36 protein-coding genes and 1 tRNA gene are annotated in these 45,912 nt (G+C 60.4%); 28 read left to right on the forward strand and 9 right to left on the reverse strand.

Annotation, left to right across the window (positions count from 1 at the left end):
- Positions 1 to 216: 216 nt before the first annotated feature.
- The 10 genes from ABHR63_RS06250 (at position 217) to ABHR63_RS06295 (ending at position 13,183) form a co-directional block, all read left to right on the forward strand.
- Entirely contained in the window at positions 217 to 849 is a 633-nt protein-coding gene (locus tag ABHR63_RS06250; RefSeq protein WP_006235151.1) for a hypothetical protein, read from the forward strand.
- 431 nt (positions 850 to 1,280) lie between these two features.
- Positions 1,281 to 1,715: a hypothetical protein gene (locus tag ABHR63_RS06255; protein WP_138113881.1), complete on the forward strand. Its 435-nt coding sequence runs from the start codon at positions 1,281 to 1,283 to the stop codon at positions 1,713 to 1,715.
- Between the two features lie 233 nt (positions 1,716 to 1,948).
- Positions 1,949 to 2,512: a hypothetical protein gene (locus ABHR63_RS06260; RefSeq protein WP_022095169.1), complete on the forward strand. Its 564-nt coding sequence runs from the start codon at positions 1,949 to 1,951 to the stop codon at positions 2,510 to 2,512.
- A gap of 51 nt (positions 2,513 to 2,563) precedes the next feature.
- Positions 2,564 to 3,919 (forward strand): DNA recombination protein RmuC, encoded by a 1,356-nt coding sequence (locus tag ABHR63_RS06265; RefSeq protein WP_022095168.1) that lies wholly within the window; start codon positions 2,564 to 2,566, stop codon positions 3,917 to 3,919.
- A 127-nt stretch (positions 3,920 to 4,046) separates the two neighbouring features.
- Positions 4,047 to 5,849: an ABC transporter ATP-binding protein gene (locus ABHR63_RS06270; RefSeq protein WP_138113883.1), complete on the forward strand. Its 1,803-nt coding sequence runs from the start codon at positions 4,047 to 4,049 to the stop codon at positions 5,847 to 5,849.
- Positions 5,850 to 5,912: 63 nt separating this feature from the next.
- The gene (nth, locus tag ABHR63_RS06275) at positions 5,913 to 6,578 is read left to right on the forward strand and encodes an endonuclease III (protein ID WP_138113885.1); all 666 of its coding nucleotides are present in this window, start codon (positions 5,913 to 5,915) and stop codon (positions 6,576 to 6,578) included.
- A gap of 157 nt (positions 6,579 to 6,735) precedes the next feature.
- A complete protein-coding gene (gene mfd / locus ABHR63_RS06280; RefSeq protein WP_138113887.1) occupies positions 6,736 to 10,368 on the forward strand; it encodes a transcription-repair coupling factor in 3,633 nt (1,210 codons plus the stop codon).
- 211 nt (positions 10,369 to 10,579) lie between these two features.
- Positions 10,580 to 11,443: a phosphatase PAP2 family protein gene (locus tag ABHR63_RS06285; RefSeq protein WP_195534664.1), complete on the forward strand. Its 864-nt coding sequence runs from the start codon at positions 10,580 to 10,582 to the stop codon at positions 11,441 to 11,443.
- 45 nt (positions 11,444 to 11,488) lie between these two features.
- Positions 11,489 to 12,514 carry a threonine aldolase family protein gene (locus ABHR63_RS06290; RefSeq protein ID WP_346964785.1) on the forward strand — a complete coding sequence of 342 codons (1,026 nt, stop codon included), beginning with the start codon at positions 11,489 to 11,491 and terminating at the stop codon, positions 12,512 to 12,514.
- 78 nt (positions 12,515 to 12,592) lie between these two features.
- Positions 12,593 to 13,183, forward strand: coding sequence for a GNAT family N-acetyltransferase (locus ABHR63_RS06295; RefSeq protein WP_346964786.1), 591 nt, complete (start codon positions 12,593 to 12,595; stop codon positions 13,181 to 13,183).
- 21 nt (positions 13,184 to 13,204) lie between these two features.
- On the opposite strand, the gene ABHR63_RS06300 is transcribed toward ABHR63_RS06295, so the two are convergent.
- Complete coding sequence (locus ABHR63_RS06300) at positions 13,205 to 13,927, reverse strand: GntR family transcriptional regulator (RefSeq protein WP_195247000.1); 723 nt, start codon at positions 13,925 to 13,927, stop codon at positions 13,205 to 13,207.
- A gap of 205 nt (positions 13,928 to 14,132) precedes the next feature.
- Between ABHR63_RS06300 and ABHR63_RS06305 the strand changes: the two genes are divergently transcribed.
- The 12 genes from ABHR63_RS06305 (at position 14,133) to ABHR63_RS06360 (ending at position 27,963) form a co-directional block, all read left to right on the forward strand.
- Positions 14,133 to 15,125, forward strand: coding sequence for an SIS domain-containing protein (locus ABHR63_RS06305; RefSeq protein WP_006235139.1), 993 nt, complete (start codon positions 14,133 to 14,135; stop codon positions 15,123 to 15,125).
- Between the two features lie 334 nt (positions 15,126 to 15,459).
- On the forward strand, positions 15,460 to 16,542 hold the full coding sequence (locus ABHR63_RS06310; protein WP_022095163.1) for a DMT family transporter: 1,083 nt from the start codon (positions 15,460 to 15,462) through the stop codon (positions 16,540 to 16,542).
- Between the two features lie 182 nt (positions 16,543 to 16,724).
- On the forward strand, positions 16,725 to 17,648 hold the full coding sequence (locus tag ABHR63_RS06315; protein WP_271747338.1) for a PTS sugar transporter subunit IIAB: 924 nt from the start codon (positions 16,725 to 16,727) through the stop codon (positions 17,646 to 17,648).
- A 36-nt stretch (positions 17,649 to 17,684) separates the two neighbouring features.
- Positions 17,685 to 18,479, forward strand: a complete 795-nt coding sequence (locus ABHR63_RS06320) for a PTS mannose/fructose/sorbose/N-acetylgalactosamine transporter subunit IIC (RefSeq protein WP_022095161.1) — start codon at positions 17,685 to 17,687, stop codon at positions 18,477 to 18,479.
- Positions 18,480 to 18,492: 13 nt separating this feature from the next.
- The gene (locus ABHR63_RS06325; RefSeq protein WP_138374389.1) at positions 18,493 to 19,326 is read left to right on the forward strand and encodes a PTS system mannose/fructose/sorbose family transporter subunit IID; all 834 of its coding nucleotides are present in this window, start codon (positions 18,493 to 18,495) and stop codon (positions 19,324 to 19,326) included.
- 199 nt (positions 19,327 to 19,525) lie between these two features.
- A complete protein-coding gene (locus tag ABHR63_RS06330) occupies positions 19,526 to 20,509 on the forward strand; it encodes an SIS domain-containing protein (RefSeq protein ID WP_229026344.1) in 984 nt (327 codons plus the stop codon).
- Between the two features lie 86 nt (positions 20,510 to 20,595).
- On the forward strand, positions 20,596 to 21,225 hold the full coding sequence (locus tag ABHR63_RS06335) for an HAD family hydrolase (RefSeq protein WP_035136782.1): 630 nt from the start codon (positions 20,596 to 20,598) through the stop codon (positions 21,223 to 21,225).
- A 354-nt stretch (positions 21,226 to 21,579) separates the two neighbouring features.
- Positions 21,580 to 22,587 carry a YitT family protein gene (locus ABHR63_RS06340; RefSeq protein WP_035136783.1) on the forward strand — a complete coding sequence of 336 codons (1,008 nt, stop codon included), beginning with the start codon at positions 21,580 to 21,582 and terminating at the stop codon, positions 22,585 to 22,587.
- 218 nt (positions 22,588 to 22,805) lie between these two features.
- Positions 22,806 to 23,525: a GntR family transcriptional regulator gene (locus ABHR63_RS06345; protein ID WP_006235129.1), complete on the forward strand. Its 720-nt coding sequence runs from the start codon at positions 22,806 to 22,808 to the stop codon at positions 23,523 to 23,525.
- A 590-nt stretch (positions 23,526 to 24,115) separates the two neighbouring features.
- The gene (locus ABHR63_RS06350; RefSeq protein ID WP_084591734.1) at positions 24,116 to 26,092 is read left to right on the forward strand and encodes a RecQ family ATP-dependent DNA helicase; all 1,977 of its coding nucleotides are present in this window, start codon (positions 24,116 to 24,118) and stop codon (positions 26,090 to 26,092) included.
- A 2-nt stretch (positions 26,093 to 26,094) separates the two neighbouring features.
- Positions 26,095 to 26,850, forward strand: a complete 756-nt coding sequence (locus tag ABHR63_RS06355; RefSeq protein WP_346964787.1) for a GntR family transcriptional regulator — start codon at positions 26,095 to 26,097, stop codon at positions 26,848 to 26,850.
- Positions 26,851 to 26,994: 144 nt separating this feature from the next.
- Positions 26,995 to 27,963 (forward strand): SIS domain-containing protein, encoded by a 969-nt coding sequence (locus ABHR63_RS06360; protein WP_195624905.1) that lies wholly within the window; start codon positions 26,995 to 26,997, stop codon positions 27,961 to 27,963.
- Between the two features lie 132 nt (positions 27,964 to 28,095).
- On the opposite strand, the gene ABHR63_RS06365 is transcribed toward ABHR63_RS06360, so the two are convergent.
- The gene (locus ABHR63_RS06365; RefSeq protein ID WP_346964788.1) at positions 28,096 to 29,073 is read right to left on the reverse strand and encodes an L-lactate dehydrogenase; all 978 of its coding nucleotides are present in this window, start codon (positions 29,071 to 29,073) and stop codon (positions 28,096 to 28,098) included.
- A gap of 211 nt (positions 29,074 to 29,284) precedes the next feature.
- Between ABHR63_RS06365 and metA the strand changes: the two genes are divergently transcribed.
- Both metA and ABHR63_RS06375 read left to right on the forward strand, forming a co-directional pair.
- Positions 29,285 to 30,211: a homoserine O-acetyltransferase MetA gene (gene metA / locus ABHR63_RS06370; protein WP_117773265.1), complete on the forward strand. Its 927-nt coding sequence runs from the start codon at positions 29,285 to 29,287 to the stop codon at positions 30,209 to 30,211.
- Positions 30,212 to 30,654: 443 nt separating this feature from the next.
- The gene (locus ABHR63_RS06375) at positions 30,655 to 31,617 is read left to right on the forward strand and encodes a hypothetical protein (protein WP_346964789.1); all 963 of its coding nucleotides are present in this window, start codon (positions 30,655 to 30,657) and stop codon (positions 31,615 to 31,617) included.
- Between the two features lie 167 nt (positions 31,618 to 31,784).
- On the opposite strand, the gene ABHR63_RS06380 is transcribed toward ABHR63_RS06375, so the two are convergent.
- From ABHR63_RS06380 to ABHR63_RS06390, 4 genes are all read right to left on the reverse strand, one after another.
- Positions 31,785 to 32,381 (reverse strand): 5-formyltetrahydrofolate cyclo-ligase, encoded by a 597-nt coding sequence (locus ABHR63_RS06380; RefSeq protein ID WP_346964790.1) that lies wholly within the window; start codon positions 32,379 to 32,381, stop codon positions 31,785 to 31,787.
- Positions 32,382 to 32,527: 146 nt separating this feature from the next.
- Complete coding sequence (locus ABHR63_RS06385; protein ID WP_346964791.1) at positions 32,528 to 32,857, reverse strand: type II toxin-antitoxin system HicB family antitoxin; 330 nt, start codon at positions 32,855 to 32,857, stop codon at positions 32,528 to 32,530.
- Entirely contained in the window at positions 32,850 to 33,113 is a 264-nt protein-coding gene (locus ABHR63_RS10025; protein WP_430392748.1) for a type II toxin-antitoxin system HicA family toxin, read from the reverse strand. Before ABHR63_RS10025 ends, ABHR63_RS06385 begins: the two co-directional genes overlap by 8 nt.
- Before the next feature lie 381 nt (positions 33,114 to 33,494).
- Positions 33,495 to 36,539 carry an insulinase family protein gene (locus ABHR63_RS06390; protein WP_346964792.1) on the reverse strand — a complete coding sequence of 1,015 codons (3,045 nt, stop codon included), beginning with the start codon at positions 36,537 to 36,539 and terminating at the stop codon, positions 33,495 to 33,497.
- Between the two features lie 527 nt (positions 36,540 to 37,066).
- Here ABHR63_RS06390 and ABHR63_RS06395 point away from each other — a divergent pair.
- Complete coding sequence (locus ABHR63_RS06395) at positions 37,067 to 38,533, forward strand: ATP-binding protein (RefSeq protein ID WP_346964793.1); 1,467 nt, start codon at positions 37,067 to 37,069, stop codon at positions 38,531 to 38,533.
- 100 nt (positions 38,534 to 38,633) lie between these two features.
- Here the strand turns inward: ABHR63_RS06395 and ABHR63_RS06400 are convergent, their stop codons facing one another.
- Positions 38,634 to 39,125, reverse strand: a complete 492-nt coding sequence (locus tag ABHR63_RS06400; protein ID WP_346964794.1) for a hypothetical protein — start codon at positions 39,123 to 39,125, stop codon at positions 38,634 to 38,636.
- 215 nt (positions 39,126 to 39,340) lie between these two features.
- On the opposite strand from ABHR63_RS06400, the gene ABHR63_RS06405 reads away from it, so the two are divergent.
- A complete protein-coding gene (locus ABHR63_RS06405; RefSeq protein ID WP_006235116.1) occupies positions 39,341 to 40,423 on the forward strand; it encodes an HNH endonuclease in 1,083 nt (360 codons plus the stop codon).
- A gap of 444 nt (positions 40,424 to 40,867) precedes the next feature.
- On the opposite strand, the gene ABHR63_RS06410 is transcribed toward ABHR63_RS06405, so the two are convergent.
- Positions 40,868 to 41,554: a DUF5710 domain-containing protein gene (locus tag ABHR63_RS06410; RefSeq protein ID WP_052043999.1), complete on the reverse strand. Its 687-nt coding sequence runs from the start codon at positions 41,552 to 41,554 to the stop codon at positions 40,868 to 40,870.
- A 226-nt stretch (positions 41,555 to 41,780) separates the two neighbouring features.
- Positions 41,781 to 41,855, reverse strand: a tRNA-Val gene (locus ABHR63_RS06415).
- Between the two features lie 289 nt (positions 41,856 to 42,144).
- On the opposite strand from ABHR63_RS06415, the gene ABHR63_RS06420 reads away from it, so the two are divergent.
- Both ABHR63_RS06420 and ABHR63_RS06425 read left to right on the forward strand, forming a co-directional pair.
- Positions 42,145 to 43,167, forward strand: coding sequence for a DMT family transporter (locus ABHR63_RS06420; protein ID WP_346964795.1), 1,023 nt, complete (start codon positions 42,145 to 42,147; stop codon positions 43,165 to 43,167).
- Positions 43,168 to 43,316: 149 nt separating this feature from the next.
- Positions 43,317 to 45,653, forward strand: coding sequence for a DUF4012 domain-containing protein (locus tag ABHR63_RS06425; protein WP_346965911.1), 2,337 nt, complete (start codon positions 43,317 to 43,319; stop codon positions 45,651 to 45,653).
- Positions 45,654 to 45,912 lie beyond the last annotated feature (259 nt).

Here is a 45,912-nt window from a genome sequence, read left to right on the forward strand (position 1 = left end):
CATTGTGGCATCCCGAGCCCGCGGAAAGAAGCTGCGCCGCGGGGGAGGCGACCCAAATGGCTTTCTCATATCGTCTTGGGCGGCACGTTTTGTATAGGGATTGGGTTGCGGCCATTTGGTTGACGGGGCTTGCTCCGGGTTGGGGCGGCGCCGTTGTTTAGGGGGTACACTGGGTAGCGACTTTTAGTTTATCTACTACCTGATGGGGTGTTTTTTATGGGCAAGAAGTCTCGAGCTCGGGTTGCTGCGGCGGGAACTCGCAAGGATCCTGGTCATCGGGTTGCCGAGGGTAAAAAGGCCGATCGTGCCGAGAAGGACAAGAAAGTCGGCGCGCATGCTCATCCTGAGTGGGCGCCTCATTTGAATTCGGCTAGTGAGGATTTGACTGCCAAGTTGTTTACTCTGGTCGAGGTAATTTTGGGCGTGGTGCCCCTTGTGGTTATCGGTTTATTCTTGGCTTCGAAGGACGCCACGAGTGTCGATAAACTCACCGAGGTCTTTTCGCAGGACCCCTCGATGGTGGTCTCGTTTATTTCTGCGTGCTTGCAGCCGTTTGTGGCGTACATGCTGTATATGGTCTACCGCAAATACTGCGAGGGTGATGCGGGCTTTGCCGCCGGTAACCTGATCGGTCTTTTGTGCTCCGAGATCCTACTGCTCAATATCCCGGGCGTCATCGGTATGGGCATCTTGCTGTGGCGTGTTTGGCGCAACGTCGCCCCGCACTTTGAGAGCTGGTTGTTTGAACGCCGTGCAATGGGCGTGCTGGCAGACATCGCGGGCTCGCTCGTGATTCTAGCCTTGGCGTTTATGTGCGCCACCGCCGCCCGAGGTCTCGCAGGCATGTAGTCTGTCCTCACCGACCACGGAGCGCAGGGCGGGGAAACCTTTCCCTCTCGCTCACGGCTTCGCAGGGTCGCGCGAGGCAAAGGTTTCCCGCCCTGCGCTCCGGCGTTGAGTCGTCGCGTGCTCGTTACAGAAAAGCTGATAATAAGTTTGTGTGCCGCCCTTTGGGGCGGCACTTTTTGTGTGGGGTCCCGGTCTCCACAATTTTCGTCAAGCTTTTGGTTAGATTTTGGTCAGTTGGCGTAAGGGTGGAAGGCCAAAAGATTGCTGGCGAAAAAAGCTCAGAGAAAGTGCTGGTAGGGGAGTTGTTGAGCTTTTCGACAGCTTTTGAGCAAAAGAAACTTTGTGGCTATTGCCGGCGATTGCGTTGTCGCGGTCATGGCGGTGCGGGATGCTGGTCGTAAGCGTCGAACGCTCCGATTTTGGAGGCCAACATGGACCTGTTTCTTGAGACCCCACAGCAACAAGCCGAGCGTATGCTGCGGCAGCAGCGGCGGCTTATAGAGATGCAAATGCAAGGGGTTGCCAACCAGGCGCCCGTGCAAAACGTCGTGCCCGCTGCTGTACCTGCAGCCGTGCCCGGGTGCGAATCGGCACCAGAGGCCTATTCCGTACAGCAAGATTCATATGCGCAGGAGCTCGCGTTCGACAAGCGTCGTGCGCGTCGTCGCCGCGTGGGCCAGCGCCTGCGCACATTGGCGATGATCGTGCTCATTCCGCTAGGACTTGCGGCAATCTTCTTGGCCTCATATGCCCTCACGTGCATTCTCAACGGTGCCTCGCCCAATGAGGTGCTCCAGCATCTAGCGGCCCTGGGCCAGCGCCTAGGCGATGTCGTAGCAACCATTCGCGCCGGCTGGGAGAGTTAGCGTTTGTCACGTTAGGACTTCTGGGGTGTAGGGATTATCGCCATGAGTAGAATCCTCGCATCCTGGGAATCCTGTCATGCGACTGAATAGTATTATTGATGATGAATAATAATAGAAAATGCCATGTTAAGGTACTTAACGACATCCTTGGAGGATCTGGCGTCGTCGCCTTCGGAGCGGAGTTATCAAGAGATGGTCTGTGCATACAGGCAATACAAAAAGGAGGTGCTCGGTTGAATCTGACCTTTGAGGGATTCTTAAAAGGCTATTGCCGAGAGCTATCCGGACAGCAGTCGCTCAGTTTTAGAAAACTGGTTAAGCAAGCGACGACGGTTGCGCCGCGCGTGGCGGAGCCCCTGTTTTTGCTCGCTTTGGCACAGGGTAAAGCCGAATACGTTCTGGGCTTATCCGAGGGTTCGTGGATGGAAGAGGGTTACCGAGGCGTTTTGTCCTTGTACGCCCAAACGGGTAGCCTGGCATCTCTATGCGCCGAGGACAAACTTCCTAATCGTTATGCCAACGTTTGGCGTGCGTATAGAGCGGTGAAGGAAAAGCCAGTGGCGGACAGAAGAATCAACGCCCTGATGCGAAAAAGAACGTTGGGAGCGCTAGAGGAATCGGGTGTAACGCGCTACGGTCTCTGCCGCGATTTGAATCTGAATAAGGGAAACGTGTACGCATATTTAGCCGGTGATGACTCAAAGGTGAGCAGGGAGACGGCGCGCCGCATTATGGAATATGCGGAGGAGAGGGGCGCCCAAGAAGGGGCCGGGCGCCCGGTGCGTATGGCGGGGTAAGATTGATCGCGGTTTTGATTGGTGCTCGATTGGGTTTGTTGGGCGGAGTTTATGTCTGCTATTGATATTGTGCTTGTTGTGATCGCCTTGGTGGCGGTGGGGGTTGCTGTGGCTTGCGCCCTCCAGCTCAAGAGCCTGCGTGCCGAGTTGCGGGAGCGTGGCGACAGTAGCGCGGAAACGCTGGCAGCACTCGAGCAGGCCAACAACGCGCTCGATGCCCTGAACGTCGCGCTGGCCGAAACTCGCCGCACGGCCAATGCCATCGCGCAGCAGCAGACGACAGATGCGGCCGTGGAGCAGCAACGTTACCTGACCATCGCACGTGAGTTTTCGCAAGCTGGTGACCGGATGGATGACCTGCGCCGCGAGACGGCCCAACAGCTCGGTGCCAACCGCGAGGGTATCGAGCATCGCCTGGACAAGGTGCGCGAAACGGTCGATGCTCAGCTGGGCGCCATTCGCAAAGACAACAACGTGCAGCTCGATCAAATGCGTGCGACGGTGGACGAGAAGCTCTCCCGCACGCTCAACGACCGACTGTCGGCATCGTTTAAGCAGGTGAGCGACCAGCTCGAGGCCGTGTACAAGGGCCTGGGCGACATGCAGTCCATCGCCACCGGCGTGGGCGACCTTAAGCGCGTGCTGGGCAACGTGAAGGCGCGTGGCATTTTGGGCGAGGTGCAGCTGGGTGCAATTCTGGCGGACATCCTTACGCCCGACCAGTATCTGGAAAACGTCGCCACCAAGCCCGGCGCCTCGGAGCGCGTTGAGTTTGCCGTCAAGCTGCCGGTGGACGAGGGCGATCCCGTGCTGCTGCCGATCGACTCCAAATTCCCGGGCGACGCGTACGAGCACTTGCTCGACGCGCAGGAGTCGGGCGATGCGGAGACCGTGGCGGCTGCGCGCAAGACGCTCGACACCATGGTCAAGCGCGAGGCAAAGGATATTTGCGAAAAGTACCTGAGTGTGCCGGCAACGACCAACTTTGGCATCATGTTCGTGCCGTTTGAAGGGCTGTACGCCGAGGTCGTCAGCCGCTCCGGGCTTATCGAGACCCTGGGCCGCGACTATCACGTCAACGTTGCCGGCCCCAGCACCATGGCGGCCATTCTCAACAGCCTGCAGATGAGCTACCAGACGTTTAGGCTGCAAAAACGCACCGACGATGTACTGCGAGTGCTCTCCGCCGTCAAGGCCGAGCTGCCGCGCTATCAAAAGGCGCTGCGCCGCGCCCAGCAGCAGATCGAGACCGCGGGTAAAACGGTCGAGGGCATTATCACCACGCGCACCAACGTCATGGAGCGCAAACTCAAGGATATCGACGCGCTGGAAGACGCCGACCAAGCCGATGAGATCTTGGGACTCACGCCCGCGGGCCTTTCCACAGACCAAGAAGACGAGGACTAATTGCAACAAGGCAGCGGGGCACCGGCGCAAACGCGGGCACCCCGCTGCCTTTCACATCGCGCTTGCCTGAAGTGCGCTTTAGTGTGCAACAATGGCGTTTCGCCCTATCAGACGCGAAAGGAAGCCCATGTCTCAGAGAAACACCAGTCCGCTGAAACGCTCCACCGTGCGCCGCACGCTGCAGCGGTTTTGGGGTGTCACGCGCACGCAGCCGCTGATTGTCTTTCTCTCGGTGTTCTCGTCGGCGGGCTACATCTTTTTGCTGACGTTTGCCAATACCTATGTGATGGCCCTCATTGTCGACCGCGTTCAAGCCGGTCCCGTGGCGGGTGATCAGGTGTTTGAGGTCTTCGGCCCCTATATCCTGGCGCTCGTACTCGTTAACCTGGTGGGCCAAATCCTCTCCAAGCTGCAGGACTACACCGTCTACAAGCTCGAGATTGCGGGCAACTATCACCTGGCGCGCCTGTGCTTCGACACGCTCTCCAATCAATCCATGACATTTCACACCAGCCGCTTTGGCGGATCGCTCGTGAGCCAGACGAGCCGTTTTATGAGCGGCTATACGGGGCTGGTCGACGTGACGGTGTATTCGCTCGTCCCCACCATCACCTCGGTCATCTGCACGGTGGCGGCGCTCGCCCCGGTGGTGCCGACGTTTACCGTGATCCTGGTGTGCATCATGGCCGTCTACATCGCGTTTGTCTGGCTTATGTACAAGCGCATCATGCCGCTTTCGGCCGCGACGTCCGCCGCGCAGAACAAGCTCTCGGGCGTGCTCTCCGACGCGGTCACGAACATCTTGGCCGTCAAGACCTGCGGGCGCGAGGACTTTGAACGTGATCTGTTCGACGCCGCTGATCGTGCCGCGCGCGATGCCGAGACGGTCTCGATGCACGCCATGATGCAGCGCAACTTTACGACCTCGGGTCTTATCGTCATCACCATGGCCGTGGTGAGCGTATTCGTGGCGGGCGGCAACGCGTGGTTTGGCATCTCGGCCGGCTCGCTCGTCATGATCTTTACCTACACCTATAACCTCACCATGCGCCTGAACTACGTAAGCTCCATGATGCAGCGCATCAACCGCGCGCTCGGCGATGCGGCCGAGATGACGCGCGTGCTGGACGAGCCACGTTTGGTGGCAGATGACCCGGACGCCCCCGAGCTCAAAGTGACCGAGGGCGCGATTGATTTTGAGCAGCTGAGCTTTGCGTACCGTGACGCTGCGGCGGGCGAGAGCGTGTTCGATGACCTGACACTTCATGTGGCGGCGGGCCAGCGCGTGGGCCTGGTGGGCAAATCGGGCTCGGGCAAGACGACGCTCACCAAGCTGTTGTTGCGCCTGGACGATGTACAGGGCGGCCGCGTGCTCGTGGACGGCCAGGACGTCTCGCGCTGCACGCAGCAGAGCCTGCGCCGCCAGGTTGCCTACGTGCCGCAGGAGGCGCTGCTGTTCCACCGCTCCATTCGCGAAAACATTGCCTACGGTCGTCCCGACGCCACTGATGAGCAGATTCGCGAGGCCGCGCGCCTGGCCAACGCCCTGGAGTTTATCGACCGCTTGCCTCGTGGCTTTGACACCATGGTGGGCGAGCGCGGCGTCAAGCTCTCGGGCGGCCAGCGTCAGCGCGTGGCCATCGCCCGTGCCATCCTAACCGACGCGCCGATTCTAGTGCTCGACGAGGCGACCTCTGCCCTCGACAGCGAGTCCGAGGCGCTGGTGCAGGAGGCGCTCGAAAACCTGATGCGTGGACGCACCTCCATTGTGGTGGCGCACCGCCTGTCCACCGTGGCGGCGCTCGACCGCATTGTGGTGCTGGCCGATGGCGAGATCGTCGAGGACGGCACGCATGCGCAGCTCGTCGAGGCGGGTGGCGAGTATGCGAGCCTGTGGAGCCGTCAGACCGGCGCATTCTTGGAGGCGTAAGCGTCTCGGACGTGGGACAATTGTGTCCATAAGTTTATTGTGCCGTTGAGCCGAGGAGTCGTTATGCCACGCGAGACCAATGCCGCCAAACGAGAGCGCGCCGTTGAGGTGTGTGAGCGCCTCAACCGTCGCTATGGCCCGGTCGAGTGCTTTTTGGACCACGAGAATCCCTTCCGCCTGCTGATTGCGGTGCTGCTCTCGGCGCAAACGACCGACGCGCAGGTCAACAAGGTGACGCCGAAGCTGTTTGCCCAGTGGCCCACGCCCGAGGCCATGGCCGGGGCGAGCGTGGCTGACGTGGCGGGCACCATCAAGTCACTCGGCTTCTACAAGAGCAAAGCCAAGCATGCCGTCGAGGCCGCGCAGATGATCGTCGCCGACTATGGCGGCGAGGTGCCGGCCGACATGAAGGAACTCGTGAAGCTGCCGGGCGTGGGACGCAAGACGGCGAACATCGTGCTCAACGTGGGGTATGGCATCGTGGAGGGCATTGCGGTGGACACGCACGTCAACCGCATTGCGCACCGCCTGATGCTGAGTCCCAAGACGCATGCCAAGGAGCCGCTCAAGACCGAGCAGGATTTGCTCAAGATTTTGCCGCACGAGTATTGGGAGTCGGTCAACCATCAGTGGATCACCTTCGGTCGCGAGATCTGTGATGCCCGCAAACCCAAGTGTGACGAGTGTCCGCTGGCAGATTTGTGCCCCAGCGTGCGCGTAGCGGGGTAGGGCGGAACGCATTTTCGTCTGGCGTTTTTTGCGGGGCTGGGTTTGCCCTTGAGCCGGAGTCCTCTCCATGCGCTACCATGACAGACAATGTATTTGACGTACGACCCGCCGAGCTTGCCCCGGCGGGCTTTTGGCGTTGCGATGCCGGAGGAACAGCATGCTCATTCACCGTATAGCCGCGCAGCTCTACACTGCCGAGGCGCTGCAGACCGTCGAGGCCGGACTCGATGCCGGCGAGGACGTGACGCTGGCCGTGTCGCAGTCGGGCCGCACGCTTATGGCGGCCGCCCAGTTTGCGCGCCGTCCGCGCCCGACGGTCTACATTGTGAGTGGCGAGGATGCGGCCGATCGCGCCGCGCGCAGCCTTGCCGCCTACGTGGGGCTGGCGCACGTGTGCCGTTTTCCCGAGCGCAAGGACTATCCGTGGCGCGAGCAGGCGCCCGACGATGCCGTGGTGGCGCAGCGCTGCGAGGCTCTGGGGCGCATCGTGCGCGGGGACAACTGCATCATGGTTGCCTCGGCCCGCGCGCTGCTGCGCTGCGTGCCGCCGGTCGAGAGCCGCTATTGGGAGTCCACGACCTTTGCGGTGGGCGAGGAGATTCCTTTTGATGAGGTGCCGCAGCGCCTAGTGGGCATGGGCTACACCAATGCCGGCGCCGCCGACGCGCCCGGTCTGTTTCGCGTGCACGGCGACACCGTCGAGGTGTTTCCCGCGCAGGAAAAAGCGCCCGTGCGCATTGAGTTCTTTGGCGACGAGATCGATCGCATACGCCGCATGGTGAGCTCCACGGGGCAGACCATCGGTAACGAGGACAGTATCGAGATCTTCCCCTGCCGTGAGCTGGCGCTTACCGACGAGGCCGTCCACAACATGCATGTGGCGCTCTATCGCGCCAGCCAGGACGACAGCAAGCTGGCCGCATTGCTCGAGATGGTGGATGCGCGCATCGTTACACCCGAGCTCGACCGCTTTTTGCCGGTAATGTACGGCCAGACCGTGAGCCCGCTGGCGCACGTGAGCGGCAAGGCGCTCGTGGTGCTGTCCGAGCCGCGCTCGCTGTTCGACGATTGCCTGCGTGCCTACGAGGATATCGAGGCGCGTGCTGGCGAGGCAGGGATTGACCGGCTGGATGGCCTGTATGTACGTGCCCAGCAGCTCGATTTTGGTGCCCAGCAGCGCCTGAACTACGTGAGCCTGATCCGTGCCGGCGGCGCGGTGACGGCGGAGCTCAAGATTGAGCAGCCGGCCATTGCGGGCTCGGACAATCGCTTTATGACGCGCATTCAGGAAGTCGTGGGCAAGCGCTACGCCTGCGTGTTTGCCATTCCCGACCGCGGTGCGCGCGAGTCGATGGAGCTCACCTTTGGCGACGAGGGCATTACCTTTGAGGAGTCGCTGACCGCGGCGCCCGAAAATGTCGGCGCTATCGGCGACCGCGTGCGCGTGGCAGCGGCGGATTCTGCCGATCGCACCGCCCGCCAGGAGGCCCACGCTTCCATTCGCGAGCGCAAGGCCGATGCGCTCAACGCCCGCTCGCTCGAGGCAGGTGCCGCCCAGGCAGCCGCCGGCGCCGCCGTGCCTACTATCTCGCGCGGACGCGTGACCTTTGTCGATGCCGCTCTGCCGCAGGGCGTGGTGGTGCCCGATGCCAACCTGGCCGTGTTCTCGATCGCCGACCTCAATGCCCGCATGGATGCCAACCGCGCGCGCAGCCGCCGCAAGGTTGACATTACGCAGATCACGTTCCCGTTTAAGCCGGGCGACTACGTGGTGCATGCCACCCACGGCATCGCGCTCTTTAGCGAGATTGCGCGCCAGGAAGTGGGCGGCAAGGAACGCGACTACTTTTTGCTGGAATATGCCGACGGTGACAAGCTCTACGTGCCGTTGGAGCAGGTCGACCGCATCACGCGATACGTCGGTCCTGACGGCGACAAGCCGCGCCTGACCAGGCTCAACACCGCCGACTGGACGCGTGCCACCAACAAGGCGCGCAAGAACGCCAAAAAGCTGGCGTTTGACTTGGTCGATCTGTATACGCGCCGCTCGTCGATTACCGGTATCGCCTGCCCGCCCGACACGCCCGAGCAGATCGAGATGGAGCAGAGCTTCCCTTACGACGAGACGCGCGACCAGCTGGAGGCCATCGCCGACATCAAGGCCGACATGGAGGCGCCCAAGCCCATGGATCGCCTGCTGTGCGGCGACGTGGGTTTCGGCAAGACCGAGGTTGCCCTGCGCGCGGCGTTTAAGTGCGTGGACTCCGGCCGCCAAGTCATGGTGCTCTGCCCCACGACCATTCTGGCCCAGCAGCACTACGAGACGTTCTTTGAGCGCTTTGCCCCGTTTGGCCTCGAGGTCGAAGTGCTCAGCCGCTTCCGCACCCCGGCGCAGCAGAAGCGCGCGCTCAAGGCGTTTGCCGAGGGCACGATTGATGTGCTCATCGGCACGCATCGTCTGCTTTCGGCCGATGTGAACCCCAAGAACCTGGGCCTGGTGATCATTGACGAGGAGCAGCGCTTTGGCGTGCAGCACAAGGAGCAGCTCAAGAACCTGCGCGAGCAGATTGACGTGCTCACGCTTTCGGCAACGCCGATTCCGCGAACCATGCAGATGGCCACGAGCGGCGTGCGCGACATGAGCCTGATCACGACGCCGCCGACCGGGCGCCGCCCCGTAATCGTGCACGTGGGAGAGTACGACCCCGACGTGGTGAGCGCGGCGATTCGCCTGGAGGTGGGTCGCGGCGGTCAGGTGTACTACGTGTCCAACCGCGTCAAGACCATCGACGACGCCGTGGCGCGCGTGCACGAGGCCGCGCCCGAGGCGCGCGTGGGCGTAGCGCACGGCAAGATGAGCCCGCGCGAGGTCGAGGACGTGATGATCGAGTTCGCGACCAAAAAGATCGACGTGCTCATCGCCACGACCATCGTGGAGAGCGGCATCGACAACGCGACCGCCAACACGCTCATCATCGAGGACTCGCAGCGCCTGGGTCTGGCACAGCTCTACCAGCTCAAGGGCCGTGTGGGCCGCTCTGCCACGCAGGCCTACGCGTACTTTATGTTCCCGGGCGAGCTGCCGCTCACCGAGGAGGCGACGGCGCGCCTGACCGCACTTTCCGAGTTCCAGGACCTGGGCAGCGGCATGCGCATCGCCATGCGCGACCTGGAGATTCGCGGTGCCGGCTCGCTTATGGGAGCCGAGCAGCACGGCAACCTGTCGAGCGTGGGCTTTGACCTGTTTACGCAGATGCTGGGCCAGGCCGTGGCTGAGGCGCGCGGCGATGACGACGCCGGCGTGGAGGCGGCGAGCGTGGGTATTAACCTGCCGGCCGACTACTTCTTGTCCGAGGAGTACCTGCCGGCGGTGGATCAGCGCGTGCTCGTGTACCGTAAGCTCGCAGCGGCCGAGGACCTAGAGAGCATCGATGAGGTGCAGGAGGAGACCGAGGCTGCGCATGGCGAGCTGCCGCTGGCGGGACTCAACCTGTTCAATCGCGCACGAATCCGCATTCGCGGCGAGCGCCTGGGGCTCGAGAGCGTCACGCTCAGTGGCGGCCGCATCACGTTTTTGGGCGTCGACGTGCCCAAGAAGGTGGCCTTTGAGCTTAAGACCCGCTATGGCGCGGTGAACTTCCCCAAGAGCCGCAAGCTGTCGGTACCCTACAAGGCAGGCGCCGGTGCGGGCAGCGGCCTGGGTCGCGGTCTCGACGCCAACGACGGCACCGGCCCCGTGGCCGCGGCACTCATGCTGCTGCAACAACTGGGTGCCAGCGACGACGACTAACGGGTCGACGCTGCAAACGCTCCATTTGGGCAATCTGACCCTCACTCGTCGGTCGCGTACGCAAGTACGCTTCCCTCCTCCTTCGGGCCACCTTGCCACAAATGGAACGTTTTCGCTCACTTATGCTCAACCTGTAAGGGTATTTATGGGACAAAGCTATCTTTGCCCCACCACGTTGCGGGTCGACCCTTCGCCCGACCGAAAGGAAAGCATGTTCGGATACATCTATAAGAAAGATGTCGCCATTATCGCGGTTGTCCTGTGCCTTTGTCTGGGCGTGGGCAGTTTCTTCGATTATCAGATCTCGAGCGCGCTGTTCAACGTCGGCAGCATGTACGGCCGCTTTATCGAGGCCGCCGGCGAGCTGCCGTTCGAGCTGACGGCGAGCGTCGCGGGCGTTATGCTCGTACGCGCGGTGCGTCCCGACTCCAGGGGGAGCAAATGGCTCGCCGTGCTGGGCGTTCTGATCAACGTTGGCCTGGCCGGCTACGAGATCGTTTCGTCCCTGCGGGTTAGCGGTAAGCTCATTGCCGTTCAGCTGGTGCTGACGTTTGTGCTGGTCATCGCTGCCAACCTTATCATCTATCGCCTCACGCGCACGACCGAGCCCGATGAGCTCACGCGCTGGGCGTTGATGGTGCTTGCCGTGTGGGTCGCTCAGGCCATTATCCTCAACGTGATCGTCAAGCCGCTGTGGTCGCGCCCGCGCATGCGCGTGATCGAGGTGACGCAGGGGCTCGAGTTTCAGCCGTGGTGGGTGATCGGCAATCCCGACAAGTGGACCTATATCGCCGCCGGCGTGATCAAGGACGGGTTCAAGTCGTTTGCGAGCGGACACACGGCGCATGCGGCGATCGGCCTTATGCTCGCCGGGCTTCCCGCGGCGGCTTTTAAGGAAAAACCTTCGCGTCGCCGCGTGATCTTTTGGGCGGCAGCTGTGGTCGCGGCGCTCGTCGCGTTTGGCCGCATCGTGATCGGCGCACACTTTTTGAGCGACGTGAGCTGCGGCTTTGCCCTGGTGCTGGCGCTTGAGTGTCTCGCCGCGCGCATTGCCTATCCCAACGGCGTACAATAGCTCCGTTTGAATCATCTGGCCGATACCCGGTAAGAGAGGATTGCCATGCTCGCGTTCAACAACGATTATTCCCACGGCGCACACCCGGCAGTGCTGCAGGCGCTCGTCGACACCAATATGGAGCCGCAGCCCGGCTACGGTACCGATGCGCATACCGAGCGTGCCAAGCAACTTATTCGCGAGGCCTGCCAGGCGCCTGACGCCGACGTGTTTTTCCTGGTGGGCGGCACGCAGGCTAACGCGACGGTGATCGACATGCTGCTTGCGCCGTACGAGGGCGTCGTTGCTGCCGAGACTGGCCACGTCGCTTGCCACGAGGCGGGCGCCATCGAGTTTGGCGGCCACAAGGTGCTCACCATCCCCGGCTACGAGGGCAAGATGCACGCCGAGGACCTCGAGAACTATATCCAGGTGTTCTACGAAAACGAGAGCTACGAGCACACGGTGTTTCCGGGTGCCGTGTACGTGAGCCTATCGACCGAGTACGGCACGCTGTACTCCAAGGCCGAGCTCGCGGCGATTCACGCGGTGTGCCAGAAGCGCGAGATTCCGCTGTTTGTGGATGGCGCCCGCCTGGCCTATGCACTGGCGGCCGATGAGTGCGACATTACCCTGCCCGAGCTGGCGCAGCTGTGCGACGTGTTCTACATCGGCGGCACCAAGTGTGGCGCGCTCTGCGGCGAGGCTGTGGTGTTTTGCGGCATACACGCTCCGGCGCATCCCATTCCGCGCATTAAGCAGCACGGTGCGCTGTTGGCCAAGGGCCGCCTGACGGGCGTCCAGTTTGAGGCGCTCTTTACCGATGGCCTGTATTTTGAGATTGGTCGACAGGCGATCGAAACCGCGCAGACGCTTCGTCGCGTGCTGCACGAGCACGGCTACCGGTTCTTCTTGGAGACGCCGACTAACCAGCAGTTCGTGATTCTGCCCAACGAGGACATGGCGCGCATTCGCGAGCATGCGGCGATCGAGTACTGGGAAAAGTACGACGAGACCCACACGGTGGTGCGCTTTTGCACCAGCTGGGCCACGACGCAGGAGGATATCGACGCGTTGGCGGCGGTTCTGTAGCCTGATGTAATGACGAGGGGCCGCCTTGCGCTTGGGTTTGGCGCAAGGCGGCCTTTGTTTTTGAGGGAGAAGGGTTGTATGACCGAGATGTCCGATCCGACGATTCGTCTGGCGACGCCCGATGATGCGCCGGCGTTGCTTGCCATCTATGAGCCGTATGTGCGCCAGACGGCGATTACCTGCGAATACGAGGTGCCGAGCGTTGAGGAGTTCGCCGGGCGTATTGAGCGTACGCTCAAGCGCTATCCGTATTTGGTGATGGAGTTGGACGGGCGTCCGGTAGGCTATGCCTACGTGAGTCCGCTTAACAGCCGCGAGGCATACGACTGGTCGGTCGAGACGTCGATCTACCTGGCACGCGATGTGCGCCATGGCGGGCTGGGTCGCAAGCTGCACGATGCGCTCAAGCAGTGCCTGATCGCGATGGGCATCACCAACATGTGCGCGCTCATTGCCGTGCCGCACGATAAGGACGATGAGTACCTGACGCACAACAGTCGGGATTTCCATGCTCATATGGGATATCGCCTGGTGGGCACCTTCGATCGCTGCGCCCAAAAGTTCGGCCGCTGGTACGACATGTGCTGGATGGAGCTGGTCCTAGCCGAGCGCACACCCAACCAACCCAAACCAACCTGGTTCCCCGACCTTCCCAAACCTATCATTTAGGGACAGGTTTATTTTGGCAGGTTAGCCGATTGGCTCGGTGTATTTGGCGCGGTCGGTGCGTTGGATGCGCTTAGAGACATGGAGCGGTCGGCCGTCGGTGTCGTAGACGTAGTCGGTGATCAGGATCAGCGCCTGCCCGCGCTCGACGTTGAGCAAAAACGCCTCGTTTTGCGAGGCATAGCACACCTCAAAGGTCTTATGTCCCTGTGCTGGCGCGCGATGGAATTCTTGGCGCAGCGTCGCGTAGAGCGAACCGTTGATATCGCGATCGATGAGCGTCTCGAAGCTTGGCGGCAGGTAGGTGGTCTCCAGGCACAGCGGCACGTCGTCCAGGTAGCGCAGGCGGACAAGTTTGACGAGCTTGCTGCCCACGGCGGCGTCAAAGAACTTAGCTATGCTGCCGGCCGCCTTGGCAAAGCCCGAGTCCACGGTGCGCGTGGTGGGCTTCATGCCCTGACCTTCGACCTGCTTGGTATAGCTCGAAAACACTAGGTTGTTCTCGTGGAGCGCGGGCGTGTCGGCCACAAAGGCGCCACGCCCGCGCTCGGTGCGCACCAGGCCCTCATCAACGAGAACCTTAAGGGCGTGGCGCACGGTGCTGCGCGACAGCCCCGATTCGTCCATGAGCTCCATCTCGGACGGCAGCTTGTCTCCGCGTGCGTAGATGCCGGCGGCGATGCGGTCGCGAAGCGTACCCGCCAAGCGCTCGTATTGGCTCAGTTTCTTTTTAGATGAAGCGTTCATGCAATCAGCCTATATTTAACTTGTATGCTTATCTAAGCAAGCATGTATTCAACACAACAATAAAACCGCTGGTATTGAGCTACCGAAAACCTTACCAGCAAAATTTCTAAGATAAATATAGCATACAACTAGTCGACATAACCAAAACATGTATGTAACTTGTATGCCATCGAGAGCATCAAACGAGAAGAAAGGCTGATGCACGATGACTACTCAGGAACAGGTTAAGGATGTCGTCTCCCAGGTTTTGGCTGACAAGGCAGACAAGGGCGGCATCAAGCGCGTCGTGTGGATTGGTGCCGGCGGATCCAACGGCGGCAACTATCCTGCCCAGTACTTTATGGAGCACGAGGCCACGCAGGTCGTGAGCTCCAGCTACACCAGCAACGAGTTCGTGCACGCCACCCCGGCCTACGTCAACGAGAACACCCTGGCCGTCGTCGTGTCCATGCGCGGCACCAAGGAGACCATCGTTGCCGCCCAGGTCGCCAAGGACCACGGCGCCAGCACCATCGCCATCTATGTTGACGAGTCCGGCCTCACCGAGGTCTGCGACTACAAGATCCAGTACGACAGCCTGGCCGTCGACGAGTCCTGCATGGGCCGCACCAACTCCGCCGTCGTGACCATGATCGCCATGGAGCTTACGCAGCAGACCGAGGGCTATGCCGAGTACGAGACCGCTATGGCCGCGTTTGACTTGGTCGACCCCATCTATCGCAAGGCCGTCGAGTACACCCGTCCGCTTGCTGCCAAGTGGGCCGAGCAGAACGCCGACAAGCCCTGCATCAACGTCATGGCTCAGGGTCCGCTCTTTGGTGCCGCCTACGTCTTTAGCATCTGCAACGTGCAGGAGATGCTGCAGATCGACTCCTGCACCATCAACACCTGCGACTTCTTCCACGGCCCCTTCGAGATCCTGGACAAGCGCACCTCGCTGTTCCAGCTCATCAGCGTCGGCCGCAGCCGCTGCAACGACGAGCGCGGCATCCGCTTCGTCAACCAGTACGGTGGCGAGCGCGTCTATCAGCTCGACGCCAAGGAGCTCGGCCTCAACGACATCAAGGACAGCGTGAGCGAGTACTTCAACCACCTGATCTTCGCCCCGATCCTCAACAACGTGTATATGCGTGCACTCTCTGCCGTTACTCACAAGGACTACATGACGCGCCGCTACATGTGGAAGCTGGACTACTAAGAGTTACGCGGTTTTACCAAACCGCGTAACGGCTCGACGCTGCGCGGACCGCATTTGGACAATCTGACGTTCAACTTCAAGGGCGCGACCAGAAGGTCAGCGCCCTTTCGTTTCACGCCACCTTGCCTCAAATGCGGCCCGCTCGCTGACTTATGCTCAACCAGCGGTGCCTTAGACGTTGGGGACGTTCTTAAATGACTAGTCATTTGGGAACGTCCCCAATGAGTATGTGGGGAAGCAGATTTTTCCGTTCGGCGATTTGTGTCTTGAAAAATGTATATAACGACTATAACGTAGTACGAAACATATTGGAAACAATACCGAGGAGGCTGCGTTGAAGAAGAGCAATCTGGGCTATGTGCTGGTGCTGATCGCCGCGCTTATGTGGGGCAGCATCGGAATCTTTGTAAACGGCATCTCGGCCATGGGCGTTTCGTCCCAGAGCATGGCTGCCTTTCGCTTGTTGGTCGGAGCGCTTATCTTGGCGCCGGTCCTGATGTTTATGGGCTGCCGTCCGGGTGAGGGGTCTACCGTGGCTCAGGGTCCGCTGGCCCTGTTCAAGGCAAGCCCTAAAGAGCTTGTTCCCTGTGCGCTTGTCGGCATCGTCGGTTTGGCCGCCGCCAACACCTGTTATTACGAGTGCATGGGCGAGGTGGGCATGTCCACGGCCTCGGTGCTGCTCTACACCTCGCCGGTGTTTGGCGTCATGCTCGGCCGCGTGCTTTATCGCGAGGACGTGACCCCCAACAAGCTCGTTGCCATTGTCTTTAACATCGTAGGCTGCGTGCTTGCAGTGACCAATGGCGACCTTTCCGGTTTTCATTTTTCGGTTTGGGGCGTCACGTCGGGCGTGATTGCAGGCCTTTGTGGTGCGTCGCTCGCGGTGTTTAGCCGAATAGCAACCAAGACGGTCCACCCGCTGGCTGTCACGTTTTGGGGCTTTGTTTTTGGCGGTGCGGTTATGGCAGCTATCGCGGCTCCGTGGCCGGATGTCGCCGCGGCAATGTCGCCACAGCTGCTGCTGCTGTTCCTTGGCTTTGGACTCATCCCCACAGCCGTTGCTTACATCTTATATATGCAGGGTCTGTCCATGGGGCTCGAGACATCGAAAGTTCCCGTCGTAATGTCTTTCGAGACGGTCGTCACCGTACTGGTGGGCATTGGTGTCTACGCCGAGCCCGCCGGCGCGATTAAAGTCCTGGGCATCGTGTTGGTGCTCGCGTCCATCCTGATTATGAACACCGACTTCTCCAAGCTGCGCAACAGTGTGTTTGTCGGTCATGTCATTGAGAGCATGACCTTTAAGCCCAACGCGTGGTGGACCGAAAAATCTCAGGACATGGATCTGTTTAAGGAACGCACCGGCATTGCGCTGGAACCCACCGTACAGGAAAGCCCCTGGTACTTCGTGCGATAGGGGATTGCGCGCAGGGTCTGACCTGGGGTTATCCAGCTAGCGCCGGCCTACCCAGTCCAACGTTTCGAGTACGTTAAACCCGTCAACGGTCGATTTTCACCCGCGAACGGTCTTTATACTAATTAGCAATATAAGCAACGTATAAGACGTTATAATGACCATAACGAAAAGGAGGAGGCAAGATGAATCAGATCATTCTCGCATCTCATGGCGGCCTGGCCGCAGGCGCCAAAGACACGCTCGAGATGGTTCTCGGCGACGTGTCGAACGTCCACGTCGTGTCGCTTGCTCGTGACGACAAGGAGCCCATCACCAATAAGGTTGAGGCTATGATCGCCACGTTCAACGCGGACGACACCGTCTATGTGCTGACCGATATGCTCGGCAGCTCGGTCAACAACAGCATGGTCGAGCTTTCCAAGAACGGCACGAAGTTCACGGTTGTCAGCGGTTTCAACATCCCGTTGGCGCTCACGCTTGCTATGAGCCCCGCCCCCGTCAAGGGCGCCGAGCTCGCGGCCCTCATCAATGAGGCCCGCACCGGTCTGACCAACCCCAACGCACCGGTCGAGGCCGCCGCGGCTCCCGCCAAGAAGGCCAAGGCGTCCCGTCACAGCTCCGGTCCCGCCAAGATCGTCCTCGCACGTCTTGACTACCGTCTGCTGCACGGCCAGGTCGTCTTTACTTGGACCACCAAGGTTCAGGCCGAGCGCATCATCGTCGTCGACAACGCTGCCGCCAACGATGACATCAAGAAGGGCGCTCTTAAGCTGGCCAAGCCCCAGGGCGTGCGCCTGAACGTCTTCACCGTCGAGCGTGCCCTCGCCAAGATGGATAAGCTCAACACCCTCGGCGAGCGCGTCATGTTCGTCTTTGGCAACACTGCCGAGATGCTGCAGTTCTGTCAGGGCTACAAGCTCGACGCCATCAACCTGGGCGCCACCGCCAACCACGACGGTGCCGATCAGGTCGGCGGCAAGGACAGCTCCGTCTTCCTCGACGCCACCCAGAAGGCCGACGTCAACCAGCTGCTCGACATGGGCATCAAGCTCTATGTCCAGCAGACCCCTACGTATCAGAGCGTCGACATCGACGCCAAGCTGTAATCAACCAGGCTTTTGCCTGACTGAAAGGAGAAGGGTATGAATACGTTCATCAGTGCGGTGCTCGTCGGCCTCGTCGGCGTGTTCTGCATGTGGGACTCCCGCCTGCTCGGTCGTCTTAACTTCGAGCAGCCCCTCGTTGGCGCTACGCTCGTCGGTCTGCTGCTGGGCGATGTGCCCACCGGCCTTGCCGTCGGTGCCGCCGTCGAGCTCGTGTCCATGGGCCTGGTGCAGGTCGGCGCCGCCGTTCCGCCCGATATGGTCCTGGGCGGCATCGTGGCCGCTGCCTTTGCGTGCCTGACCGATGCTTCCGCCGAGACCGCCATGACGATCGCCATCCCGGTCGCCGTCCTGGGTCAGCTCCTCGGCATCGTGTTCCGTTCCATCATCGCCGCCCTCACCCATGTGGCAGATAGCGCGATCGATAACGGAAAGTTCAAGACCGCCTACCGTATGCACATCTGCGCCGGCTCCGGTCTGTACGCCATCATGTACTTCCTGCCGATTTTCCTCGCCGTCTTTGTTGGCACCGACCTGGTTCAGGCCATCGTCAACATGGTTCCCGAGTGGCTGTCCACTGGTCTTAACGTTTCGACCAAGATCATGACCGCCTACGGCTTGGCCCTGCTGCTCACCATGATGATCAAGAAGGGTATGACTCCGTTCCTGTTCATCGGTTTCCTGCTCGCCGCTTACCTCAACCTGTCCGTCATCGCGGTCGCTCTGATCGGTGTGTGCCTGGCTGTCGTCTTCATGGGCTTCAAGTTCAACGGTTCCCATGCAGCCGCCGGTGTCGATTCCGACTACGATCCGCTCGAAGACGACGAAGACTAAGGAGGAACACACTATGGCAACCGCAACCAAGGACGTGTCCCTGAACAAGAAGGTCAGCCAGTTCTTCTGGCGCTCCTGGGCCATCCAGGCCTCTTGGAACTACGAGCGTCAGATGAACATGGGCTTCCTCTACGGCATGGTTCCCACGCTCGACCGCCTCTATCCGGACGAGTCCGACCCCAAGCAGCTCGCTGCTAAGAAAGAGGCTTACCACCGTCACATGGCGTTCTACAACTGCACCCCGCAGACGAGCGCCTTTATCCTGGGCCTCACCGCCTCCATGGAGGAGGAGTACGCCAAGGATCCCGAGAACTTCGATCCCGATTCGATCAACGCGGTCAAGACCTCCCTCATGGGTCCGCTTTCCGGCATCGGTGACTCCTTCTTCCAGGGTACCATCCGCGTTATCGCTTTTGGCCTGGGCGTTCAGCTGGCTCAGCAGGGCTCCATCATGGGCCCGATCCTGGCCATGCTCATCTCCATCGTCCCCTCTGTGCTGATCACTTGGTTCGCAGCCAAGATGGGCTATCAGGGCGGCCACGAGTACCTGAGCAAGCTTCAGGGCGGCGACCTCATGGAGAAGCTCATGTATGTCTGCGGCATCGTGGGCCTTATGTCCGTGGGCGGCATGATCGCTACGCTGATCGGCGCCACCACCCCGCTGCAGTTCGCTGAGGGCACCGTTGTTATCCAGGACATCCTGGACGGCATGATGCCCCAGATGATCTCCCTCGGCCTCACCGGCCTTATGTACTGGCTCATCAAGAAGAACGTCAACACCGGTTGGCTTCTCGCGATCGCCATCGTGGGCGGCATCGCCCTCTCCGCGGCCGGCATTCTGGCCTAGTCGCGACCAAGCGCCTAACCGCTTTCCCCCGGGGGCCTGCCTGGCATCCCATACCCCAGGCAGGCTTCCATCCCCAAAATGCGACAATGGGACAGTCCCCTTGTCGCATCCTCAACGGACCGGCGACTCGGTCCAAACCACAGTAACCCTGCGAGCGCCCGGCAATGTGGCGCCGCAAAAATCGAAAGGAATGTGTCAGATGTACGAGATCGACCTTAACCTCCCTAAGCAGATCGTCGCTGACGTCCTGTCCAACCACGAGATCCACAGTGTCGCCTTCGTCGGCTGCGGTGCTTCCATGTCCGACCTGTACCCCGCCAAGTACTTCCTGGCCAACAACACGGACAAGCTGAACGTTCAGATCTTCACCGCTAACGAGTTCAACTACGACACGCCTTCCTGGGTCAACGAGCACACCTTCGTGATCACCTGCTCCCTCGGTGGCTCCACGCCCGAGACCGTCGAGGCCAACAAGACCGCCAAGAAGCACAACTGCCCGGTCGTCTCCCTCACCAACAAGGCTGGCTCCGCTCTGACCGTCGACGCCGACCACGTCATCGTTCACGGCTTTCACGCCAACTTCGCTGCCAAGTGCGAGAAGCCCGGCTATGCCATCGCTCTTGCTCTCGAGATCCTTCAGCAGACCGAGGGCTATGACAAGTACGACGACATGATCACCGGCCTCACCAACGTCTTCGATCTCTGCGAGAACGCTGCTCAGTCCTGCAAGAAGCTCGCCAAGAAGTTCGCTGAGGACTTCAAGGACGACAAGATGATTTACTTCATGGCCTCTGGTGCCTCCGAGAAGATGGCTTACTCTCACGCCGCCTTCCTGTTCACCGAGATGCAGTGGATCGACGCCGCCGCCTACAACACCGGCGAGTACTTCCACGGCCCGTTCGAGGTTTCCACCGAGGGTAAGCCCTACGTCTTCTTCATGTCCGATGGCGCTACCCGTCCGATGGACGCCCGCGCCCTCACCTTCCTTGAGCGCATGGGCGCCAAGGTCGCTCTGATCGACTCCAAGGACTACGGCCTGGCTGACGCCGTGCCCGCGAGCGTCGTCACCTACTTCAACCCGCTGCTGCACCTCGCCGTTATGCGCGAGTACGGCAACCAGATCGCTGAGGCCCGTCAGCACCCGCTGACCATGCGTCGCTACATGTGGAAGCTTTCCTACTAATCACAAGTAAGTAGACCTTACGGGTTGATTGAGAGGGGATGGGGTTTGCGCCCCGTCCCCTTTTTTGCTATCGAAAGGAGATACGTATGATCAAGGCAGTGCTGTTTGACATGGACGGCGTGCTGGTCGATACCGAGTGGTTCTACAACCGTCGTCGCGTGGCGTTTATGGAAGAGAAGGGCTTTCACTTTGACGAGATCCCCGATCTTTCGGGGTCTAACGAGCCCGCCATTTGGAAGTCGCTGGTACCTGACGATGTTGAGCTGCGCGAGCGCCTGCGCGTGGAGTACAAGCAGGTCTACAGCCCAGACCATCCCGTTCCGTATGCCGAGCTGCTCAACGAGCAGACGGAGCCGGTGATGCGCAAGCTGCACGAGCGCGGCGTGAAGTGCGCCATCGCAAGCTCGTCCTATCGCGAGCTCATTGACGAGCTGGTGGGGATTGCCGGTATCGCCGACGTGCTGGACTACACCATCAGCGGTCACGAGTGCAGTGCGTTTAAGCCCGACCCCGAGATCTACCTGCGTGCCATGGAGGCGCTGGGTGTGGAGCCTACCGAGTGCCTGGTTATCGAGGACTCGCCTTTGGGCATCGAGGCTGGCAAACGTTCCGGCGCCCGCGTCCTGGCACTGCGCCCGCACGAGGGCGTCAACCTCGATCAATCGCGAGCCGATGCCGTTATTGATAATCTGACCGACATTTTGGCCGCTTTGTAGTGTCAATCCGCCGCGAGAAGCACGGGTTCAAACGTTTTTTGCGGTGGACTGGCTCAATTTGGTTTCGATTTTGATCCGTTTGGCTTCGATTCGGACTAAGTGAGTAGACTTTTTGGTGCAGGACGAGCACAAAGCGCATCTGCTCTAGTAAAACCGCAGGTCACAGGGGTGGCGGTTTTGGGTGTGCTCTGCAGGTCGCGTAAAGTCTACTCACTTGTAATTTGGGCCTTTGGTCGTGGGGTTGCTGGTCCCGCTTTGGTTGTCGAGAGAGGGTGAATTGAAGCGCCCCCGCACGCTCCATGCTACAATCGCGGACATACCCCACAACTACATCTGCCTTCGAAAGGAGCCTGCGTGGCGAACGCCATCGATCAGCTCACGGACCGAGTGCTCGTACTCGGCCGCCTCACCATCGTCCGCCGCGCTATTACTGCCGTGGCGGTCACGATTTCCGCCGTTCTCCAGACATTCCTGATCCAGGCGTTCATTCAGCCCGCCGACTTGCTTCCGAGCGGCCTCACCGGCGTTGCGGTCCTGCTCGATCGCGTTACCTCGCTGGGCGGCGTTCACATCGACATCTCGCTCGGCATGCTTGCGCTCAACATTCCCGTGGCGCTCCTATGCTGGAGCGGCATTAGCAAGCGCTTCGTCATCTTCTCGATGATGCAGGTCGTGCTCTCGTCGCTGTTCCTCAACGTCTTTCACTTCGCTCCATTTTTGGGCGACAAGATTATGCTCATCATTTTTGGCGGCGTGGTCTCGGGTCTGGGCGCTGCCATCGCGCTAAAGTCCGGCGCATCTACCGGTGGCACCGACTTTATCGCGCTGTGGGTCTCCAACCACACGGGCAAGACCATCTGGGGCGTTATCTTTGGTTTCAATTGCTTTATCCTGGCGATCTTTGGCTTTATGTTTGGCTGGGACAACGCGGCGTACTCCATCGTGTTCCAGTTTATTTCGACCAAGACCATCGACAGTTTCTATCGTCGCTACGACCGCGTGACGCTGCAGATTACGACGCGCAAGGCAGACGAGGTCATGACTGCCTACGTAAACCATTTTCAGCACGGCATTAGCTGCGCCGAGGTCGTCGGCGGATACAGCCGCGAAAAGATGTACCTGCTGAACACCGTTGTTTCGACCTACGAGAGCCAGGACATTATCAAGTTGGTGTGCGACGTTGATCCCGGCGCCGTGATCAACGTGTTCCACACGCTCAACTTTGTGGGCGGCTGGTGGGGCGGTCATGTCGACGAGCCCATGCCCACGGCCGTTCCCGATCCCGACAAGCCCGCACGCATGGCCAGCAGGCAGGCGCGCCTCAGCGAACAGGACAGCCTGCAGCAGGATGACGGCAAGTAGGGTATTGGCATTTTGCCGGTCCTGCGCAACCCATCCGAACGAGCCCCCCGAAAGCCCCGTTGCTTTCGAGGGCTCTCGTTTGCCCAGATAAAACCTACCAAAATGAAGCTGTCGCTTTTTGGTAGGGAGGGTGTATCGTTTTATCAATATGAGGTAACATGAAACTAGACGTTATATACGTATTAGAAATTTAGCTATTTTGATAAGAGTGATCAGATATGCCTGCGCCCAAAAATGCACCGCTTTACCAGCAGATTTATGACGAAATCAAGGATGCGATCGAGAAAGGTGTTTATGCACCCAAGGAGCGTATTCCGTCCGAGCTTGAACTAGCCGAGCAGTACGAGGTGAGCCGTATTACGGTGCGCCGCGCTGTCGAGGAGCTGTGCTCCGATGGTTACCTGGTTAAGCAGCAGGGCCGCGGCACCTTTGTCTCCACGCCGCACATCAACCGCCAGTTTCACGCCTCGACGCTGCAGACGTTTACCGCGCTGTGTGCCGGCAACGGCATGAAGGCCGGTGCGCACGTGATCGATCGCCAGATCGTTCCGGCGCGCCAAAACGAGATGGAGTTCTTTGGCCTGCAGAAGGATGCGCTGCTGCTGCATATCAAGCGCGTGCGTACGGCCGACGGCGAGCCCATCTTTGAGGAGAACATCTTTGTGCCGTTTGACGCCTACCGTGAGCTGTTGACGGCCGATCTTGAGGACAAGTCGATTTTTGCCGAGGTCGAGCGTGTTGGCGGAACGCCGATTGTCTCGGTTGGCTACCGTACGGTCGAGGCCGTTCGAGCTAACGCCGAGCAGGCGGCCGAGCTGGGCATTGCTCCGCACGATCCGCTGCTCAACCTGCGTGCCGGCTTTACCGGTCCCGATGACGAGCCGGTTTTGATGGGTAAGCAGTACTACGTGGGTAGCCGCTACGTCATGGTGATGTAGGGTTGGTTCCGCCGTTCTGACGAACGGCGGACCGGCCGACGCTGCGCCTTTGGTTACGCGGTTTTACCAAACCGCGTAACGGCTCGACGCTGCAAGCCCGCCAGAGCGGCAATCTGCCTTTCAACTTCGGCGGCATGATCAGAAGTTTTGTTCCGCCGTTCTGACGAACGACGGACCTGTCGACGCTGCAAACGCCCCTAAGCGGCAATCTGACGTTCAATCGTCGGTCGCGTACCGAAGTACGCTTCCCTCCTCTTTCACGTCACCTTGCTCGCTTAGGGGCGTTTTCACTGACTTATGCTCAACCGGCAACGTTTTCGCGCTTGTCAAGATGGTCATTGGGGACGTTCTTAAACGACTAGTCATTCAAGAACGTCCCCAATGACTACCTGCAGAATGAGCGTGGATAATCTCCCGTTTTTGGCTCGGTGACGGTCTCAAAGTGGGAGATTATCCACGCTCGTTTGGCAAGTGTCCGAAAATCCACGGTTGCCCGCCTTGGATCGTATTGCCCGTGGCCGGCAGCCGCGCGGTACCGGTCCGCGTGGCGGCGTATAATCGGCGGCAGATGACTTGGACGTTAGGAAACCATGACCGATAGCATGCAGCAGATGGCGCTTGACACGCTCGGCGCCTATTTTGGCTACACCTCGTTTCGCCCGGGGCAGGACCGCATGGTGGATGCGATTCTTGCAGGCCGCGATGCGCTGGGTGTTATGCCCACGGGCGCCGGCAAGTCCATTTGCTACCAGGTGCCCGCGCTCATACTGCCCGGCATCACCTTTGTGGTGAGTCCGCTGCTGTCGCTTATGGAGGACCAGACCCGTGCGTTGCTCGCGGCGGGTGCGCGACCCAGCTATCTCAACTCCAGCCTTACTCCGGCCCAGCAAAATACCGTGCTCAAACGGGCGCGCGAGGGCCGCTACCAGCTTATGTACGTGGCGCCCGAGCGTCTGCTCGAGCCGCGCTTTTTAGCCTTTGCGCAGGAGGCTGCGGCGGACGGCGGCATTGGCGTGCCGCTCGTGGCCATTGACGAGGCCCACTGCGTGAGCCAATGGGGCCAGGATTTCCGTCCCGCCTATCTGCAGATTCGTGAGTTCATCGATTCCCTGCCGCAGCGCCCCATCGTTGCGGCCTTTACCGCTACGGCGACCGAGCGCGTGCGTGCGGACATTCAGCAGATGCTCGGCCTGCAAAACCCCGCGACGGTGGTGACGGGCTTCGATCGCAAGAGCCTCTACTTTGGTTGCGAGGAGATGGGCGACAAGGCCAAGACTGCCTGGGTGCGCGACTACGTGATTGCGCATTCGAGCGAGAGCGGCATCGTGTATTGCTCGACTCGCAAGACGGTCGATGCGCTGGCGGGCGAGCTTGCCGAGGCGCTGGGACCCAGTGGCATTCGCGTGGGCCGTTACCATGCCGGCATGGGCAACGACGCCCGCCGCCAGAGCCAGCGTGCCTTTATCGACGACGACATTCAGGTGATGGTTGCCACCAACGCCTTTGGCATGGGCATCGACAAGCCCAACGTGCGCTACGTGATCCACAACAACGTGCCCGAGAGCATCGAGGCATACTACCAAGAGGCGGGCCGCGCTGGCCGCGATGGCGATCCGGCCAGCTGTCACTTGCTGTGGAACGGTAACGATTTTCGCATGCGCCGCTTTTTGATCGACCGCGGCGATGCGGCCGACGAGGCGCTCGACGACGAGCAGCGCGCGTGGGCGCTCCAGAACCGTTATCGTCTGCTCAGCCAGATGGAGGGCTACTGCAATACCACCGGCTGCCTGCGCGAATACATGCTGCGCTACTTTGGCGACGAGGCCGCGGCCGAGCATGCGGCAGCCGCCGCGGGCGGCACGGCAGACGACGCCGAGGGCTGCGGCAACTGCAGCAACTGTCTCACGCAGTTCGAGGTCGAGGACGTCACCGATATGGCCCGCGCCGCTGTGCGTTATGTGGCCACGCGTCCCATGCGCTTTGGCAAGTCGCTCATCGCCGATGTGCTTCACGGCGGCAACACCGAGCGCATTCGCCAGATGCATTTGGACGAGGACTGCGGCTACGGTGAGCTGTCGAGCGAATCGGTCGGGCGCATCAAGGATATCATCGGCCAGCTGTGCGGCCGCGGTTATCTGGCCACCTCGCAGGGGCAGTACCCAGTCGTGGGACTGGGTCCGCGTGCCGGCGAGGTCGAGGACGAGGCGTTCGCCTTTACCGTTAAGCGTCGCGCGTCCAAGCGCAAGGCCTCGGCCCGCGCCCGCCGCGCCGTCGATCTGCTGCGCGAGGAGGCCGAGCTGGATCAGCGCCCGCGCGTTGGCGACGATGCCGAGCTGTTCGAGCGCCTGCGTGCCCTCCGCAAGGAGATCTCGACCGAGCTGGAGATGGCGCCGTATATGGTCTTTTCCGACAAGGCCCTGCGCGGCCTGTGCCGCCTGCGTCCGCAGACGCGCGAGGAGCTGATCCAGGTCAACGGCATTGGCGAGAAAAAAGCCGACGCCTTTGGCGAGCAGTTTATGGCGGCGATTGAAGAATTTGAGTCCGAGCATGCGCGGGATGGAGCGTAACGATGGCATTCGACGATAAAACCGACCGCACTGACGTGCCCGCCGTGCCGCTGTACCAACAGGTCATGGATGACCTAAAGGGCGAGATCGCGCGCGGTGTGTACCCCGCCGGCTCGCGCATCCCTGCCGAGATGGAGCTCGCGAAGTCCTACGGCGTGGGGCGCATCACCGTGCGCCGTGCCATCGAGGAGCTGTCGCGCGCGGGGTATCTCAACCGCCAGCAGGGGAGGGGCACGTTTGTGTGCGCTCCCAAGCTCAAGCGCAAGATTCGCCAGAAGGGTGACGTCCAGAGCTTTACTGAGGGTTGTGCTGCCAACGACATGGTGCCGGGTGCGCGTCTGGTGTCGCGCACGGTGGTCGCGGCGACGCGTGAGGACGCGGCGTTTTTTGGGGTGGAACCCGGCTGCGAGCTCATCGTTGTCGAGCGCGTGCGCACGGCAGACGGCGTGCCCGTCATGCTCGAGAACAACGCCTTTGTGCTGGCCGACCATCCCTATCTGCAGACGCTTGCCGACAAGGACCTCACGGACAATTCCATCTTTGCGCTCGTTGCCGAGCATTCGGGCCGCGCGCCGCTCAAGTCCGACCCCTGTACCGTGGAGATTGCGCTTGCTGATGCTCAGGCGGCCCCGCTGCTGGAGGTGCCGGTCGGCGAGCCGCTCTTCTATATGGAGGCGTACTTTACCGATGCGGACGAGCGGCCCTTGCTGCTCGGACGCCAAAAGATCGTGGGCTCGCGCTACGTGTTCGACATCTAACGTCCATAGATAGAACAACATAGAACAAGTTTGGTGAAATGACTTCACGAGCGTCGTCGTGCGTGCTATAAATAGGACAACATAGAACGACCGCAGGTACGAGCTGTCGTCGTTCAAAACCGCCACACAAGGAGGAAAACCAGGATGAACGCACATGATCTGGTTCAGGAAATCATCGAGCGCAAGGGCAAGATTGAGAACGTCTTTTGGATCGCTTGCGGCGGTTCGATGATCGACCTGATGCCGGCCAACGAGCTGCTCAAGCGCGAGGCCACCACGTTTACCTCGACGGTCTACACGGCACGCGAGTTTTGCCTGATGGCCCCCAAGAGCCTTGGCGAGAAGTCGCTCGTTATTGCCTGCAGCCACAGCGGCAACACGCAGGAGGTCGTCGACGGTTGCGAGATGGCGCTGGCCGCTGGCGCCGAGGTCGTTGCCCTCACCGACTGCGAGGGCTCCAAGATCGATAACGGCAAGTGGACCACCTGGGTCTACCCCTGGGGCGAGGGCGTGCCGCAGACCGAGGTGCCTCAGGGTATCGGCGCTCTGATCGCCGCCGAGCTGCTCGACCAGCAGGAGGGTTACGAGGCGCTCGCTGACATGTACACCGGCCTTAAGCAGATGGATGCGCTGTTGCCCGCTGCCCGTGAGAAGGTCAACGCCGAGCTGGGCGATCGCTTTGCCGAGCTCTGCCAGCAGCATAAGTTCTTCTATATCCTGGGTTCCGGCCCCAACTTTAGCCAGACCTACGCCATGGCGATCTGCTCGCTCATGGAGATGCAATGGCAGCACTGCTGCTACATCCACTCCGGCGAGTATTTCCACGGTCCCTTCGAGGCTACCGAGCCCGGTGTGTTCTACTTTGTGCAGCTCGGATCGGGCGAGTGTCGCCCCATGGAGGAGCGCGCGTTGGCGTTCCTCAACACGCATACCGATACGGTTATGGTGCTCGACGCGCTCGAGTACGGCGTGGGCGACGTGCCCGCCAGCGTGCGTTCTTACCTGGAGCCGATCTTCTTCTATGCGATGAGCTGCGAGCTGCGCGCCGCCCGCGGCAAGGTCTTCGACCACAGCCCCGAGGTCCGTCGCTACATGGGCATCGAGCAGTACTAAGTAACGGGAAAAGCATTCACCTTCGATTCGCAAGGGCACTGCGTGAGTCAAAAAAGCGGGCCGCGCCGGGGATTTCCGGCGCGGCCCGCTTGGCATCGCGTTTAGATTCGCAAGGTTGCGGCAGCCAGCGGCCTACTTTGCGTCGTAGGCCTCGGCGTCCCACCAGTCGAGCTGGGCGATGTTGTCGCGGATGTGCTGGCAGCTCTTGTGGAAGCCCTCGAGCTCGTACTCGGACAGGTCGAGCGTGTAGACCTCCTCGACGCCCCCGGCGCCGATCACGCACGGCAGGGAGGTAAAGATGCCCTCCTCGCCATACTGGCCGGTCATGAGCGTGGAGGCGGAAAGCACGGCGTGCTCGTTGTGCAGCACGGCGGCGCAGACGCGCGCGGCGGAGTTGGCGACAGCGTACTCGGTGCACTGCTTGCCCTGGTAGGTCACATAGCCGCCCTTGCGCGCGAGCTCCTCGACCTCCATGTGGTCAAAGGCGTACTTGTCGGGGTTCTCGGCCTGAAGCTCGTTGAGGCTCTTGCCGGCGATGGTCGCGGCCTTAAAGGCAGCCAGCTGGCTAAAGCCGTGCTCGCCGATCATGTAGGCGTCGATGGACTTGGGGCTTACGCCGACCTTCTTGGAGATTTCGGTGCGCAGGCGGGCGGAATCCAGGCCGCAGCCCGAGCCGATGATCTTCTTGGGATCGTAGCCGGTCAGGTGCCACAGCTCGGTGCACACGACGTCGCAGGGGTTGGAGATGCTTACGAAGATGCCGTCGAAACCGGCGTCGACGATGCGCTTGGCAAAGGTGCGGGCGGCGTCGGTGGTAAAGAACAGCTCGCCGTCGCGGTTGCCGGCGGCCAGCGTGACCTTGCCGGCGGCGTTGACGATGACGTCGCAGCAGGCCAGCTCCTCGTAGTGGTCGTAGCAGTTGACGATCTTGGTGTTATACGGGACAAACGAAAGGGAGTCGCGCAGGTCCTGGACCTCGGACGTCACCTTGGCCTCGTTGATATCGCACAGGTACAGCTCGTCGGCAATGCCCTGCATAAGCAGGCTGTTGGCGACATGTGCTCCTACGTGGCCCTGGCCGACCACACCGATCTTACGCGTCTGGTACATATATGTATCCTTTCGGCCGAGTTTTTCGCGTCGAACCATTGTAGCGTCCAGCTGCCACTTTGCTAGACTAAAGCGCCGTAGATTTTTGGCACATGCCTTAATCTCTACTTTTGGAGTGATTTGGGCCGCTGACGGCATCGCTGGGCGATGTGCTCGCGCGGATAGGGCTGCTCGTTGTACCATAGCTGCAACTGACTCGTAAGGAGCATCCATGCCCATTCGCATTCCCGACGCCCTCCCTGCCGCCGCGCAGCTCGAGAGCGAGAACATCTTTGTCATGACCGAGTACCGCGCGCTGCACCAAGACATCCGCCCGCTGCGCGTGCTCATCCTCAACCTCATGCCCACCAAGATCGCCACCGAGACGCAAATCATGCGCAAGCTCTCCAACACGCCGCTGCAGGTGGAGGTGGACCTGCTGCGCACCAAGACGCACGAGGCCACGCATGTGAGCGCCGGCCACCTGGAGACGTTTTACCGCACGTTCGACGACATCCGCGACATCCACTACGACGGCCTGATCATCACGGGCGCGCCGGTGGAGCAGATGCCGTTCGAGGAGGTCGACTACTGGCCCGAACTCTGCCAGATCATGGACTGGTCTACCACGCACGTGCACTCCACGCTGCACATTTGTTGGGGCGCGCAGGCGGGCCTGTATCACCACTACGGTATTCAGAAGCACGACCTGCCGGCAAAGGCGAGTGGCGTGTTCGAGCATTATCTGGTGAAGCCGCAAAGCCCGCTGGTCCGCGGCTTTGACGACCGTTTCTATGCCGTGCATTCGCGCAACACCGATGTGCGCCGCGAGGACGTGGAGGCCGAGCCGCAGCTTGAGGTCGTGGCCGTGTCCGACGAGGTGGGCCTGTACATCGTCAAGTCGACCGACAGCCGTCGCTTCTTTGTATTTGGCCATCCCGAGTACGATACCGACACGCTGCGTCTGGAGTACGAGCGCGACGTGAAGCGCGGGCTCAACCCCCAGGTACCGGCGCATTACTTCCCAGGTGACGACCCCACTGCCGAGCCGCGCAACGTCTGGCGCAGCCAGGCTCAGTTGCTCTACACCAACTGGCTCAACTACTACGTCTACCAGACCACGCCCTACGACCTAGCTCGCGCCGGCGAGGAGCACTAGGCTACGGCTGCTGCTGTGCCGGCGGCGTGACGAGCGTGGATATCCGGACGGACGAGCGTGGTTTTTCGGACATTTACAAATCGAGCGTGGATAATCTCCCACTTTTGGCTTGAAACTAGGCTCAAAACGGGAGATTATCCACGCTCATTTTTTAGGCATGTAGATGCCGATGGCTCGGCTAAGCGACGGTGCGTGCAGAGGCAAAGTCGCATTTGGCGTAGTCTTGAATCTCGACGGGTTTTTCTTTCTGATAATCCGATGGACCAAGGCCTCAAAATGTGGAGACAGGGACCTCTCGACAACCGCCCTACCTGCAGATATAAGACATCAGCCTAAAACGTCCAAAACCGTCAAGCATTTGGTCAGCGCCTGGACGGTATTTGGTCAGACTTCGCATGAAACCGTCTGGTACGTTTGCGCCGTTCCAAGATTTGGGAGGCGACATGGGAAACATGACGGCGAATCAAAGGCTTGCAAGTCACATTAAAGCATGCGAACAGCAGATGAGCTGCGTGTACGCGCGCACGGCGGCGGAGGCAAAGCAGATTCAGCGGCGGGCGGAGGCGGGAAGTCTCGAAGCGGTCATGCCGGGGCTGTATGCGCGTCCGGAATACTGGTCCGAGCTCAAGTTTCGGCAGCGTTATCTGCATCGGGTGCGGGCGCTTGCGCAAAAGCACCCCGACTGGACATTTTGCTCCTATACGGCGGCTGTTATCTATGGCCTTTCGGTTTCGCATGCCAATTTGACGCACATCCATATCGCCGCGATGCCGCCCCAATCGACGACGCCGGGCTCTCAGGTCATTCGTCATCGCTATGCTCGTCAAACACGGGCCACCCAGATGGATATCGCCGTAACCGATATCGATCAAACGATTACGGATTGCTTGGTCGATGCATCGTTTGTCGAGGGACTGATCATCGCGGATTCGGCGCTCCATGAGCAACTTTTGTCGAAGGAGCATCTCGTTGAGACTGTCGACAAGCTTGGCCTGAATCGTCGCGGTGTTGTGACGGCGCGCAGGGTTGCACGATGTGCCGATGGGCTGTCGGAAAGCGGCGGCGAGTCCAAGGCGCGTGCCCTGATGATCGAGCGCGGCTGGCAGACGCCGGAGTTGCAAGTTGAGCTGTTCGACCCGGTTGAGCCGGGACGACCGTATCGCGTCGACTACTTGTGGCGCGTGGGCGACCGGCTGATTATCGGGGAGTTCGACGGATTTGTTAAAAGCGAGAAGGCAGCGGAGGAGGGCAAGCTCGCGAAGACGCAGTTCGATGAGCGCCAGCGCGAGTCGAGGCTTTCGCTGCTTGATAACTGCAAGATCGTGCGCTTGTGCTGGGATGATCTAAGGGATCCGACAAAGTTCGATCGCAAGCTCAAGGTCGCCGGCGTGCCGCGTGCGTGCTGAGGCAGTTGCAGAGCGTTTGGCTGCACAAGCGTGGAAAATCGGACGGACGAGCGTGGATTTTCGGACGCTTGTTGAATGAGCGTGGATAATCTCCCGTTTTTAGCTCGTAAGGGGGCTCAAAGTGGGAGATTTTCCACGCTCATCTTGCGGGTGCGATACAGCGGCGGCTAGGCGCTGACGATGTTGGGCAGCGACAGATCGTGGGCGTCGGTGGGAACGTGGTCGACGCGCTGTTCGTCAAAGGCGATGCCGGTGATTTGGCATGCGGGCGAGAGCGTGGGCAGGTAGCGGTCGTAGCAGCCGCCGCCGTAGCCCAGGCGCGCGCCGGTGCGGTCGAAAGCTACGAGCGGCACGACAACCATGTCGAGCTCGGCGGCGGGCACGATGGGGAAGTGGTCGCTGTCGACGTCCGTGGCTGCGAAGGCCCGCGTAGGGTGGGCGATAAACGGGGCCTCGGACGCATCGCCGGCAGAGACTGCCCGCATGCACATGCACTGGCCACAAGCCATGGCGTCTGTTGCCGAGAGCATGCACGGATAGGCCGCGCGCCAGCCACGCGCGACGGCCGCGGCGGCAAACGCGGCTGGGTCGACCTCGGAACCCATGGCGGCATAGACGGCAACGGTGTGCGGTGCCGCGGCACCCAAGCGATCCATCAGCTCAACAAGCCGCGCGCATACAACAGCAGACTTCGCCGCCCGCACATCCAAATCAATCGCATCGCGCCGAGCAATCACCGCCCGCCGCAACTCAGCCTTATCCATCCCAGCCTCATCTCCCAAACCTTCCAAAAAGGGACAGGTTTATTTTGGCAGGTTTTTTCTGGGCAAACGCGATATGGGCAGTAAAGTCACCGCAAATATGCCTGTGAACTGCGCCCTTTGTGGTTGTTTGGGCCTATGCGTTAATGCTATAACGCCGCAGCGATTGCTTCTGTCACAAACTTATTGAGTGACTCACCCTTCTTTGCCGCTGCCAGCGCTGCTTGCTTGTGGAGCTCGGAGCCCGTTCTTACGTTGAACGAGCCCTTAAAAGCCCGCTCGGGTTCCTTGCCCTTCTCGGCGCAAAACTCAAGGTAATCGTCGACGGCGTCGTGGAAGCATTGCTCCACTTCTTTAACCGTGGAGCCTTCAAATACGATTGCGTCCCTAATGCCGGTGACCATACCTGTTAGCATATGCTGTTCGGCATCGAACTCGACTGGGGCGAAATAGCCCTTGTATGCCAAAACGTTACTCATGACTACCTCCGACATCTTGCAGAAATCGAACGATGTTTCGAATGGTCCCCGCTGTCAATTCGTCAGATGGATGAGGCGCGTGCATTACGAACATCCTGCCATCTGATGGCCTGTAGAAGCGAACGCGCGATCCGGATGTCTTGCCTTTGTTGTCCATTTCAAAGCCATATGAAGCCATGACTTTTAAAAAATCGGTATACCGATACGTCGAAGGGCAGCTAAGCAGTTGGGCGATGAGTTTATCGATCCGCGTCATCCCGCCTCACATTCTGCAACTATATCCTAGTTGCAATTTAAGTCCGATGCAAGCACCCCTACTATAGAACAAGTGTTCGAATCAACACAAAGACACCTGTCCCCTTTGCGGTGGTTTTTGCTGAAGGGCGGGTGTCTGCGGCGGCTTGTCTCGATCTGTAACAGTAACTCGGCATAAATGGGCCTAGCTGTTACAGATCGAGACAAAGAGCCGGTGACATTCGGGAACGTCTCGATCTGTAACATCTGGAGCCGATATCGCTGTCTAGATGTTACAGATCGAGATAAAACTGGTGGGATGGGCTGAGCTGCCCCGCCCAAGCGGCGGAAAAAGAAAAGGTAGATTTTTAGGCATGTCCCAAAAATCTACCTTTTCTGTGCGTTAGGCCAGCAGGTCGATGACGTTAAAGCCGGCGCTGCTCTTGGCGATGACGTCGCGGCCGCCAAAGACGCAGGTGGGCGACTCGGCTGCGATGCGCGTCACATCGGCGCCGAGCGAGCGAAGCTCACCGGGCGTGGCGGCGAGCATCTGGGCGCGGCGCTCCTCGCGTGCATGTGGATCGAGCCCGGCCAGGTAGGTCGTGTTGCGGCGCTTGGTGAGCGCGTACGGCTTCACCGGCGCGTCCATGCCGCTCACGCAGCTCACGATAAAGCCCTCAAAGGCGGCCTCGTCGGGCTCAAAGCTGCCGAGCCATTCGCCTGCGCGCGCCACGCGCTCAATCGAGGGGTCGATTGCCGGGTCGCGGTAGGTGTAGAACGCCGCCTGACGCTCGCCGGCCGCGCGGAATCCGCAGCCGTACGCACCGCCCTTCACGCGGATCTCGTTCCACAGGTAGTCGTAGGAGAGCGCGTTGGCGGCAACCGCCCAGGCGCCCGTCACGTCAATGCCCAGGCGACGCGGATCGCACGCACGCGCGGCAAAACAGATGTCGCTGGGGATGACAAAAGCCTCGTGGCGGTCGCACGGCGCCGGCACCACGAGCGCGTCGCGGCCGGCATCGGCGCCGTCGCCAGCGTCCAGCCCCAGGTCGCCCGCGGCATCCCAGTACGCGTCAAAGTCCTCGTCGCTGCCGGTAAAGCTCGCCATGCAGCCGTCGGCCACAAAGATGCGGCCCGCCAGCTCGGTAAGCTTGGCGCGCAGGCCGTCCAGGCGCTCGTCAAAGTGGTCGAGCAGATCGCGCAGGAACAGATAGAAATCAACGCCCGAAAGCTGCTCGCGCACCACGGCCGAAGGCGAGCTGTAGCTCATCGCGCGACCGAGCGCCGCCGAGTGGCCGTTGTTGATAAAGCCCTGCTCAAGCCCAATGCGAATCTGCGTGAGCACGTCGCGCATGCGGTCGGCGTCGGCGTCTGCCAAAAGCGTGCTCGACCATACCTCGCGCGGCAGACTCGCCAGTGCATCGATCTTCTCGGACAGGGCGCCGGCGCTCACCAGCAGGTAGGGGCGCACGCCGTCCACGTCGGGCTGGGTCATGACCTCGGTCGTAAAGCTCAAAAAGCCCAGCTTGCCGGCGAGCAAGTTGTCGAGCTCCTCGGCCGAGTGCTCGCTCGTGGGCAGCTGTTTGAGCAGGCGGCAGAGCAGCGTCACATAGGGCAGGTCCTCAAACGCAACGCAGCTCAGATCGAAATACTGCATGGCGTAGGCCAGGCGGTTGGTGGGGATGCCGTGGCGCAGACAGGGGATAGGCGCAGTCGTGTCCACGACCAGCGGCGGCTCGGGGCGCGCCTCGCCAATGTCGGACACGCGCAGGCGCGGCAGCGTGGCCTTGGCCTCGGGTGTGTCTTCCGCCTCCTGCGCGGCGCGCAGCGCGGCCGTGCGCTCGACCACGTCGGCCAGCTCGGCATCGGTCATGGCATCGCGCTTGGCTGCCAGTTCGGCGGCCTCGGCACCCTCCGAACCCTCGGCGGCATCCACCGGTACCAACTCGACCAGCGCCATGTGGTCGTTTTGCAGCACCAGCTCGCGCAGCAGGTCCTCAAAGTAGCTGCCGTCCAGCTCGCCACGCAGCTCCTCGTACACCGGGCCGTACTTGAGCGCCAGCGTCGCGGCGTCGTCATCGTAGAGCCAGGTGCTCAGCGCGTCGCACGCAATGGCCACGCCGTCGGCGATACCGTAGTCGCGCTGGCGCAGATCGTACTCGTTGCTGCTGATGATGGCTTCCAGGCGCTCGCGCGGAACGCCGTGCTCGCACAGGTCGAGGCAGGCGTCCTGGAACACGCGACGCAGCTCGCGCGCCACGCCGGGCTGCGCGTTCTGCAGCATGATGAGCTCGTAGGGCTGCAGACTCTCGGCCGCGGTGTAGCTCACCACGTTGCCGCCCAGGCCGGCGGCCAGAATGGCCTTCTTGACCGGTGCCTCGTTGGAGCCCAGCAGTGCCTCAAACAGGATGTCCGCCGCGATCGTGCGCTTGCGGTCGAGCGCACTGCCCAGCACCAGGCCCAGGCCCACCAGGGCGTTCTCGGGCGTGGTGGCCATCTCGATGCGCTTGTACTCGCAGGTCACGGGCGCCTGCACGCCCAGCGGATTGGGCGCCAGCGTGGACGGGTCCTCGCCGGCGGCGACGGCAGCGTCCATGCGGCGGCTCGCGGCGCTCGGCTGCGACAGATAGCGCTCGTCCAAAAAGGCCAGTGCGCGGTCCACGTCCAGGTCGCCGTAGAGCGTGATGTAAGAGTTGGAAGGATTGTAGTGGCGCGCGTGCGTGTCCAGGAACTGCTCGTAGGTGAGTGTGGGAATCGCGCGCGGGTCGCCGCCGCTTTCGTGCGCATAGGCGGTGTCGGGGTAGAGCGCGGTGTTGACGGCGTCGTCCAGCACGCTCATGGGGTCGGACAGCGCGCCCTTCATCTCGTTGAACACCACGCCGTTATAGCGCAGCGCGCCCTCGCGCAGGCTCGCGGAGCTGCTGTCGCCCTCGCCCTCGGCGCTTTCTGGCAGATCCAGCTCGTAGTGCCAGCCCTCCTGCTCAAAAATGGTGGGCTTGGTATAGATGGCCGGGTTGAACACCGCGTCCAGGTACACGTCCATCAGGTTATACAGATCCTGCTCGTTGGTGGTGGCAACGGGGTAGATGGTCTTGTCGGGGTAGGTCATGGCGTTGAGGAACGTCTGCATGGAGCTCTTGATCAGGTCGACAAACGGCTCCTTGACGGGAAACTTGGCCGATCCGCACAGCACCGAGTGCTCAAGAATATGGAACACGCCGGTGGAATCGGCCGGCGGCGTCTTAAAGCCAATGGCAAAGGCCTTGTTTTCGTCGTCGCACGCCAGGTACAGCAGACGAGCGCCCGAGGCAGTGTGTCGCAGCACGTAAGCGTCCGAGTCGAGCTCGGGCACGGTCTCGCGGCGCTCGACGGCAAAGCCGTGGCAGGTAGTGCCGGGCACCAGCAGTGCAGCGGCTGCGGCGCGCGGGTCGGTTGAGGTAGTGGGCATATGCAGTCTCCTTTGACGCCCCAGCGGGGGGCGAATCGAGTCGAATCCTCGAGAGTATACCCATATGGAGCCCTCGACCAATCTGCCGGATGAGCGTGGATTTTCGGACACACGAGAGTGGATATTCGGACGCAAATTGAACGAGAGAGGATTTTCGGACGGAAACAGCCCCAAAACGCCAAAAACCGTCCGGAAATCCACTCTCGATTCTTGACCGTCCATCACTCATGCATTTCTCATCTCTCACTCATCTCTCATATGAGAGATAATAGAAAGATGAGAGATAAATATGAGAGATAACTGAGCAGCAAAGAGACAGGCAATCATGGTATTGTCTCAATACCGATTGTTCTACCAGCAAAAACATGTTTAAACGAAACAGATGGCAGACATCTTATCTTCTATCTCTCACTCATCTCTTATATGAGAGATAGCAGTAAGATGAGAGATAATTACGAGAGATAACTGAGAGACGAAGGAAATCTATTCGTGGCATTCTCCGCCGGACCGAGTGAAAGGACGTGCAGATGAACGAAAACGAGCTGACCGGTCTGCTCGAGTCTTTAAGGCGTATGGGCTCGGATGATCTTAACGTCGAAGTGAAGGAGAGCGCCACGACGCTTTCCCGCGATGTGTGGGAAACGGTGAGCGCATTCGCGAACACTGCCGGCGGAATCATCGTGCTCGGAGTGAGTGAGCGCGCAGGTTTTGTCCCGGTTGAGAACTTCGAGACCGAGAAAGTGCTCAACCAATTTGTGTCAGGCATGGGTGATGCGGGCGGTCGAGGAAAGCTGGCCAATCCGCCTAAATACACGATCGAGCGAGTGGAGCTTCAGGGCGTCATCGTTCTCGTCATTACGATTGAGGAGCTCGATCCGTCGAGCAAGCCCTGCTATGTCATAGAGCGGGGCGCCCAGGGCGGCAGCTACAAGCGCATCGATGACAAAGATGTGCCGCTTTCATCGACCGAGGTGCTCGCATTGGCGTCATGCGGTCGAGCGACTCCGAGCGATCGGGACGCGGTGGCGGGTGCGGGCGCGGACAATCTCGACGAGACGCTGGTCGACCGTACGATAGATCGGGCTTTCTCGTTGACGCCCCGGGCAATGCGCGGCGCGCCGGACAAACAAACGAAGCTGGAGCGCCTAAATATCCTTGATTCCCAGGGCAATGTCACCAAGGCTGGACTCCTAGTTGTGGGCACCTACCCTCAGCAGTTCTATCCCAAGCTCTTCATTGACGTGGCTGTCCATGCGGGAACTCAGAAGGGCATGGCGGGGTCGCTGAGGTTCATGGACCGCACAATCTGTGAGGGAACGTTGGGCGAAATGATCTCGGATGCCGTCGCAGCCGTCGCCAAGAATTTGCGGCGAACCTCGACCGTCCAAGGCGTCTCGCGTGTCGACTCGCTTGAGATTCCCGAGGAGGTTCTGCGCGAGGCAATCGCCAACGCCGTAATCCATCGAGAATACGGGGATCGGTTCTGTGGACAATCGATTGCCGTCGACGTCTTTGATGATCGTGTCGAGGTGACAAATCCTGGCGGCCTTTACGGGGGAAAGACTCGCGAGAACTTGTTTGACGGCAGCTCCCGATGCCGTAACGCGACTCTTGTGAAGCTCATGTCGATTGTCCCGCTGCCGGATGGCGCAGGTTCGCCGGCTGAGGGCAATGGCTCGGGCATCCCGATGATGATCGATGCCATGCGCGCGCATGGTCTGGCCGGGCCCCTGTTCTGCCCGGGATTCGATCGGTTCAAGGTCGTACTTTACCGTTCAAAGATCGAGCCGGTCGATCATGGCGGGGGCTTAATTGTGACGGCACTCAAACACTACGGCGAGCTGGGGACGCGCGAGCTGGCAGAGCACACAGGGCTCACAATTTCCCAGGTTAGGTCGCGCGTCAACGCGCTCATTGCTCAAGGCGAGCTTGAGCCCACGGCGCCGGCGACGAGCCGCAACCGCAAGTATCGACTGTCGGAGCGCGTGGGATAGATGCGTTAGTGGACGAGGCGACCCAATAATCGACCCTCGATTGGCGTCCATTAAGGTAAAGCGGTTGTTGCCCAGTCGACGGTGATGCTAAAGACTCGGCTTACGCCGGCATGGCCCCGAACCCGTCTATCAGGAACAGCCTAAGAACCAGCTTGATGACATTTCCCGGTTTGACTTCTGCCGCGTCAAAGACGTGGCGCTCGGCGAGCTCGCTGCAGTATGCATAGATGTCGCGGATAAGGTCCGCGCCCGAGAGCGTAAACATGTAGCCTGCGTCCGAAAGCGTATTGGGCGCGGCGGGCAATTTGGTCATGCGACAAAAGGTCAACAGGTCGGGCGCCATAGCGTCCTGGTAGCCAAGATGGCTGCCGTCTTCTTGTGCGACGAGTTCCAGCTGGCGTACTCGATTCAGCGCCGCTGCCAGCACAAAGCTCGGTGTGGGAGCATTGACGTCCTCCGTGCTCGCCACGAGTCTGCCCGCCGCCTGCGTGACAAGCCAAGCGACCTCGCGCTGGCAACGCACGGCCTTGCGCGTAACCGGCTTGATGGACGAAGAAGAAACGCTTCCCTTAGGCGGATTCGAAACAGCCACAAGAACCTCCCATGAACGACCCGGCCCAACAAGCCCGGATGAAACACGTGCTACATCAGTATACAGGGAAGTGGGGTAGCGGGGTACAAGCGCGCCAGCGGCAAACCGAGAGCATCAACGATGTGCCGATCGCGGAATGAGATCTCGTAATAATTGACTCTCGGCCATATTATTGAGGGGCATGACTCGCGTTCGTATGGTTGTAGGTGCTGGCGATGAACGACATTGACCTTGCTGTTCCGTTGATGGATGGACCAAGCTATGACCGCGCCTGCAGTCTCGTGCCTTCCGAATACGTTGAGGCATGGGAGTGGTTTCTGGGTGAGGAACAGCGCGGCGGCGTTTGGACCAGCCTTCCGCACCACACCAAGGAAGATAGTCCTCAGTATCAGTACCGTTTGAGAATTGGCTCGGACTTCTTTCCCGTAACGCGGGATTCAGGGATCTTCTGGCCGGGCCAGGATCGGGTGAAGCAAGATCCCAATAAGATCTTTGCGCTTTCGGTCCATAACTCTAAAAAGAGCTTCTACACCGATGTGCCTCCGCTCTATTTGGATGACGGTACGTGGGTCATTAAGTATTCGGTCCAAGCGCCAGGAGCCGTTGGTTCTCGAGACCAGAATTACAACCGTAAAATGCTCAACTGCATGGAATGTGGCGTCCCGGTCGGAGTCATATTTGCAACCGAGGTGGGCTATAAGGTGCTCGGCCTTGCGTTTGTTGAGCGGTTCGAGCCCGAAAATGGATGGTTTGTTCTGCACGGTCCTGTTCATAAAGGCGGACCGGACCCTCGTTTTGCGCCCGACATGAGTTATCTGAAGCACATACCCGTCGATATTGAGTTTGCCGGACAGGGTGCGACCGACGACGAAAAGGTCCGCTATGCGTTAAGGCGCGAGCGATTGGGGCAGCAATGGTTCCGCAAGCAGCTCGTTGCCGCCTATGATGGCCGTTGCGCGGTGTCGGACTGCGGCGTCAGCGAAGCTCTGGAGGCTGCACATATCGAGAATTACTCGGGACCCAAATCGCAGGTTGCCAGCAACGGTATTCTGCTTCGGCGCGATCTTCATTCCCTATTTGATGCTCACCTGATTTCGTTTGAGCCTGTTTGCGGCGAATATCGGCTGTGCGGATCGTACCTGCTGGATAAGACCGACTACGCTTCCTTTGCGGGTGCGACGCTAAGGCAGCCGGATGAGCGTCAGTGGCGACCCGATACGGTGTTTCTTGAGGCCCATCGCATTGAGTTCGATCGCTCGGAAAAGAAGCGTGAAAAGGCGGGGCTTCTGCCGTATTAGCGTATTTGGCTTTGGCATTCTTTGACGATCGTGTTGTTTGATCGGATCGCGTGGCGATGCAATCTCGCGCACGCCCGCCGGTGCATGCTCTTCCTGATTTGTATAGCGAGAGGGGAGCGTATATGAGCTGGCGAGGCGATATTGCGATGGGGAAGTACGGAAAACTGCCGTGTGCCCTTATAGACAACAATATGTTTCCGAGCGTAGAGGTTGATTGCGCGTCGTTTGTCGTCACCTGCCCTTGCTGCGGCTCGCAAATACCGTGTCTCGACATTCGGTTTATCGATGCGCGCGACAGACTCAGCGACGAAGTGAGAAAACGGACAGGCGTTCATATGCCGGTGTATCCGGAGAAATGCCCTGTTTGTGGCCTCGATATCGTGTACGACGCCGGCGACGAGGGATAGGTGATGCGGAGGAGTTGGCTGTGAGTGTCTTTTGCCTCTACAAATAAATCCCCTCACCGAGTTGCTTGTGGAACTCGGCGTGATGGTCGCGTGCCCAGGTAAAGAGCGCCTGGTCAAAGTCGGTACGCGTGACCGGGACGCCAAAGACGCCGGCAACTTCGACGCGTATAAACTCCAGTGCCGGCAGCTTGTTGATGGCAGTGAGGGCAAACGGGGACGAGGGCTCCTCGAACAGATAGCGGCTGCCTTGCAGCGCGTCGCAACTGGTGCACGTGTTGCCGAGCGACGGGGCTTTGGAGGCTCGCGCGCCTACGGGCTTGTAGCCGCAGCGCTTATGAAGGTAGTCGCGGATCTCGCCCGGTACGCAGCCAAGAGCGGGCACGATGGCGAGTGCGTTGGCGTTGGCCGTGTCGATGGCAATGTACCCGGCTTCGTTGGGCGCGTGCGCGATGGCGATGCTCTCGTCGTTATCGGTTCGATAGGGAATGCCGAAGGCTGCGACCGAGGTCTCTTTGTGACACTTCCAGCACTCGCGCTTGCCCAGTACTAGATATATATACGGCGCTGAGGGGTCGGATCGGTCAACACCGGGCAGCCACTCGGCAAAGGGCTCGGGGTTGACGCCGCTGGGTACATACCAGATCTTCTTGGTCCGGTCCCATTTGGCGCCCAGCGCCTTGGCTTCTTCTTTGTGCGAAAAGGGGACATCGAGCTCGGTGCGCATGGCGGCTCCTTGGTGCTGCAGGTGCAAGTGGCTCAAGGATACCGCAGGGCGCAGACATCGCGGCGTTTTGCTGAGAAGTTGCGGAGCGGACTGATTGGTTATGCCGATGAATAGATCGGCAAGTAGATGGTCGGCTTTTGGCTAGTTGGGCGGTTGGAGCTGCCAGCTGATTTGGCGACATAAAACAAAACAGCCCAGAGGACATAGCCTCTGAGCTGCGAACATTTGGTGGGCGTTAGAAGATTTGAACTTCTGACCTCTTCCGTGTCAGGGAAGCGCTCTCCCCCTGAGCTAAACGCCCGATCAAGGGTGCGCAAGCGCGCAAGGGATAATATAACGGAGCCTGAACTCGGTGGCAAGAACATTTTTAAAAATCGCTTACATTGTGGAATTCGGGGGCTTTGTCGCATCCATTTCAAAAGAGCCTGCTGCCGCGATTTGGCTGTCGCATAATGCAAGGCCATTGCGGTATCGAGCTATGGAAAGACGCCTGCGGAATTGTCCTACCGATAAGCGGACAAGCCTCCAGCTGGTGACTTCGCCGTGGTAAGGTAAGCCGAATTGTTTCCAGGCTGTTTCGGGGGAGTGGAATGAGCAAAGAGTGTGTCGAGCAGGTCGAAGGCGCAGGGGCTTCGGTGCCGATGACCGATATATCGAACATTGATGTGCCCGAGGGCACCGACGAGCTCAGCCGCAACACCCGTCGCGCATGGCGCGACCGCCTGAACAGCGCTTCGACGCGCAAGATGATCACGGGCGTCTTGGCTACGCTGGTGGGCGGTTCGTTTTGGGGCTTCTCGGGCACCAGCGCGAGTTTTTTGTTCGATACCTACCATGTCGATACGCTGTGGCTTATGAGCGTGCGTCAGATTCTCGCCGGCCTGCTCTTTATGGCTGTGGTTGTCACGCGCGACCGCGCACGCCTGGTCAAGCTTTGGACCACACCCGCCGATCGCAAGCAGCTGCTGCTCTTTACCGCCTTTGGCCTGCTGTTCAACCAGTTTTGCTATCTTTCGGCCGTGCGCCTGACGAACGCCGGAACCGCGACGGTGCTCCAGTGCCTGCAGCTCGTTATCATCATGGGCTACACCTGCGTGATCGATCGCCGCATGCCGCGTACTCGCGAAGTCATCGGCATTGGCCTGGCTCTGGGTGGAACCTTTTTAATCGCCACCGGCGGCGACCCCACCAGCCTGAATATCTCGCCGCTTGGCCTGGCAGCAGGTCTTATGTGTGCGGTCAGCGCCGCGTGTATGGCGGTGATTCCCGCCAAGATCCTGCCCGAATACGGCAGCCCCATCGTCACGGGTTCGGCAATGCTCACGGCGGGCGTGGTCTCGTGCGTCTTCGTGCAGCCCTGGGCGCATATGCCGGCGCTCGACGCTGCCGGCATCGAGGCGCTCGCGGTGTTCGTGGTTATCGGCTCGTTTTTTGCTTACATGCTTTATATGCAGGGCGTTAAGGACATCGGCTCGGTGCGCGCGAGCCTCATCGGAACTGTGGAGCCGGTTTCGGCGACCATCACCAGCGCCGTTATGCTGGGGACGGTGTTTTTGCCGACCGACCTTATCGGCTTTGTCATGATCATCGTGATGATGTTCCTCACGGTGTAGCTAGCGCCGCCGCCAAGACAGAAAAGGTGTTGTGCCGCATTTTCGCCAATTGATGTCCGTGTCTGGAGTTTAGCTGTCGATGCTCAAAATGCCATAAACTAGTAACGTTATGGACTTTTTCATTGCGACTCAATTGCGAGGATTTCTTTATGGCTGGTAATCACTTTAAGGGCAGCGATAGCGGCCGCCCTGCAGTTCCGCCGCGTCCGAACGGGGCTGGTAAGGCCGGCACGCCGGGCGGCGCTGGACAGGGCGGTTCCGGTAAGCGCGTGTCCCCGGGCGAGACGGCGATGTTTACCGCGCTGTACGAGCAGTCTCAAAAGGCAAAAAAGACCGGCCGTGCAAGAGGAAATGTCTTTGCGGACGGTGCAACCTCCACGTCGCAGCCGAGCGGGGCTCCTTCGGTACCCGCGAACAACGCGGGTGCTGCCAACGCCGCGAATGGCGCCGGCAACGTTAATGCCGGCAAGGCCGCCAACAATACTCCCTCTGCCGGTGGCGCGGGGCTTACGGGTAACCTTGGTACGATTTACACCGGCGCCTCCGAGACTGGCACGTTTGCCCGCCTGGATGATAGCGGTGCCGAGTTTGCGGGCTCGGGTTCCAAAGAAGATTATTACGATTTTGGCTTGAACTACGGTAGCGACGCTTCGTCGAGTTCGACCTCTGACGGTCTGGTCCGTCATCGCCATCGCAAGGGCGAGCGCAAAAAGCGTCACACCGGCGCCATTATTGCCGCTGTAGTCGCGGTGCTTCTCGTTGCGCTTGGCGCAAGCGGTTTTATGCTGCTTAACTCGGCAAAGACCGTAAAGAGCGAAGCGAAGGAGGCTGTCGAGATCGTCGGTGGCCTTAAGGACAAGGTCACGTCGGGCGATTTTTCGACGCTGCCTGACGACGCGAAGAAGATCGATGAGCTCTGCAACAGCATGAAGGCGGAGACCTCGAGCCCGCTGTGGACGGCGGCATCGTTTATCCCGGTGTATGGCAGTGACATCAACGCAGCCCGCACCATGATTGATGCCCTGTCCGATGTCTCGAGCAACGCGCTGGTTCCCATGGCCGATAACCTCTCGCAGGCCACGCCCGGCAAGCTGTTCCAGGACGGCATGATTAACGTGTCCGCGCTACAGGCGGTCGCCGATTCGCTTTCCAGCAGCTCGAAGGTGTTCAAGAGCGCCAACGAGAAGATCCAGGGCATTGGCGATACTCATATTTCCCAGGTGACCGAGCTGGTCGATAAGGCCAAGGACGGCTTTGCCACCCTCAACGGCGCGGTTGACGCGGCTGAGAAGGTCGCCCCCGTCCTTCCCCAGATGCTCGGCGCCAACGGCCAGACGCGCAACTACCTTATGTACGCCATGAACAACGTCGAGATTCGTGCTTGCGGCGGCTTTGGCGGTTCGCAGGGCCTGATTTCGGTCACTGACGGCCAGATGTCGATTGGCGAGTTTGTTCCCCGCATTGGACTCAGTGAGGATGAGGCAGTCGAGAGCGTCGACGAAGAGGATGAGGCGCTGTTCGGCAACCACAGTAACCTGTACAACTCGGGCAATACCTATTCGCCTGATTGGCCTCGCAACTCACAGCGTGTCGCCGCGTTGTGGAAGTCCCAGTATGGACAGGACGTTGATGGCGTCATCGGTATCGACCCGGTGTTCCTGCAGTATCTGCTGGGCCTGGTCGGTAACGTGTCACTGCCCGACGGAACGGTTGTCGACGGCACCAACGCCGCAAAGGTCCTCATGCACGATGTGTACTGGAACTATCCGGTCGAGGAGTCGGACGGCATCTTTGCATCCGTCGCCAGCGCTGCCTTCGACAAGATTCTTGGCGGTATCGGCGATGTCGATGTTGCGAAGCTTGTCAGCGCCGTTGAGCGCGGTGCCGAAGAGGGCCGCCTGATTGCTTGGATGAGAAACGATGATGAGCAGAATGCCATCAAAGAGACGGGCATTGACGCTTCGCTGCCCGATCCGGATGACCCGAGTGCCGATCCCGTTGCCGGCGTTTACTTTAATAACCTGAGCTTCTCCAAGCTCGACTGGTATCTGAACGCCGACACGCAGATTGGCCAGGGCGTGAAGAACGGCGACGGCACGTGCTCCTATCGCATCACCGTTACCCTGACGAACATCATGACGCAGGAGGAGGCTGGCAAGCTGCCCGACTACGTTGCGGCGAGCGCACCCGACGCCGCGCGTGACGACGAGCGTCTGAATGTCTCGTTGTTTGCCCCGACGGGCGGCAACATTACTGATCTGACCGTCGAGGGCACCCAGTTTGGTCTTGGCGCCGCTACGTGGCATGGAATCCCCTTCTATTCGGGCACCGTTGACCTGCATGCTGGCGAGACGACGACGATCACGTATACGCTGACCACGTCGGCCGAGGCGGGGGACAAGCCGCTTACGCTGCGTCAGACTCCTACATGCCAGGCGGCTCGCGAGGTTGATTTCCGATCTCAGCCGAACACATTAAGCGAATAGGCCGTTCCCGCAGCTAGCCGAACGCCCCCGAGGTCCTATCCGGGACCCGGGGGCGGCATTTTCCCAGTTGAAGGAACGGTGGAGATGTGTTTCGATGGGTCCGGTGGCCATGCTCCGCCCGCCGCCCGGCACCTCTTCCCAGACTCAGCCGGACGGTCGGTCCGTCTATTCCGTTTTTCTTCCAGGCTAGGCCAGCGGGGCATCGCCCCTCTCCGCGCGCGCCCTCTCGATGAGCCCCGGCGTCAGGTCGAGCTCGGCC

The sequence above is a fragment of the Collinsella aerofaciens genome (assembly GCF_039752775.1).
GTDB lineage: Bacteria > Actinomycetota > Coriobacteriia > Coriobacteriales > Coriobacteriaceae > Collinsella > Collinsella aerofaciens_R.

What these genes read in the sequence shown, in the direction of transcription:
- ABHR63_RS06385 (WP_346964791.1), bottom strand. Translation starts at nt 32,857, where the DNA reads ATGAGTAACGTTTTGGCATACAAGGGCTATTTCGCCCCAGTCGAGTTC.
- ABHR63_RS06325 (WP_138374389.1), top strand. Translation starts at nt 18,493, where the DNA reads ATGGCAACCGCAACCAAGGACGTGTCCCTGAACAAGAAGGTCAGCCAG.
- ABHR63_RS06270 (WP_138113883.1), top strand. Translation starts at nt 4,047, where the DNA reads ATGTCTCAGAGAAACACCAGTCCGCTGAAACGCTCCACCGTGCGCCGC.
- ABHR63_RS06315 (WP_271747338.1), top strand. Translation starts at nt 16,725, where the DNA reads ATGAATCAGATCATTCTCGCATCTCATGGCGGCCTGGCCGCAGGCGCC.
- ABHR63_RS10025 (WP_430392748.1), bottom strand. Translation starts at nt 33,113, where the DNA reads ATGACGCGGATCGATAAACTCATCGCCCAACTGCTTAGCTGCCCTTCG.
- ABHR63_RS06285 (WP_195534664.1), top strand. Translation starts at nt 10,580, where the DNA reads ATGTTCGGATACATCTATAAGAAAGATGTCGCCATTATCGCGGTTGTC.
- ABHR63_RS06380 (WP_346964790.1), bottom strand. Translation starts at nt 32,381, where the DNA reads ATGGATAAGGCTGAGTTGCGGCGGGCGGTGATTGCTCGGCGCGATGCG.
- ABHR63_RS06300 (WP_195247000.1), bottom strand. Translation starts at nt 13,927, where the DNA reads ATGAACGCTTCATCTAAAAAGAAACTGAGCCAATACGAGCGCTTGGCG.
- ABHR63_RS06350 (WP_084591734.1), top strand. Translation starts at nt 24,116, where the DNA reads ATGACCGATAGCATGCAGCAGATGGCGCTTGACACGCTCGGCGCCTAT.
- ABHR63_RS06375 (WP_346964789.1), top strand. Translation starts at nt 30,655, where the DNA reads ATGGGAAACATGACGGCGAATCAAAGGCTTGCAAGTCACATTAAAGCA.
- ABHR63_RS06365 (WP_346964788.1), bottom strand. Translation starts at nt 29,073, where the DNA reads ATGTACCAGACGCGTAAGATCGGTGTGGTCGGCCAGGGCCACGTAGGA.
- ABHR63_RS06265 (WP_022095168.1), top strand. Translation starts at nt 2,564, where the DNA reads ATGTCTGCTATTGATATTGTGCTTGTTGTGATCGCCTTGGTGGCGGTG.
- ABHR63_RS06290 (WP_346964785.1), top strand. Translation starts at nt 11,489, where the DNA reads ATGCTCGCGTTCAACAACGATTATTCCCACGGCGCACACCCGGCAGTG.
- ABHR63_RS06295 (WP_346964786.1), top strand. Translation starts at nt 12,593, where the DNA reads ATGACCGAGATGTCCGATCCGACGATTCGTCTGGCGACGCCCGATGAT.
- ABHR63_RS06405 (WP_006235116.1), top strand. Translation starts at nt 39,341, where the DNA reads ATGAACGACATTGACCTTGCTGTTCCGTTGATGGATGGACCAAGCTAT.
- ABHR63_RS06305 (WP_006235139.1), top strand. Translation starts at nt 14,133, where the DNA reads ATGACTACTCAGGAACAGGTTAAGGATGTCGTCTCCCAGGTTTTGGCT.
- ABHR63_RS06250 (WP_006235151.1), top strand. Translation starts at nt 217, where the DNA reads ATGGGCAAGAAGTCTCGAGCTCGGGTTGCTGCGGCGGGAACTCGCAAG.
- ABHR63_RS06410 (WP_052043999.1), bottom strand. Translation starts at nt 41,554, where the DNA reads ATGCGCACCGAGCTCGATGTCCCCTTTTCGCACAAAGAAGAAGCCAAG.
- metA (WP_117773265.1), top strand. Translation starts at nt 29,285, where the DNA reads ATGCCCATTCGCATTCCCGACGCCCTCCCTGCCGCCGCGCAGCTCGAG.
- ABHR63_RS06320 (WP_022095161.1), top strand. Translation starts at nt 17,685, where the DNA reads ATGAATACGTTCATCAGTGCGGTGCTCGTCGGCCTCGTCGGCGTGTTC.
- ABHR63_RS06335 (WP_035136782.1), top strand. Translation starts at nt 20,596, where the DNA reads ATGATCAAGGCAGTGCTGTTTGACATGGACGGCGTGCTGGTCGATACC.
- ABHR63_RS06395 (WP_346964793.1), top strand. Translation starts at nt 37,067, where the DNA reads ATGAACGAAAACGAGCTGACCGGTCTGCTCGAGTCTTTAAGGCGTATG.
- ABHR63_RS06390 (WP_346964792.1), bottom strand. Translation starts at nt 36,539, where the DNA reads ATGCCCACTACCTCAACCGACCCGCGCGCCGCAGCCGCTGCACTGCTG.
- ABHR63_RS06420 (WP_346964795.1), top strand. Translation starts at nt 42,145, where the DNA reads ATGAGCAAAGAGTGTGTCGAGCAGGTCGAAGGCGCAGGGGCTTCGGTG.
- ABHR63_RS06360 (WP_195624905.1), top strand. Translation starts at nt 26,995, where the DNA reads ATGAACGCACATGATCTGGTTCAGGAAATCATCGAGCGCAAGGGCAAG.
- ABHR63_RS06355 (WP_346964787.1), top strand. Translation starts at nt 26,095, where the DNA reads ATGGCATTCGACGATAAAACCGACCGCACTGACGTGCCCGCCGTGCCG.
- mfd (WP_138113887.1), top strand. Translation starts at nt 6,736, where the DNA reads ATGCTCATTCACCGTATAGCCGCGCAGCTCTACACTGCCGAGGCGCTG.
- ABHR63_RS06425 (WP_346965911.1), top strand. Translation starts at nt 43,317, where the DNA reads ATGGCTGGTAATCACTTTAAGGGCAGCGATAGCGGCCGCCCTGCAGTT.
- ABHR63_RS06345 (WP_006235129.1), top strand. Translation starts at nt 22,806, where the DNA reads ATGCCTGCGCCCAAAAATGCACCGCTTTACCAGCAGATTTATGACGAA.
- ABHR63_RS06255 (WP_138113881.1), top strand. Translation starts at nt 1,281, where the DNA reads ATGGACCTGTTTCTTGAGACCCCACAGCAACAAGCCGAGCGTATGCTG.
- nth (WP_138113885.1), top strand. Translation starts at nt 5,913, where the DNA reads ATGCCACGCGAGACCAATGCCGCCAAACGAGAGCGCGCCGTTGAGGTG.
- ABHR63_RS06330 (WP_229026344.1), top strand. Translation starts at nt 19,526, where the DNA reads ATGTACGAGATCGACCTTAACCTCCCTAAGCAGATCGTCGCTGACGTC.